The sequence below is a fragment of the Methylobacterium sp. Leaf125 genome, assembly GCF_001423085.1.
Taxonomy (GTDB): Bacteria; Pseudomonadota; Alphaproteobacteria; order Rhizobiales; family Beijerinckiaceae; genus Methylobacterium.
Genome location: NZ_LMNU01000023.1, coordinates 1 through 57671, shown reverse-complemented (window position 1 = coordinate 57671; position 57671 = coordinate 1). Strand labels below are relative to the sequence as shown.

Sequence of the window (57671 nt, the reverse complement as noted above, 5' to 3'; positions counted from 1 at the left end):
CCAGGTCTGTAATGTCTCGCAGCAGACCCTCTCGGCCGGCGTGAAGCAGTTGGAAGAACGGCTCGGTGTGCTTCTCGTGCAACGGGGTTCGCGTTTTCAGGGATTCACTCCGGAGGGTGAGCGCGTCCTTGAGTGGGCTCGGCGCATCGTTGGTGATGCGAGGGCGATGCGCGAGGAAGTTGCGAGTCTAAGGCGCGGGCTCGCGGGAACGTTGCGCCTCGCGGCAATCCCGACTGCGACCCCGATCGTCGCCGCGCTCACGACGCCGTTTCGAGCGCGCCACCCGAACGTCCGCTTTTCTGTCCACTCCACCACCTCTGGAGAAATTGGGCGCCTGATCGCCGATCTCGAGATCGACGCCGGGATCACGTATCTTGAGAATGAGCCCCTCGGTCGGCTGACAGCTGTCTCACTCTATCGAGAGCGCTATCGCCTCCTGACCGCGATCGACGGGGTGTTCGGCGAACGGGAAACAGTCACATGGGATGAGGTCGCGAGCCTGCCTCTGTGTCTGCTGACCCCTGATATGCAGAACCGGCGGATCATCGATCGGCAACTGCTGAATGCAGGAACGGCGGTCGCCCCGCTGCTCGAGTCCAACTCGATGATTGTTCTGCTGACTCACGTTCGTACCGCCAAATGGGCGAGCATCATGCCGGCGGTACTCGCCGACACCTTCCGTTTGAGTGACCGCGTGAGAGCCGTGCCAATCGTCGATCCGGATCTCAGCCACGTTGTCGGCCTCGTGGTGCCGGAACGCGAACCGATGACGCCCCTTTGTGCTGCGCTGATCGTCGAGGCGCGGAACGTTGCCGCGTCGATCACTGAAATGATCGACGCCTTGTAAAAAGCCCTCGAGAACGCATTGAATCGGCCCCTGTTTACCGTCGCTTTTCGCGTCGCAACATCGTTCGCTGACAAAAAACCGTTGTCGCTTCACGGATCAGCGCGATTGATCGTGGGTTGGCGATATACCACCCTGGAATGCGAACAATCTCAGTCCGGGTAGGAACAATGGTGCCGAACGAGCCCTGGAGCGAGCCGCGTGCCGCCGGGATCATCGCCGAACACGTCCACCTCGAAGGGGCGGCACTTCCGATCCTCCATGCGTTGCAGGGGACCTTCGGTTACGTCGATGAAGGCGCGGTGCCGCTTATCGCCGACGCACTGAACCTGTCGCGCGCGGAGGTGCTTGGCTGCATCACCTTCTATCACGACTTTCGTCGCGCACCGGCCGGGCGCCACCAAGTTAAGCTCTGTCGGGCCGAAGCGTGCCAAGCCATGGGCTCGGACGCTCTGCATGCCCAGATCCTGTCACGTCTTGGGGTCGACTGGCACGGAACCACGGCCGACGGTCAGGTCACGGTGGAGCCCGTCTACTGCCTCGGTCTCTGCGCCAATGGGCCCGGAGCCCTGGTGAACGACGAGCCTTTGGCCCGGCTCACCGCCGATTCCCTCGAAGCCACCCTGACGGAGATGAAGTCGTGAGCATCACGATCACCGTTCCGCGCGACGCCGTGGCGCTGGGGCTCGGTGCCAACCGCGTCGCCCGCGCGCTGTTCGCCGGCGCCGAGCGCCGCGGCCTCGATGTCACCATCGTTCGCACTGGCTCCCGAGGCCTCCTATGGCTTGAGCCGATGATCGAGGTCGCGACGGCGGAGGGCCGTATCGCTTACGGGCCGGTGACGCCAGCCGATATCGACAGTCTGCTTGATGCGGGCCTCGTCGAGGGTGGTTTGCACCCTCTCCGGCTCGGGCGGCCGGAGGAAATCCCCTATCTGGCGCGTCAGCATCGGCTCACCTTCCAGCGCTGCGGCGTGGTGGATCCGGTCTCGGTGGAGGATTACCGGGCGCATGGCGGCTACCGGGGCCTGGAAGCCGCCCTTAAGCTCGACGCTGCCGGCATCGTCGCGGAAGTGCGCGAGTCCGGCCTTCGCGGCCGGGGTGGCGCAGGCTTCCCCGCCGGGATCAAGTGGAACACTGTGATGCTCGCCCAGGCTGAGCAGAAATACGTGGTCTGCAACGCCGACGAGGGCGATTCCGGCACCTTTGCCGATCGCATGATGATGGAGGGCGACCCCTTCAATCTCATCGAGGGCATGACCATCGCGGGCTTCGCGACCGGTGCTACGCGTGGCTACATCTACCTGCGCTCGGAGTATCCGCAGGCGTTCTCGACCCTCAAGGAAGCGATCGCGAACGGTATCAAGGCCGGGCTCCTCGGCGATAACGTGATGAACTCCGGCAAGGCCTTCCATCTGGAGGTTCGCCTCGGGGCCGGTGCCTACATCTGTGGTGAGGAGACGTCCCTTCTGGAGAGTCTGGAGGGCCGCCGCGGCATCGTACGTGCCAAGCCGCCGATCCCAGCGCTGAAGGGCTTCCTCGGCCAGCCGACGCTCGTGAACAACGTGATGACCTTCACGGCGGTACCCTACATCCTGCAACACGGCGCGGAGGCTTATGCCGAGTACGGCATGGGCCGATCGCTCGGGACCCTCGCGATCCAGCTGGCCGGCAACGTCAAGCACGGCGGCCTGATCGAGTACGCCTTCGGCATCACGTTGCGCGAGATCATCGAGGATTTCGGTGGCGGCACACGAAGTGGTCGTCCCATCCGTGCGGTTCAAGTGGGGGGACCCCTCGGTGCGTACTTCCCGGACCACCTCCTCGATACGCCTCTCGATTACGAAGCGATGGCGGCCAACAAGGGCCTCGTCGGCCACGGCGGGATCGTTGTCTTCGACGACACTGTCGACATGGCAAAGCAGGCGCGGTTCGCGTTCGAGTTCTGCGCGGTGGAATCCTGCGGCAAGTGCACGCCCTGCCGCATCGGCGCGACCCGCGGCGTCGAGACCATGGACAAGGTCATCGCCGGCATACGGCCGAGCGAGAACCTCGCCGTCGTCGCCGACCTCTGCGAGGTGATGACCGACGGTTCTCTCTGCGCCATGGGCGGCCTGACGCCGATGCCCGTCATGAGTGCGATCACCCATTTTCCTGAGGATTTCCAGCAGCGCGGGCCGATGTCCGTCGCGGCTGAGTAAGGAGGCGCGATCCATGGCCCTCATCAAAGAGATCGATTACGGCACCCCGATCCGCATCTCGGACCAGACCGTGACGCTGACGATCGACGGCATGAGCGTGACAGTGCCAGCGGGCACGTCGGTAATGGCGGCCGCGATGCATGCGGGCACGCAGATCCCCAAGCTCTGCGCCACCGATTCCCTCGAGGCCTTCGGCTCTTGCCGCCTCTGCCTCGTGGAGATCGAGGGACGGCGCGGCACGCCCGCCTCCTGCACCACGCCGGCCGAGAACGGCATGGTGGTCTCGACCCAGACCGATAAGCTCGCGAAGCTCCGCAAGGGCGTGATGGAGCTCTACATCTCCGACCACCCCCTCGATTGCCTGACCTGCGCCGCCAACGGCGACTGTGAGTTGCAGGACATGGCGGGTGCTGTGGGTCTCCGCGATGTGCGCTATGGCTATGACGGGGCCAACCACGTGAAGCCGACCTCCGAGCAGTACCTACCCAAGGATGCGTCGAACCCGTACTTCACCTACGATCCGTCGAAGTGCATCGTCTGCAATCGCTGCGTTCGCGCCTGCGAGGAGACGCAGGGCACGTTCGCCCTCACCATCTCCGGTCGCGGCTTCGACAGTCGCGTGGCAGCCGGACCGACCGACTTCTTCAACTCCGAGTGCGTGTCGTGCGGCGCCTGCGTTCAGGCTTGCCCGACCGCGACCCTGCAGGAGAAGTCGATCATCGAGCACGGCCAGCCGGACCATTCCGAGATCACCACCTGCGCCTATTGCGGCGTTGGCTGCTCTTTCAAGGCCGAGATGCAAGGCACCCGCATCGTCCGCATGGTGCCGTACAAGGGCGGTAAGGCGAACGAGGGACACTCCTGCGTGAAGGGCCGGTTCGCCTACGGCTACGCCACGCACAAGGACCGAATTACCAAGCCGATGATCCGTGAGAAGATCACCGATCCATGGCGCGAGGTGACCTGGGACGAGGCGATCGATCGCGCCGCCTCCGAGTTCAAGCGCATACAGGCGAAGTACGGAAAGGACTCGGTCGGCGGTATCACCTCATCCCGCTGCACCAACGAGGAGGCCTACCTCGTCCAGAAGCTCGTACGCGCCGCCTTCGGCAACAACAACGTCGATACCTGCGCCCGCGTCTGCCATTCCCCTACCGGCTATGGGCTGATGTCGACACTCGGCACTTCGGCCGGAACGCAGGACTTCGCCTCCGTGGCGCATTCCGACGTGATCCTGGTCATCGGTGCGAATCCGACCGACGGTCATCCCGTCTTCGCATCCCGGATGAAAAAGCGGCTGCGCGAAGGGGCCAAGCTGATCGTCGCCGATCCGCGTAAGATCGATCTCGTGAAGTCGCCCCACATCAAGGCGGACTTTCACTTGCCACTCAAGCCCGGTTCGAACGTCGCCTTCATCAATTCGATGGCGCATGTCATCGTCACGGAAGGCCTGGTCGACGAGGCTTATGTTCGCGAACGCTGCGACCTCGGCGACTTCGAAGCCTGGGCCCGCTTCGTTGCTGACGCACGCCATTCGCCGGAGGCGCAGGCGGCGTATACGGGCATCGACCCGGTCGAACTGCGTGCCGCCGCCCGCCTCTATGCGAAGGGCGGAGCCGCCGGTATCTACTACGGCCTCGGCGTCACCGAACACAGTCAGGGCTCGACCATGGTGATGGGCATGGCGAACATCGCCATGGCCACGGGCAACATCGGCATGCTCGGCGCCGGCGTGAATCCACTGCGCGGCCAGAACAACGTGCAGGGCTCCTGCGACATGGGCTCGTTCCCGCACGAACTGCCGGGTTATCGCCACGTCTCGGACGATGCCACCCGTGAGACCTTCGAGGCCCTATGGGGGGTGTCGCTCGACCAGCACCCGGGTCTGCGCATCACCAACATGCTCGACGAGGCCGTCGATGGCGCCTTCAAGGGCATGTACATTCAAGGTGAGGACATCGCCCAGTCGGATCCCGACACGCATCACGTCACCGCTGGCCTGATGGCGATGGAATGCATCGTCATTCAGGACATCTTCCTCAACGAGACGGCCAAATATGCCCACGTCTTCCTGCCGGGCGTCTCGTTCCTGGAAAAGGACGGCACCTTCACAAACGCCGAGCGCCGCATCTCCCGCGTGCGCAAGGTGATGCCGCCGCTCTCCGGCGTCGGGGACTGGGAGGGCACCATGCTGCTCTCCAACGCTCTCGGCTATCCGATGAGCTACAGCCACCCCAGCGAAATTATGGATGAGATTGCGTCCCTGACGCCGAGTTTCTCCGGCGTCAGCTTCGCCAAGCTCGACGAGCTCGGTTCGATCCAGTGGCCCTGCAACGAGGCTGCCCCGACCGGCACGCCGATGATGCACGTGGACCGCTTCGTGCGCGGGCTCGGCAAGTTCATGATCACCGAGTACGTGCCTACAGAGGAGCGCACCGGCCCGCGCTTCCCGCTTATCCTCACCACCGGCCGCATCCTTTCGCAGTACAATGTCGGCGCACAGACTCGTCGAACGGAGAACTCGCGCTGGCACGAGGAAGACGTGCTGGAGATCCACCCCTTCGATGCGGAAGTACGCGGTATCGTCGACGGGGACCTCGTTGCGCTCGAAAGTCGCTCCGGCGATATCGCATTGAAGGCGATCGTGTCCGAGCGCATGCAGCCCGGCGTGGTGTATACCACCTTCCACCACGCCAAGACCGGGGCCAACGTGATCACCACCGACTACTCGGACTGGGCAACCAACTGCCCCGAGTACAAGGTCACGGCGGTGCAGGTTCGGCGGACGAATCGTCCCTCCGACTGGCAGGCGCGGTTTTTCGAGGAGGATTTTTCGTTGACCCGGATTGCGACCCAGCTGAATGCGGCCGAGTGACCAGACCAGCCTGATGGCGAACGAAGGGGATGTGGCGGTCGAGACCGCCCGGCGCGTCCCGACCCTGGTCGTCGCTTACGACGATCCGGAGCCCCGCAGCGGGACCCGGCCGCTGGCTGTCGAGATGCCGGTCAATTTGGTCTACGGAACGGTGCCTTACGCCGTGATGATGACGACGCCGGCGGACCTCGTAGACTTTGCCTACGGGTTCAGCTTGACGGAGGGAATCATCGCGGCCGCCGATGAGATCCGCTCGGTTCACGTCGAGGTTGACGCGGCGGAGGGCGGAATGCGCCTTCTCGTCGATTTGGTACCGGGACGGTTGCGGGAACACCTCGCGCGCAAGCGCGCCATGTCGGGGCGCACCGGCTGCGGCGTCTGCGGAATCGACGATCTCGGGTCGCTACCGAGGGCCGACGCGCCCCTGCATGGCGCGGGCCGGGTTACCGTCGCGGCAATCCAGAGGGCGCTGATGGCCATGGGCGACGCGCAAGTGCTCAACGCCGAGACGCGGGCGGTCCATGCTGCGGCTTGGGCCGATCTCGACGGTAACTTGGTGGCATTGCGTGAAGATGTCGGGCGCCACAACGGCCTCGACAAGCTGATCGGCGCACTGATCCGACGTCACACCGATCCCGCGGGTGGCTTCGTCGTTATCACCAGCCGCTGCTCCTTCGAGATGGTCGAGAAGGCGGCAAGCCTTGGCGCGACGGTACTCGTCGCAATCTCCGCCCCGACTTCGCTGGCGATCGACCGAGCGCGCCTGCATGGCATGACGCTCTGTGCCATCGCTCGCTCAGACACCCTGACGGTCTTCACAGGCAGTGAACGCCTCGACTTGCCCGCGCAGCCCTAGCGTCACACGACTCCCGTTCCCTCGACAGAGTTTTCGTACTCATGAGCGCCCTGACGTCCGACGAGAAGCTGGTCCGCATGGCCAATCAGATCGCCACTTTCTTCCGATCCTATCCAGACGAGGAAGCTGTGGCCGGGATCCACAAGCACATCGTGGCGTTCTGGACGCCGAAAATGCGCAGAGCTCTTGAGGGCTATGGCCCCAATGCGGATAGTGGACTCGATCCGCTTGCGCTGCGGGCCCTGCAGGACACGCCGGCTGCCGATAGCCCCGTTCGTGCCGCGACTCGCGACCCGCATCTGCAGGGTGCCGGCGCCAGCGACGCTGGCTGATCTGATCGCAATTCCGGAAGCGAGCACCTGGACTTCAGTCCTTTTCGGTCTCCTTCGTGGTGCCGGGCACGATCGTCGCTCCACCGATCACACGAACCGATCGCTTGGCATCGGCCGGCACATCCTTCCAGTCCTGCGCCACCGGCTTCTCCGCCGGGGGCGGCTGCACCGACGCCGGCGTCATGGCGGCGGTTGGTGTCTCGGTCTTCGGAGGAGTAACCGCTGCGGTTATGCCAGAGGGACCAGCCTCAGCCTTTGGTGAAGTGGGGGGCACATCGGACAGCTTCTGCACTCCGGGAGCGACCGCCGGCGGAGCCGCCTTTCCCGCCGGGGCGAGGTGAACGGTTTTCCGGCGTATGTCGGACTTCGGCTTTGCCTCTGACCCGTGGGCATCGGGATTCAAGCCCATGGGATTCTGATCGCCAGGCTCAGGCCTTGCCTGTGGAACGGCCCGTGATCCGGTTACCGATCGAGCCGCGAGATCCGGGCGCCCGATAGGTTCAGGACGCGTCCGGCGAGCCTGATCCTGCGGGAAAGGGATGTCCGCAGGAGGAATGATTCGCTCGGCTCCTCGAATTCGCCGACGAGGAGCCTCGTCCTCTTCCGTCCACCCATAGCCAGGTTCACGGCGCACAACGCGCGGGATCGCGTCGAGCCCAGCGTCGAGGCGCTGGCGTCCGACGATTCGGCCGTCGCGCGCATCGACGAAGAGGCGCAGGCGTTCGCCATACGGGTTGGATGCCTCGACAACATACGCCTGCCCATCGAAGCGCGGACGCGTAACGTCCGTGAATCCGCGGTCACTGAGCCGCCACACGACAGCACGGGGCGGGAGAAGGAGATCAGGCTCGTAAGCGTATTGCGCCTGAGCGACGCTCGCAGCCCAAAGCGTCAGGAGACCCGCCGACAGACCGCGGAATGAGGAGGATGCACGCATGGGCTTCCTGCGAGACGAGACCATCGCGATGAAATTCAGAGTGATGTCGGCGCGGAGGCCTGCTGTTGGCGCAGGTCCTCCGCTCCAAGGTCCGCCGGGATTCGGGACAATCCCCGCACGCCGCTTGTGCTCGGCACGCCGTGTAGACAGCCGGAATGGGGCAAGATTGCGGGGTGACGACCGTGGGCTTCGCTCCGACGGACATCGGTCGTTCCAATCTTGCAGGGACCTGCGGCAATGAGGCCTTCCGTCTGCTGGAACCATGCGCTCGAAAACCGCAGCGTGCTAACCTGCACACCCTTGCTGGACCGATTAAAATCTGTCACTTTTCATCGGTAGGACAGTAGAGCTGTCCCATTCCCGGCGGGGTGCCTGTCCGGATGGCTGTGAGGATCTCGCTCAGGTGACGTTGCCGGCGACCAAACGAGATTCGAAGCCGGTCGCCATCATGGCGATCCGGGCCCGCACGGCTTGACACCAAGCCGGCGTCGAGCCCGCGAGTTGCGGGCGCTTCCTGACCGAAGAACCCGCCCAGAGCCGACGCTGTCGAGAGACAAAACCCGGACGCCTCTCAGGCTCTGGGCATGAAACATGCTCGCTTGCGGGCAGGTCGGAGGCGAAAGATGGTGGACGTGGTCGCATCTTCTGAGTTCGGGGCGCTGCAGGCGTCGGTTCCCGCCACTCGCGACGGGACTGCGCCGCTCATCGTACGTGACCAGGCCCTACCGAAAGCCCAGGGGCTCTACGATCCGGCTCGTGAAAGCGACGCCTGCGGCGTCGGCTTCGTCGCCGACATGCACGACCGGCGCACCCACGCCATCGTTCAGCAGGGCCTGCAGATCCTGAAGAACCTCGACCATCGCGGTGCCGTCGGCGCCGATCCGAAGATGGGCGACGGCTGCGGCATCCTCGTGCAGATCCCGCACGCCTTCTTCAAGGCCGAGTGCGAGGCCCTCGGCATCACCCTGCCCGAGCCCGGCCATTACGGAGTCGGTCAGTTCTTCATGCCCAAGGACGAGGAGGCACGTCGCCTCGTCGAAGAGATCGTCGAGAAGGCTCTGGTCGACGAGGGTCTGCCATTCCTTGGCTGGCGTGACGTCCCGGTCGATCCGAGCGACCTTGGGGTGATGGTCAAGGAGACGGAGCCTTGTCACCGGCAGATCTTCATCGGCCGTCCCACCACGGTGGCGGATGAGGACGCTTTTGAACGTCGACTGTTTACTGCGCGAAAGGTGATCTCGAACAAGGTCTACGGTCTGAAGGACGAGCGCGCGAACACCTACTACCCCGTGTCTCTTTCGACCCGCACTATCGTCTACAAGGGCATGGTTCTGGTCGATCAGCTCGGTGACTACTACCGCGACCTGCAGGACGAGCGCTTCGTTTCGGGACTCGCCCTCGTGCATCAGCGCTTCGCCACCAACACCTTTCCGACTTGGCGCCTGTCGCACCCCTACCGGATGGTCGCACACAACGGCGAGATCAACACGCTGCGCGGCAACGTCAACTGGATGGCGGCGCGCCAGGCGAGCGTCGATTCTGAGCTGTTCGGCAACGACATCTCGAAGCTCTGGCCTATCTCCTATGAGGGACAGTCCGACACCGCGTGCTTCGACAACGCCCTCGAGTTCCTTGTTCAGGGTGGCTACTCGCTGGCCCACGCGATGATGATGCTCATCCCGGAAGCCTGGGCCGGCAATCCCCTGATGAGCGAGGAGCGCCGTGCGTTCTACGAGTATCACGCTGCCCTGATGGAGCCGTGGGACGGCCCGGCTGCCGTCTGTTTCACTGATGGCCGGCAGATCGGCGCCACCCTCGACCGCAACGGCCTTCGCCCGGCCCGCTACCTCGTGACCGACGACGGCCTCGTGGTGCTGGCTTCCGAGATGGGCGTACTGCCGATTCCGGACGAGAAGATCGTCGAGTCCTGGCGCTTGCAGCCCGGCCGCATGCTGCTCATCGACCTAGAGAAAGGTCGCATTGTCTCCGACGAAGAGATCAAGAGCGAGCTTGCCGCCGCGCATCCCTACGCCGAGTGGGTCAAGAACACCCAGATCGTCCTTGAGGACCTGAAGCCGGTGATCCCACGGGCCTCACGTTCCGACGTGTCGCTCCTCGATCGCCAGCAGGCTTTCGGCTACAGCCAGGAGGATCTCAAGCTCCTCATGGCGCCGATGGCTGTGACTGGCCAGGAGGCCGTCGGCTCCATGGGTACGGACACGCCGCTCTCGGCGTTGTCTGACAAGCCGAAGTCGCTCTACTCCTACTTCAAGCAGAACTTCGCGCAGGTCACGAACCCGCCGATCGACCCGATTCGCGAGGAGGCCGTGATGAGCCTCGTCTCGTTCATCGGCCCGCGTCCCAACCTGCTCGATATGGAAGGCGCTTCCCGCAAGAAGCGTCTCGAGGTTCGCCAACCGATCCTCACCAACGGCGATCTCGAGAAGATCCGTTCGATCTCCCATTTCGAGGACCGGTTCGATACCAAGACCTTGGACATGACCTTCCCGGCCGAGACCGGTGCGGCGGCGATGGAAGGCGCTGTCGATCGCCTCTGCGACCGGGCCGAGGTCGCCGTACGCGGCGGCTACAACATCATCATCCTGTCGGATCGCGGTGTTGGGCCGGATCGCATCGCGATCCCGGCGCTCCTCGCGACGGCTGCCGTGCACAATTATCTGATTCGCAAGGGGCTGAGGACTTCGGTCGGTCTCGTGGTCGAGTCGGGTGAGCCGCGCGAGGTGCATCACTTTGCGTGCCTGGCCGGCTACGGCGCCGAAGCGATCAACCCGTATCTCGCCTTCGAGACACTGATCGCGATGAAGGACGAGTTCCCGCCGGACCTGACGCCGGACGAGATTGTCTACCGGTACATCAAGTCGATCGATAAGGGCCTGCTCAAGGTTATGTCCAAAATGGGCATTTCGACCTATCAGTCCTATTGCGGCGCGCAGATTTTCGACGCGATCGGCCTGAACTCGTCCTTCGTGGCACGCGACTTCTTCGGTACGGCGACGACGATCGAGGGCATCGGCATGGCCGAGGTCGCGCAGGAGACCGCGCGGCGCCACGGCGACGCCTTCGGTGACTCGCCGATCTACCGCACCGCCCTCGATGTCGGCGGCGAGTACGCCTACCGCTTGCGCGGCGAGAGCCACACCTGGACCCCAGATTCCGTCGCAACGCTCCAGCATGCGGTGCGCCTTGGCCTACCCGACCGCTACCGTGAATACGCCCGGCTGGTGAACGAGCAGGAGAACCACCTCAAGACCATCCGGGGCCTGTTCCGTATCAAGCAGGCGGCCGAACTCGGCCGTGCGCCGATCGAGATCGATCAGGTCGAGCCAGCAGCCGACATCGTCAAGCGCTTCGCCACGGGCGCCATGTCCTACGGGTCGATCTCCAAGGAAGCACACGAGACCCTCGCTATCGCGGTGAACTCGTTTGGTGGTCGCTCGAATTCCGGTGAAGGCGGCGAGGAGGTCGAGCGCTTCAAGCCGATGGCGGACGGCCGCTCGCGCCGCTCGGCCATCAAGCAGGTCGCCTCCGGTCGCTTCGGCGTCACGACGGAGTATCTGGTCAATTCCGACATGATGCAGATCAAGGTCGCGCAGGGCGCGAAGCCGGGCGAGGGGGGGCAGCTACCTGGCCACAAGGTCGACGCCAAGATCGCAAAGGTCCGTTATGCCACCCCCGGCGTCGGCCTGATCTCGCCGCCGCCGCATCACGACATCTACTCGATCGAGGATCTGGCGCAGCTAATCTTCGACCTCAAGAACGTGAACCCATCCGCCGACGTTTCGGTGAAGCTTGTCTCCGAGGTCGGTGTCGGCACGGTCGCCACGGGCGTGGCGAAGGCACGCGCCGATCACATCACGATCTCGGGCTTCGACGGCGGCACCGGTGCGGCTCCGCTGACCTCGATCAAGCACGCGGGCGGCCCTTGGGAAACGGGCTTGGCCGAGACCCAACAGACGCTGGTGCTCAGCCACCTGCGCGGGCGCGTCGTGCTCCAGGCGGATGGCGGCATCCGCACGGGCCGTGACGTCCTGATCGCGGCGCTGCTCGGAGCCGATCAGTTTGGCTTCTCCACCGCTCCGCTGATCGCGGCCGGCTGCATCATGATGCGCAAGTGCCACCTGAACACCTGCCCGGTGGGCGTGGCGACGCAGGACCCCGTCCTGCGCAAGCGCTTCAAGGGCACGCCCGAGCACGTGATCAATTACTTCTTTTTCGTGGCCGAGGAGCTGCGCGAGCTGATGGCGTCTATGGGCTTCAGCAAGCTCGAGGACCTAATCGGGCGGGCCGACTTCCTCGACACCTTAGAGGTGATCAATCATTGGAAGGCGCGCGGCCTCGACTTCTCGAAGCTGTTCCACCGTCCGGAGGTCCCCGAGCATGTCGCGATCCGGCATACGGAGAAGCAGAAGCACCCGATCGATACGGTGCTCGACCGTCGCCTGATCGCCGGCGCTCAGTCGGCCCTCGATGGCGGAGAACCGGTGGTGGTGCGGGATGAGATCCGGAACTCGGATCGTACGGCCGGCGCCATGCTTTCGGGAGCCGTGGCCAAGCGGTACGGCCACGAGGGTCTGCCCGACGACACCATTCAGGTGGAGCTGTCGGGCACCGCCGGCCAGAGCTTCGGCGCTTGGCTGGCGGCCGGCGTCACCCTGGTGCTTACCGGCCACGCCAACGACTACGTCGGCAAAGGTCTATCTGGCGGTAAGCTGATCATCCGTCCCTCCGACGCCCTGCGGGCGCCGGGCTCGCACACCATCATGGCCGGCAACACCGTTCTGTATGGAGCCATTGCCGGTGAGGCCTATATCCGCGGTTCGGCCGGCGAGCGGTTCGCGGTCCGTAATTCGGGTGCCATCGCGGTGGTCGAGGGCATGGGCGACCATGGCTGCGAGTACATGACAGGCGGTGTGGTGGTGTCGATCGGTGAAACCGGACGTAACTTCGCGGCCGGCATGTCGGGCGGCATCGCCTATGTCCTCGACGAGGACGGCTCGTTCTCGGCTCGCTGCAACCTTTCCATGGTCGATCTCGAACCCGTCGAGGAGGAAGACGACCTCATGCGTCGGTTCCACCAGGACGGTGACCTGGAAACGAAGGGCCGTGTCGACATCCTGGCCGACATGTCTGGCCACGATGAGGAACGCCTGTCTCAGCTGATCACCAATCACCTGAAGTACACGGGCTCTCCGCGTGCCAAGGCGATCCTCGATGATTGGGCTGGCTACCGCACCAAGTTCGTCAAGGTGATGCCGGTGGAGTACCGGCGTGCCCTGCGCGAAATGGAGATGGCGCGGATGCCGGTGGCGGCCGAGTAGGCGCGGCTCGACTGATATTCTATCGAAGCGGCTCCCGGTTCATCGATGAACCGGGGGTTGCATGGGTCAGCACCGAGAGATGGCTGACGCATGAGGCAGGTCGGTCGAAGATCGATCTGCCGGGAGAGAGCGGATTAGGCCGTAGGGGCCGCCTTCCGCGCGACGGATCAGACAGACTCGCGAAAGACGGTCAGACGATGGGCAAGGTCACGGGTTTCCTCGAATTCGACCGGCAGGAGCAGAAGTATCAGCTCGCCGCTGATCGCGTTCGCCACTTCCGCGAGTTCACACTGCCTCTCGACGAGCATGATCTCAAGAAGCAGGCGGCCCGCTGCATGGATTGCGGTATCCCGTTCTGCCACGGTCCAACGGGTTGTCCGGTGCATAACCAGATCCCAGACTGGAACGAGCTCGTTTATCAGTCCGACTGGGAGGAGGCGGCACGCAACCTTCACTCCACCAACAATTTTCCGGAATTCACCGGCCGTATCTGCCCGGCTCCCTGTGAAGAGGCGTGCACGCTGAATCTTGAGAACCAGCCGGTGGCGATCAAGACCATCGAGCAGGCGATCGCGGACCGCGCCTGGAATAACGGCTGGGTCAAGCCCGAGCCCGCCGACCATACGACCGGTAAGAAAGTCGCAGTGATTGGTTCCGGACCAGCGGGATTGGCGGCGGCGCAGCAACTCGCCCGTGTCGGGCACGAGGTCCACGTCTTCGAGCGCGAGCCGAAGGCCGGCGGCCTGCTTCGCTATGGAATTCCCGACTTCAAGATGGAGAAGCGCCATATCGATCGGCGCGTGAAACAGATGGAAGGCGAGGGGGTTCGCTTCCACTACGGCGTGAATGTCGGGGTGACTAAGCCGCTCGATGAACTCACCGCAGAGTTCGACGCGGTGCTCTTCGCTGGCGGCGCGGAGGACCCGCGGAATCCGCAGCTCCCGGGCCAGGAGCTGGAGGGCGTGCACTACGCCATGCCGTTCCTGGTCCAGTCCAACCGTCGCGTCGGTGCCGAGCCGATGCCGGGGAACGGCGAGGCTCCTATCCTCGCCACGGCGAAGAACGTCGTCGTTATCGGCGGTGGTGACACCGCTTCGGATTGCGTTGGCACCTCATTCCGTCAGGGCGCTTTGTCCGTGACACAGCTCGACATCCGGCCGCGCCCGCCGGAGCGCGAGGACAAGCTATCGGTCTGGCCATACTGGCCGACCAAGATGCGCACCTCCTCCAGTCAGGCCGAGGGCGCCGAGCGCGAGTTCCAAGCGGCCACGCTGCGCCTGGAGGGCAAGAAGGGCAAGCTCACTGGCGTAGTCTGCACCCGCGTCGACGAGAAGCGTCAGCCTATCCCGGGCGGTGAGTTCACGTTGCCCGCCGACCTCGTGTTCCTGGCAATCGGCTTCGCTGGCTCGGTCCGCAAGGGCCTCTTGGAAGAGTCCGGCGTCGTCATGGACAAGCGCGGCAACGTCACGGCGAACGAACTCGATTACCGGACTTCGAACAAGAAAATCTACGCAGCCGGTGATATGCGGCGCGGACAATCCCTTGTGGTATGGGCGATTCGCGAAGGCCGCCAAGCGGCGCGCTCGATCGACGAAGCTCTGATGGGCGCGAGCATACTGCCGCGCTGAGGGGGATGTCGAACCGGATTGCGACGTCTCGCCGTCGCAGTCCGGAACACGCCGGGTCTGCGCATCATTGCTGTCCTGACACCTAAGATGTCGGGACACGCGCATGACCGAACCGATGGCCGAACCCAAGATCGAACCCTATGATGGCCCTGCGGGAGGGTGGGGTTCTGCGGGCTCCCTCGCTGAGATTCTAACGCGCGAACAAATCCCCGTCTCGGGCGCGGCCCTGCTGATGAAGCAGAACAAATCCGACGGTTTCATGTGCGTTTCGTGCGCTTGGTCGAAGCCGGCCAAGCCCAACACGTTTGAGTACTGTGAGAACGGGGCGAAGGCGACGGTTTGGGAGCAAACTGCCAAGCGGGTTGGGCCCGACTTCTTCCAGCGCTACACTGTGACGGAACTCCTGAGCTGGACGGACTACGCTCTTGAGGAGAAGGGACGCCTGACCCATCCCCTCCGCTATGACCCGGACAGTGACCGTTACGTAACGGTGTCGTGGGAAGAGGCTTTCGCGGAAATCGGGCGGGAGCTGCGTGCCCTCGATCCGAATGCGGTGATCTACTACACTTCCGGCCGTGCCTCGCTTGAGACGTCGTACATGTACGCGCTGATGGCGCGGATGCATGGCACCAACAACCTGCCCGACTCCTCGAACATGTGCCATGAGCCGACCTCGGTCGGCCTCAAATCCTCGATTGGGTCGGCGGTGGGCACCACCATCCTAGAGGATTTCGAGTCCACCGACCTGATCCTCTTCTTTGGACAGAACGTCGGTTCGAATGCCCCACGTATGCTCCACCCTCTCCAGGAGGCACGGAAGCGGCGCGTTCCGATCATCACGTTCAATCCGCTGCGGGAGCGCGGACTGGAGCGGTTCACGAACCCGCAATCGACCACCGAAATGCTGACCCGCAGCTCGACCGAGATCTCGACCCAGTACCATCAGGTGAAGGCCGGAGGAGACCTCGCGGCGATCACCGGCATGTGCAAGGTCCTGATCGCCGCTGACCGAGAGGCGATGGAAGTCGGTCGCCCGCGTATCCTTGACGTCGATTTTATCGCTGAACACACCCACGGCTTCCGCGATTTCGTCGCGTTCTGCGATTCCCAGTCATGGACAGACATTGTAACACGATCCGGGCTCACACGCGAGGCTCTGGAGGCTGCCGCTACGGTCTATGGGCGCGCCCGTTCCGTCATCGCGGTCTACGGCATGGGCCTGACCCAGCACCGACGTGGCACCGAGGGTGTCCAGATGCTCGTGAATCTCATGCTTCTACGCGGCAATGTGGGTCGGCCAGGAGCTGGGCTCTGTCCAGTCCGTGGTCATTCTAACGTCCAGGGACAACGTACAGTTGGCATTACGGAAAAACCTGAGCTGGCCCCCCTCGATAAACTGAAAGACCTCTACGGCTTCGAGCCACCGCGCGAGAAGGGTCGCAATACCGTCGAGGCCTGCGAGGGCATCGTCACCGGCGAGGTAAAGGCTTTCATCGGTCTCGGCGGCAACTTCGTCCGTGCCGTGCCCGACACCGTTCGGATGGAAGAAGCTTGGCGGGGGTTGCGCCTATCGGTGCAAATTTCGACCAAACTGAATCGCTCGCATCTTGTCCATGGTGCCGTCTCCTATATCTTGCCCTGCCTCGGCCGCATCGAGGTCGACATGCAGGCGAGCGGCCCCCAATCGGTCTCGATGGAGGATTCGACTTCCTGCTTTCACGGCTCTCGCGGACAGACGAAGCCGGTGAGCGATCAGGTGCGTTCCGAGCCGTGGATCGTCGCCGAGTTGGCGAAGGCGTTGCTGCCGTCGAACCCGAAGGTCGATTGGGACGGTTGGGTCGGTGATTACGCTCGGGTTCGGGCGGCAATCGAGGCTACCTACCCGGATGTCTTCCACGACCTGAACGGCCGGATGTTTCAGCCGGGAGGCCTCCACAAACCCCTCGCGGCGCGTGACCGCAAATGGGAAACCGAAACCGGTAAGGCCAATTTCACTGTTCCGGGCGGTCTGGAAGCCGACCCAGACATGCGCAGTAACCGGCGCGACGTGCTCGACTTGATTACCCTGCGCTCGAATGATCAGTTCAACACGACGATTTACGGCTACGACGACCGCTTCCGTGGAGTGAAGGGCACGCGGATGGTGCTCTTCATGAGCAGCAATGACATGGAACGTCTTGGTCTCGCTGACGGCGAGATGGTGGATCTTTCTGCCGACGCCGATGACGAGTTCTTGCGCGAGGTCAACGGTCTACGGATCATCAAGTATAGCATCCCGGAGGGTAACGTCGGCGGCTACTATCCGGAGCTGAACGCGCTCATCCCTCTCTGGCATTATGACAAGCAGGCTAAGACGCCGGCTGCCAAGGCGATCCCGGTGCGGATCCGGAAGGGGACGCCGATCGCCGTCGCTGACTGACACGAAGACGACTTTCCGGCGCTGGTCCCCTCGACGGCCGGCGCCGCGGACCCATAACCAACAGGATGGAACGCTCCGACGACGCCCATGGCCGCCGCCAAGCCATTATTGACCGGATGCTCTCCCAGGCTCTGCGCTCGGCCTCGAACGAGCGAAGGCAGAGTCACGACGGATTACCGGAAGACATGCGCGCCGTAATCGATGTGCTTCTGGCCAAGGCTCAGGCTCAGCGCCAACGGCGTCTGACCTATGACGATTTGGAGGAGGCGTTGCCGCCGCGAGATGTCAGTGCGGAGGATTTAGAAGCAATTTTTTGGATCCTGTCGGAGCACGGCATTGCTATCGAAGACGGTGATCCTGGTCGAGACTGAGCAGTCAAGTCTTATCTGGGATCGACAAGCGATCTTTCCACTCCAGCCTCTCGCGCGTGGCACGAATAGCAGCCCCGGCTCGTCAACTCTCGCCTCTGTCGAAGAACCGCACTATAAGCCGCGCTTCTCCGCGGGGCCCTCCGCCGTGCGGAGCCGACCGAAAGGCGGAACGGAGACGATTATGGCTGAGCGTTGGACACCGAAGACCTGGCGGAACCTGCCGATCCAGCAGGTGCCGGCCTATCCGGACGCTTCCGCGCTAGAATCGGTTGAGTCACAGCTCGCAAGCTTTCCACCCCTCGTTTTTGCAGGCGAAGCGCGCAAGCTTAAGTCGGCTCTCGCTCGTGTCTCGACCGGCGAAGCGTTCCTGCTGCAGGGAGGAGATTGCGCCGAGAGCTTCGACGAGCATTCGGCCGACAACATTCGCGACTTCTTCCGGGTGTTCCTGCAAATGGCTCTCGTGCTTACCTTCGCGGGCGGTTCGCCTGTGGTGAAGGTGGGTCGGATCGCCGGTCAATTCGCGAAGCCTCGGTCTTCACCAAACGAGACGATCAACGGAGTGACCCTGCCAAGCTATCGTGGGGACATCGTGAATGGTTTGACCTTCACGGAGGAGGCGCGCGTGCCCGACCCGCGTCGTCAGCTCGAAGCGTACCGCCAGTCGGCGGCAACGCTCAACCTATTGCGTGCATTTGCAACTGGTGGGTACGCAAATTTGGAAAATTCGCACCGGTGGATGCTCGGTTTCGTGAAGGATTCACCGCAATCCTCGCGATACGCCGACTGCGCCGAGCGGATGACCGAGACTCTCGATTTCATGCGGGCCATCGGCATCAATCCGGAGACGCACCAAGAGGTTCGAACCACGGATTTTTACACCAGCCACGAAGCTCTACTCCTGGGCTACGAGGAGGCACTCACCCGTGTCGATTCAACGAGCGGCGACTGGTACGCTACGTCAGGCCATATGCTCTGGATCGGTGATCGAACCCGCCAGCCGGATCATGCGCATGTCGAATACGCGCGCGGTATCAGGAATCCGATCGGTCTCAAGTGCGGTCCGTCGATGACCGCCGAGGGTCTGATCCAACTTGTGGACCAGCTCAATCCGGCCAACGAGGCGGGGCGCCTGACGCTGATCTGTCGTTTCGGAGCAGACAAGGTAGGCGACCACCTCCCCGGCCTGATCCGGGCTGTCGAGCGTGAGGGTCGCAAAGTGGTGTGGGTGTGTGATCCCATGCATGGCAACACGATCTCAGCTGGAGGTTTCAAGACGCGTCCGTTTGAGCGTGTAATGCAGGAGATCGAAGGCTTCTTCGGCGTCCATCGTGCTGAGGGTACCATCGCGGGCGGCATCCACTTGGAGATGACCGGCAAGGACGTGACGGAGTGCACCGGAGGCGCGCGGGCGCTGACGGCCGAAGATTTGCGCGATCGCTATCACACCTACTGCGATCCACGCTTGAACGCTGAACAGGCTCTGGAAGTAGCATTCCTGACAGCGGAACTCGTGAAGCGAGAGCGATCGGCGTTCGAACGCCCGCGCCTCGACGCTGCCGAGTAGCGCTCGGTTCAGCGGACGACGTCGGAGGAGCTGTTCAGGGTCTTCCGACGTCTCGTTCTCAGGAGTGAGAGCCTGGTTGCAGCATTGCATTTCCAAAATGCTGCACGAGGCTCATTTCGAGTTTCCCCGTCATCCCTGACAGAATCGCCAGTGCTTCTCGCGGTGGCATCGGCTTCTTGTAAGAGCGGCGCTCTGTGAGAGCCGCGTAGATGTCGCAGATCGTCAGCAACCGAACGGTGTCGCTGATCTCCGATCCTACAAGGCCATCCGGATAACCCGATCCATCCAGCATCTCGTGGTGATGGCGCACCGCGCCAAGGGTTGCCGCATCACATCCGCTTTCACGTAGAATGTCGTAACCGATCACCGGATGGCGGCGCATGACGACCAACTCGTCGGCATCGAGACGCCCGGGTTTGTTCAGGATCTCAAGCGGGATTTGCGCTTTGCCGACATCGTGCAGCAGGGCGGCACGCACGAAATGTTCGCGATCGTCGGTGCGAAAGCCGAGATGTAACACGAACTGAGCCGCAACGCCGGCAACGAGCAGACAGTGTTGATACGTTGCATCATCATGGGTCCAAACGGTCTCAAGCCAACGTGTCAGGCCGCCTTCTTTGACGGCAGCGAGGATCGGATCGAGCCCGGCATCGACCTGTGCCAGCGAAATCGGGCCACCTCCCCGGACGCCGTCGAAGAGGCCGTTCAGAATTTCCTTGGCGCGCGTTACGTTCTGAAGCACAGGCTGTGAAACAAGATCCGGTTCTTCTGGCTTGATCTCCGCCTGAAGCGCCTGCACCACGAGGTGCGGCGCGGTATAGGCGGGAAAGCAGATCGTTGCGCCGAGGTTGCGGGCCTGACGCAAGTCATGGTCTGTCGTCGATCGAAGGAGGCAGATGACCGGCAGATCGGTCACTTTGCCGTCGTGCAGAAAGTTACGAAGACGGCTCACTGACTCGCGTCGGCTTAGAGTAAGATCGGACACGATCGCGATGGGACGAACGCTCACCGGATGATCGTCGCTGGCGGCAATGACCTCGCACGATCCGATCGTTCTGATCAGCGTTTCTAACGCGGCGCTCCGATCTGGACGATCAGTGAGCAGGTAAATGGCTCCTTGCGCCATGACGTGCAGGCTTCCTTCGACGACCTTAATCACGCATCCCGACTACGGGATGGATTCTGGCGGCACAGCTTGTTTTCGAGACACCGTTTTCAACTAGGCAAGCTTACGAAGATACTTCAATTACAAGGGAAGGCTGTCAGAAATATTTCACCCAGTGACATCCGCGCATAAAATACACTGCATCGCTGGACTTGTCATATGATACGATTGCGGGAGCCCAACGTAGTACCATCATTGCCACTAAGTGTTCTCAACGCGTAAACTCCCGATTACAAACATTAGGAACCGTCAACAACCCTGAGTCGCGTATCTATAAAAAATTCAATCTTAGGCGGAAATAAAAATAACTGTGAGACTGGGCGAAATCGAAGCTCGTTCTTGTTTCCCCTTAGTCAGAGCGAATTTTTATAATTCAATATATCTAGACCAAAACGATTTGTATAATTGGTTTGAATTTTATTAATATTGTTATGTCGATAGCTTTCTATCGATTTAAAAACTTTAACACTAGGTAGCTTGGTTCGTTAGCGAGCTTTTATCCTCGCTGATACAGCTCGTTGGCGCATGATTGGTCGCGGTTTCCAATTTAAGTGATTATGACAGACGCTTCCCGCGCATGTTCCATGATGGACGAGACGAGCGAGCCACCATGTGGCGGCTCTGGCACAGCCCTTATTCTTGTTGAGGCGCCGGTCTGCCGACTAGGCAAGTGAGCGCACACCGAAACGGAATCTCTGCGTTTGTTCACGCTACGTTGTGGTTCGTGATGTCCATGTATCTCGTGCCCGCATCCCTGTGGTGTGGAAATCCGCGGCGTGGATGATGCCAATCAGACGCTTCGCTTCCTCGAACATCGTGTCCTGCATCCTGTGAAGATCGCCATCATCGCGCATCTCAAGTTCCCGATCGCACAGCCGTTCTCGGGAGGGTTGGAGATGCACACACACCTGCTCGCGTCAGCCCTCCAGGCTCGCGGCCACGATGTGACGCTCTACGCGTCTGAGGGGTCGCAGGGCGACTTTCGGTTGGTCGCCGTCTGCCCTCCAACGGGATGCGCGTTCGACGATGTTTCGGAAGCCCGGATCGATGCAGCTGAGAATTCTGCCTATGTTAGGATCATGGATGCCGTCGTGTCCGGTGGATACGATTTCGTCCACAACAACAGCCTGCACTTCCTCCCCCTGCTGCGCGCTGGTGAACTCGCCGTTCCGATAGTGACGGCCCTGCATACGCCACCTTTCGAGCCCTTCGTCCGCGGCGTGCGGGCGCGGGCGCGAGATATGTCGTTCGCGGCCGTCTCTCCGTCGCTCGCCCGTGAATGGCATGACCTGATTGGCGATCCTCAGGTAATCGGCAATGGCATCGATCTCACGGCCTTTGCCTACGCAGCGAAGCCGCTGGGCGAGCCGCACGCGATTTGGATGGGCAGGCTCGTGCCCGAGAAGGGGCCTCATCTAGCCATCGATGCGGCGCGCGCCGCCGGCCTGCCCCTGAAGTTTGCGGGGCCACGCTCTAATCCGGCCTATTGGGATGATGAGATTGCGCCGCGCCTCGGCGAAGATGTGACCTATCTTGGGCATCTTGGACACGACGCCTTGGCGGCTCATGTCGCGAACGCCCATGTCGCTCTCTGCACGCCGCGCTGGGAGGAGCCCTTCGGGCTCGTTCTTGCGGAATTCCTGGCCTGTGGGACGCCGGTGGCGGCGTTTCGGCGCGGTGCGATCCCCGACATCCTCGATGCCTCTTGCGGTGTCTTGGCAGCGGCGGATGATGTCGCCGACCTCGGTCGCGCTGTGAAGCAGGCCATCAGCCTCTCCCGCGCCGATTGCCGGCGCCGGGCGGAGCAATTGTTCGATGCCGACACCATGACCGATCAGTACGAAGCCCTCTACGCTCTGGAGCTTCAGAGGGCAGCCAATACCGCTGTCGCTGCCCGGGTTAGCAATGCGTGAGCCGGATCTTTCTCTCGCTCGCGCGGTGGTCTGTGTTCCCGCCCGGAACGAGGCGGAGGTACTGCCCCGTCTGATACGGTCTCTCGACCAGCAGAGTGGCACCGGGGATGGCGTGTGTTTGCGCGTCGTGGTTCTCGCAAACAATTGCACCGATGACACGGTGGCGACCTTGTATGCCTTGGAACAGAACGCGCAAATTCCGCACCTCGCGCTGCGGATCATCGAGGCGACGATCGCGTCACCCGACGCCCATGTCGGCACTGCGCGGCGTCGTGCCCTGGATGCGGGTGCCGCCTGGTTGGATCAGGAGGGCGTCACCGAGGGCGTCCTCATCAGTACGGATGCCGACGCTGTGGCACCCGCAGACTGGGTGACGGCAAATCTCCGCGCGTTGCGAAACGCCGAACTGGTGGGCGGACGCCTCGTGCTTCACGGCGAGGCGCCGGCGGGTGACACTCGTCTCGCTACGCTCCATGCGCGGATTGAGGAGTACTGGGTGGCAGTGCGTCGCCTCGAGGAGGTCCTTGACCCGCCCACCCACGATCCAGCCCCCCGTCACGGCGATCATGTCGCCGCCAGCCTTGCCCTGCGTGCCGATCTCTATCGTCGCGTCGGTGGGTTGCCGATGCTCCCTTGTGGTGAAGACAACGCTTTGGTGGCGCGGGTGCGCTGGTACGGCGGACGCGTCCGGCATTGTCCCGGGGTCTCAATCGCCGTTTCCGATCGGGGAACCGGCCGCGTGACTGGCGGAATGGCGACTGAGATGCTTCGCCGGACACGGGTGGCACAGGGGCTCGAAACCTACAGTCTGCCGTCGGCGGCTCATTGGCGTGCGCTGATCGAGCGACGCCGCAGGCTTGCGCAGTGCTTCATGCACCCGGACGGGACAGCGGCGGCTCTGCGCGCGATGGGCGTTTCCGACGCCGACCTTGCCGCCATCGATTGCGAGACGTGCCCGAACGGAATCGCGCTCGTCGAGCGGGTCGAGGCTCAGGTGGGTGAGGGCATTCCTCAGGCGGTCCCGGTTCCTCTCGATGAGGCTTTGACCGGTCTCCAAACGATGCTGCGCGGATCACAGCCCGCGCGTACTGCGCAGGTCGCATGAGTCGGCGTCCGGTCGGCTACTACGTTCACCACCAGGGCGCCGGACATTGGCAGCGCGCCTGCCTGATCGCTCGGGCGCTCGATCGCCCGATGACGTTGGTCGGAACGCTTTCGAATTTCGACACCGGCGAGGCACCGGGTTCAGTTCTCGAGCTGCCCGATGATCGGGTTGGCAGCGACTTCGATGGGCGAGACGGATCAGCCGAGCGCCCGCATGGCTTGCACTATGCGCCTGTCGGCGCCGACAATGTGCGCGCGCGAATGGGCCGCCTCGCGGCTTGGATGGACGCCGCAGATCCCGCGCTGATTATCGTCGATGTGTCGGTGGAAATTGCTCTGTTCGCACGCCTGATGTCCGTGCCGACCTTGGTCGTTCGGCTTGCCGGTACACGCACGGACATCCCGCATCTCGAAGCCTTCCGAAGCGCTGAGCGCCTGCTCGCGTTCTTCCCGCCCGAACTCGACTCGGCCGAGATGCCGGAATGGGTTCGCGCCAAGACGTTCTATGCCGGACTGCTCTCCGGTGAGCCTGCCGCGAGCCGGTCGACGAAGGCGGATGGATCGATCCTCGTCATCTATGGGCGCGGCGGGACGGGTGGGCACAGGGCGGATCTCGTTGCGGCCGCGACGGCCGTGCCGGATCGCCACTGGCACGTACTCGGTCCTGTCGACGGCGGGGGGACGGATATTCCGCCGAACCTGCACCTGCACGGATGGGTCGGCGATCCAGCCCCCTATCTCGCCCGAGCCGATCTGGTGGTCGGCGGAGGTGGCGACGGGGTCGTATCGGCGGTCTCGGCGGCGGGAAAGCGCTTCATCTGCCTTCCCGAACCACGAGCGTTCGATGAGCAGATCGAAAAATCGCGCGCCCTTTCCGCGATGGGCGCGGCACTGCATTGCGAGTCCTGGCCCGAGCCTGCCGCGTGGCCGGCGATCATCGCGGCCGCGGAACGGCTCGATCCCGGCGTCATCGGCGGACTGACCCGGCCGGGCGTGATCGCCCGCACCGTCTCTTTCATCGGCGACATGGCGGATCGCCTCGACGCTCGTCGCCGTTAGGCGCCGAGATCTCAGAAGGGACGGTCTGCAGAAAGCCGCGTCGCGGCAATCTCGTTGGCACCGGGTTGGCGCAAGACGATGAGATCGTCGCGCCACTGCGTGTTGATGAGGCCGCGCGCGGCAAAGGCGTCGAGCCATCCGTCCATGGGCCAGAGACCGTGCCGTGCGCGAAAGCGCGTCGCGTTCCGGACGATGTCGTCGAAGTGCTGCAACGGCGGATCGCAGGCGAGGTGATGCTGGTGGAAGGCTTGCCCGCCTGCGCTGAACAGCACGGGGATTCCGAGGGCATCGGCGCGAAAGGCGAGGTCGGTGTCCTCCGCGCCGTAGCCGTCGAACGCCTCGTCGAAGCCGCCGAGGCGGTCGAAGGTCGTTGCCCGGACGCCGAAGGCCAAGGACCAGAACAGCCCGGCATTGTCGGTCCGGGTCAGTCCCTCGGCTGGGAACTGACGGACGGGATGGGCGTGGCCCACCGCGCGCAGTCCGGCTTCCGTCCATCCGTCCCCGACAGCGCCCGCTGGCAGATAGCGAATCTCGCAGCAGATCAACCCATCGGCCTCGGCCAGATCGGCGCTGAGGCGCGGCACAAGATCCGCCGAGGGAATGCAATCCACGTCGAGGAAGATGAGCCGCTCGGTGCCGGCGGCTTGGCGGCCGGCATTGCGGGCTCGAGCCAGGGGCAGGCCATCACTGCCGAGGACGATACGGCGGATGGGAAAACCGTAATCCGGCAGGGGGGCGGGTTCGGCACCCATCTCGACGATGACGCAGGCCTCCGGATGTGGACCTCGCGCGACGCCTTCGAGCAGGCGGGCGAGATGGGCGTCGCGGCCCTTGTTCAGGGTGATGAGGGTGGTGTCGGCGATCACGGGGTGGGTGCGTCCATGGCGACGAAGATCTCGTAGGGGCCGGTGAAGCGGGCGACCATCGCCGGCTCCAGGCGAAAGCCCGTCGGGTCGTCGGAGATGAGATCGGTGGTCTGGGAGCGATGGGCGCCGATCGCGGCGGTCTTCGCGGCGCGGTGGGCCCCGACATCGAGGCGCAGACCGGTGGGCGCCGGGCCGACCTCGGTGCCCTCGGGCAGGGTCCAACCCCAGACGGGATAAGCGAAAATCCGGATCGGACCGAGATGCGCCCGCGCCAGGCGGACGATGGCGGCGGCGGCCTGGTGGTCGCAATGGGGATCGTGGCCCCAAGTCACGCAGACGGCGCCGGCATCGGCATCGCGGGCGATCGCGGCGATCCGGGCGGCGGCCGCTTCCGCGATCGGACCGGCGCTCGGAACACCGGCATCGGGCAGGCGGAGAAAGGTCACGGACTCCTGAAATACGCCCAGTATACCAACAGCGTCGACCGTCTCCGTTTCGCGCAGGTCACGCAGTTTGGCCGGCGGATAGAGCGCCGAATGCGTGTGCGAGCCGCACCCGTCGCTGACGATGACGACGCGGACCTCGCGACCCCGGGCGCGGGCCTCGGCCATGAGGCCGCCGCAGCCGAGGCTCTCGTCGTCGGGGTGGGGCGCCACCACCACCACGCCCTTGCCGCCGGTCAGGGCGTCGAGATCCGCGACCGGCAGGCGTTCGGCGGCGGCGAGGAAGGCGTCGGCATGCATGGGCGGGCTCGGCAGGAGCGTTCGGGAAACGCGAGCCGTCCGTATAGCGGCCCCTGTCTGATCGATGTCTGAACGATCGGCCGCCGGGCGTGCCGTCAGAGAGCGGTCCCGCTCTCCGCCGCGAAGGCGGCGATGCCGCCGGCGGTGGTGAGCCAGATCGCGTCGCGGCGGGCCGCGATGTGGGCGAGGGCGCGCCGCAGGGGCCGCAGGCGGTGCGGCTGGCCGACGATGTAGGGATGCAGGGCGATGCCCATCACCAGGGGGGCGGTGCGCGACTGCTCCAGCATCTCGTCGAAGGCCTCGACGATGGCGTCGGCGAATTGCTGGCCGGTCTCCTTGCGCGCGACGATGGCGGGGATGTCGTTCAATTCCTGCGGGTAGGGCACGGCGAGGATGCGCCCGCCGTCGCGGGTGGAAAACCAGGTCGGCTGGTCGTCGTGGCACCAGTCGAGCAAGTAGGTGTAGCCCGCCTCGGCGAGGAGGTCCGGCGTCCGACGGCTCTGCGAGATCCAGGGTCCGAGCCAGCCCTTCGGCGGCTTGCCCTCCTGCGCGGTCAGGATCGCGGTGGCCTCGGCGATGAGGGCCCGCTCCTCGGCCTCCTCCCGGTCGCCCTGGCGCTCGGTGTTGGTGCGGCCATGCCCGACGATCTCGTCGCCGCGCGCCCGGAACGCCTCGATCAGGCCGGGACAATCGGCGTAGAGCCGGCTGTTGACGAGAACGCTGGCGGGCATCTCCAGGGCGTCGAGGGTCTCCTTGATCCGCCAGGCGCCGACCCGGTTGCCCCAGTCGCGCCAGGCGTAATTCAGCACGTCCGGTTGCGGGCCGCCCGGCGCGAGTTCGGCGCCCAGGCCCCGGCCGAAATCGAAGCCCTCGAGGTTGAGCCCGAGATAGACCGCGAGGCGCTTGCCCCCGGGCCAGTCGTAGACCGGCCGGTCGGGCAGGGCGCTGTAGGCGTAGCGGCCGTGATGCGGCGCGGGCGTATCGGTCATCGGGGGTCTCGAAGGCGAATCTCGGGAGAACGATCAGGAGGGGTTCAGCAGCGCGGGCTTGCGCCGGGTCACCCAGCGGGTCGCGGCATCGTAGGCGGCGCCGAGCTGGAGGCAGGCGCGCTCGCCGTTGTTGGGGCCGACGATCTGGATGCCGGACGGGCGCCCGGCCGGGTCGAAGCCCGCCGGCACGTTGAGGGCGGGCAGGCCGCTCATGGTCACGGGGATCGTCGCCTCCATCCAGCGGTGGTAGGTGTCCATCGCCCGGCCGCCGACGACCTTCGGCCAGCGCTCCTCCACGTCGAAGGGGAAGACCTGGGTCGAGGGCATGAGGAGGAAGTCGTAGCGCTCCTGGAACCGGCGCACGGCCTCGTACCAGGCGGTGCGGCCCTCCTGGGCGGCCGCGACCTGATCGGCGGTGAGCGCGAGGCCGCGCTCCACCTCCCAGACCGCCTCCGGCTTCAGTTGCGCCCGGTAGGCCGGCTCGTCGTAGAGCGGACGCAGGTTCGAGGCGGTCATCCAGGCCCGGAGGGTGAGCCAGTCGCGCCAGACCTTGCCCATGTCGAAGCGCGGGCGATCCCACTCGACCTTGGCGCCCAGCGTCTCGAAGGCCGAGAGGGCGCTGCGATCGAGGTCGAGCACGCCCGGCTCGAAGGGCAGGTAGCCGCCGAGATCGTCGAACCAGGCGATCCGGGCACCGCTGAAATCTCGCTTCAGGTCCTCCGTGAAGATCGCGGGGTCCTGCGTGTTGGCGTAGGGCACCCGCGCGTCGTAGCCGGCCTGGACCGAGAGCAGCAGTCCGATATCGGCCGGGGAGCGCCCGATCCCGCCCGAGACCCCGAGGCCGGGGGTGAAGGCGTCCTTGGTCTCGATCGGGATGCGCCCGTAGCCGGTGCGCAGCCCGAACAGGTTGTTGAAGGCGGGCGGGTTGCGCAGGGAGCCGGCATGGTCGCTGCCGTCGGCGACGGGCTGCATGTGGAGGGCCACCGCCACCGCCGCGCCGCCGCTGGAGCCACCGGAGGTCTTGGTCGGATCATAGGCGTTGCGGGTGGCGCCGTAGACCGGATTGAAGGTCTGCGAGCCGAGGCCGAATTCCGGCATGTTGGTCCGGCCCGTGAAGATCGCGCCGGCCTTGCGCACGCGCTTGACCATGATCGAATCGGCCGCCGCGATGCGGTCGCGAAAAATCGGCGACCCCTGCGTGAAGGGCAAGCCCTTGACGGCATCGATGTCCTTCACCGCGTGGGGAAATCCATGCAGCGGTCCGAGGAATTCTCCGCGTGCCGCCTGTCCGTCGCGTTCCTCGGCCGCGGCCAGGAGCTCGCCCCGGTCGCGCAGCGCCACGATGGCGTTGACCGTGGGATTGAGCCGATCGATCTGATCGAGACAGGCGGTCATGACCTCGACGCAGGAGACGCGCCGGGAGTGGATCGCGGCCGAGAGGTCGACGGCCCCGAGGCTGAGGATGTCGTTGTCGGGGGCTTCGCCCGCCGCCGGTTCGGCCGCGGCGATGGATGGGTCTGTGTTCATGCTCTGGCTCTGGAACGCGCTCGCGCGGGCCACCGACCCTCAGGCCGGCAGACGCCGCTCCTGGAAGGCGTGGCAGGCCACGCCCTCGACCAGGGCCGGGACCTCGATGCGGCAGCGCTCGTTCGCGAAGGGGCAGCGCGGGTTGAAGGCGCAGCCCGCGGGGGGATCGATGGGGTTCGGGATCTCGCCCGAGACGGGGATGCGCTTGCGCCCGGTGAGCCCGATATCCGGAATCGCATCGAGCAGCATGCGCGTGTAGGGATGTTTCGGAGCACGGAAGAGTTCCCGTCCGTCTGCGATCTCGACCACGCGCCCCAGATACATCACCCCGATCCGGTTCGCCATGTGGCGCACCACGGCGAGGTTGTGGCTGATGAACAGGTAGGTCAGCCCCAGGCGATCCTGCAGGTCGCGCATCAGGTTGAGGATCTGGGCCTGGACCGAGACGTCGAGGGCCGAGGTCGGCTCGTCTCCGACCAGGAACTCCGCCTCCGAGGCCAGCGCCCGGGCGATGGCGATGCGCTGGCGCTGGCCGCCGGAGAATTCATGCGGGTACTTCACCCCGTCGTCGGGATGCAGGCCGACGAGGCTGAGGAGTTCGCCAACGCGGCGGGCGATGGCGATGTCGCCCTGGAGCAGGTTGAAGGCCCGGATCGGCTCCGCGATGATCAGGCGGACCCGCCAGCGCGGGTTCATCGAGGCGTAGGGATCCTGGAAGATCATCTGGATGCGGCGGCGCAGGCGCCGGCGATCCGCGGCCTGGCGCGGGTCGGTCATCGAGATTCCGGTGATGCGCACGTCGCCGGCGCTCGGCGGCAGCAGGCCCACCACCATGCGGGCGACCGTCGACTTGCCCGAGCCGGACTCGCCGACGAGCGCGAAGGTCTCGCCCCGACGGATCTCGAAGCTGACACCGTCGACGGCGCGCAGGATCTGCCGCGGCTGGCGCTCGATGACCCGGGCGAGCCAGGGCCGCGACACGTCGAAGGTGCGGCGCAGGCCTTCGATCGCGACGTAGGGGGTGTCCGGCGCGCGGGTGCCCGGGATCGACGGCGGCATCACGGGCGCATTCATGCGGCGGAGGCCTCCGAACGATCGTAGAGGTGGCAGGCGACCCGGTGTGCGCCCACCGAAATCGGATCGGGCCGCTCCACCACGCAGCGGGCGAAGACGGAAGGGCAGCGCGGGTTGAAGGCGCAGCCCTTCGGGATGTTCGAGAGCCGCGGCATCGAGCCGGGGATCTGGGCGAGGCGGTCGGTCTCCTGGGCCAGGGTCGGGATCGCCCCCATCAGGCCCTTGGCGTAGGGATGCAGCGGGTTCTGCACCACGTCGCGCACGGGGCCGATCTCGGCGATGCGGCCCGAATACATCACGGCCACCCGGTCGGCGGCCTCCGCGATCACGCCCATGTCGTGGGTCACCAGCATCACGGCGGTGCCGCGCTCGGTGCCGAGGCGCTTCAGGAGCGCGATGATCTGGGCCTGAACCGAGACGTCGAGGGCCGTGGTGGGCTCGTCGGCGATGATGAGCTCCGGCTCGGCGGCCAGGGCCAGGGCGATCACCACGCGCTGGCGCATGCCGCCGGAGAATTCATGCGGGTAGCCGTCGATCCGCCGCTCCGGCGCCGGGATGCCGACCTCTGCCAGGAGGTCGATGGCGCGGTGGCGCGCGGCCTTCTCGGACAGGTCGGTATGGGTGCGGATGGTCTCCACGATCTGCCGACCGACGCGATAGAGTGGGTTGAGGCTCGTCAGCGGATCCTGGAAGATCATGCCGATGCGCCGGCCCCGGATGCGCCGCATGGCTTCGGGCGACAGGGTATCGATGCGCTCGCCCTGCAGCCGGATCTCGCCGCCCACGATGGCGCCGGGGGGATCGATCAGGCCGATGACGGCCGAGCCGGTCACCGACTTGCCCGCCCCGGATTCGCCGACGACCCCGAGGATCTCGCCCCGGGCGATGTCGAACGAGACGTCGTCGATGGCCGTGAGGGTGCCGCGCCGACCCGCGAAGGCGACGCGCAGGTTGCGGACCGAGAGAACGGGCTCTGTCATGTCAGATCTGTCATGGCGTCGCGGTTACTGCAGCTTGGGGTTCAGGGCGTCGCGCAGCCAGTCGCCGAGCAGATTGATCGCCAGGACGAGGCCGGCGAGCGCCAGGCCCGGGAAGGCGACGATCCACCATTCGCCGGAGAACAGGAAGCGGTTGCCGGTGCGGATCAGGGTGCCGAGGGAGGGCATCGAGTCGGGCAGGCCGGTGCCCAGGAAGGACAGGGTCGCCTCGGTGATGATGGCCAGCGCCAGGTTGATGGTGGCGATGACGAAGACCGGGCCGAGGACGTTGGGCAGGACGTGCCGCACCATGATCACCGGCGAGGACAGGCCGATGAGCCGCCCGGCCTGGACGTAGTCCTTGTTCTTCTCGACCAGAACCGAGGACCGGACGGTGCGGGCGTACTGCACCCAGAACGACAGCCCGATCGAGAGCACGATGAGCCCGATGGCGGCGTTCGTGTCCATCTGGCTGCCCAGGGCTGCCTTGGCGACGCCGTCCACCACCAGGGCGATGAGGATCGCCGGGAAGGTGAGCTGCACGTCGGCGATACGCATGATCAGCGTATCGACGAAGCCCCCGAAATAGCCCGCGATCAGCCCGAGCAGGATGCCGAGGACACCCGAGACCAGGACGCCAAGGAGCCCCACCACCAGGGACAGCCGGAGGCCGTAGAACACCGCCGAGAGCACGTCGCGGCCCTGGTCGTCGGTGCCGAGGGTGAAGGGCGCGAGGCCATCGGCGTACCAGATCGGGGGCAGGTTGGAGTTGATGAGCTCGAGCTGGGCCGGGTCGTAGGGATTCTGCGGCGAGATCCAGGGGGCCGCCAGCGCCAGGAGGGCGAAGAGCAGCGTCACCGCGAAGGCGCCCATGGCCAGCTTCGAGCGGCGGAAGCTGGCATAGACGTCGGAATCGAGGAAGCGGGCCAGGGCCGAGCGCTTCACGGGCGCCGGCGGGAGGAGGGGGGACTCCTGTACGGACGCGCTCATGAGGCCCGTCCCGTGGACAGGTGCAGGCGGGGATCGACGATGGTGTAGAGCACGTCCACCACGAGGTTGATGACGACGAAGATGGCGGCGACCAGCAGCAGGTAGGCCGCCATGATCGGGATATCGACGTTCTGCACGGCCTGGACGAAGAGCAGGCCCATGCCGGGCCACTGGAACACCGTCTCGGTGATGATCGAGAAGGCGATGACCGAGCCGAGCTGCAGGCCCGCGATGGTGATGACCGGCACCAGCGTGTTCTTGAGGGCGTGGCCGAGATGGATCGAGCGGGTGGTGAGGCCCCGTGCCCGGGCGAAGCGGATGTAGTCCGTGCGCAGCACCTCCAGCATCTCGGCGCGGACCAGGCGCATGATCAGGGTCATCTGGAACAGGCCGAGGGTGACGGAGGGCAGGATCAGCGCGCGCAGGCCCGAGGCGGTGAGGAAGCCGGTGGTCCACCAGCCCAGCCGCACGGTGTCGCCGCGGCCGAAGGAGGGCAGCCAGCCCAGCGTCACCGAGAACAGGAAGATCAGCAGGATGCCGATCAGGAAGGTCGGCAGGCTGATGCCCACGAGCGAGATGGCGAGGAAGATCTTGGCGAGCCAGGTGTCCCGCCGCAGGGCGCAGTAGACCCCCATCAGGATGCCGACGGTGAGCGCGAACAGCGTCGCGCAGAGCGCGAGTTCGAGGGTGGCGGGCATGCGCTCGGCCAGGAGCGACGAGACCGGCTGGCGGAACTGGTAGGAGGTGCCGAACTCGCCGCGCGCGACGTTGCCGGCGTAGCGCAGGAACTGGACCGCCACGGGATCGTCGAGCCCGAGATCCTTCCGGATCGCGACGCGCTCAGCATAGGGCGTGTCGACGCCCACGATCTGGTTCACGGGATCGCCGGCGAACCGGAACATCGAGAAGGCGATCAGGCCGACCGCGAACAGCACGGCGATGGACTGGAGCAGGCGCTGCAGGATGAACGCGATCATCGGCGGGCGATCCGGCCGCGCCGATCGCCGAGACCGGCACGCTGAGCGATCGCAGACAGCGGCGCGCCGTCAGTCCGGGGCGCCGCAGGCGTGCCCGGACTCCAGGACCGCCCACGGTGTGACGTCCGGCACCTGCTCCGTTTCCGGATCCCGGGCCCCGCCGCGCGGCCCCGGGATGACGGGGGGCTGCACGCGCCGGTTCGGCGTACAGACCAGCGGATGCGATCGCACTTTCCCCGCCGGGCGGAGACGCGGGGCGATGCGACGTCCTCAAACCGTTCGGCCATAGCGGTCACGGCTGCTTCGAGACCCAGTACAGCATCAGCATGTTGTCCGGGCGCTGGACCAGGGTGACCTTCTTCGAGACGCCCCAGGCCAGGGCCTGCTGGTGCAGCGGGATGAAGCCCCAGTCGGCCTGGATGGTGTCGAAGCCTTCCTTGATCTCGGCGTTGCGCTTGGTCTGGTCGCTCTCGGCCTCGACGGAGTCGGCGAGCGCGTCGACCTTCGGGTTGCAGTAATTGCCGAGGTTCCAGTTGCCGCGGCCGGGCTTGGAGCCGTTCCGGCAGCCGGCGATCTCGAACAGGATGTTGTGCGAATCCTGGGAGGAGGGGGTCCAGCCCACCAGGTAGAACGAGGTGTCGTAGGCGGGGGCCAGCACCTTGGCGAAGTACTTCGCCTTGGGCTGCGCATTGAGGTTCACCTTCACGCCGACCCGGGCCAGCATGGAGACCACGGCCTGGCAGATCGCCTCGTCGTTGACGTAGCGGTCGTTCGGGCAATCCATGCCGAGGGAGAAACCGTCCGGATAGCCCGCCTCGGTGAGCAGCGCCTTGGCGCGCTTGGGGTCGTATTCGGGCCGCTTGAACTCGGACGCGCGGGGGAACAGCACCGGGGCGATCAGGAGGGCGGAGGGCACGGCCTGCCCGCGCATCACGCGCTTGGCGATCGTCTCCTCGTCGATGGCCCGGTAGAAGGCCTCGCGCACGCGGACGTCCTTGAACGGGTTCTTGCCCTTGACGTTCGAGTCTCTCAGCTCGTCGCGCGCCTGGTCCATGCCGAGGAAGATCGTGCGCAGCTCCGGCCCGGCCATCACGGTGGCGGTGCCGCTCCCGTTGACGCGCTGGGCGTCCTGCAGGGGCACGGGGTCGATCCAGTCGACCTCGCCGGAGATCAGGGCGGCGACGCGGGTGGCGTCGTTCTGGATGGTGGTGAAGACTGCCTCGTCGAGGTTCGAGTCCACCTTGCCCCAGTAGTTGGGGTTCTTCTTGAACACCGTGCGCACGCCGGGCTGGTGCTCGGTGATGATGAACGGCCCGGTGCCGTTCTCGTGCAGGGCGGCGTAGCTGGTGGAGGTCGCGCTCGGCAGGGTCGGGGCGACGGCGCCGTTCTTCTCGGCCCAGGACTTCGACATGATGTACCAGGTCGAGAACTGGTACAGGGCGATCGGGTTGGGGCTCTTGAGCTTCATGTCGACGGTGTGGTCGTCGATCTTCACCCACTCGGCGTCGGACGGCACGTTGGTGGTGAAGTTCGAGCCCGGCGCCCGGACGCGGTTGGCCGAGAAGATCACGTCGTCGGCGGTGAAGTCCGAGCCGTCATGGAATTTCACGCCCTTGCGCAGGTGGAAGCGCCAGCGCGTCGGCTCCGGATTCTCCCAGGACTCGGCGAGCATCGGCGCGAGGTTCAGATCCTTGTCACGCGTGATCAGCGAGTCGAAGACCGCGCCGTGCATGCCGATCGTGAAGCTCTCCTTCAGGGAGTAGGGGTCGAGCGACTTGATGTCCCCCTGGAAGGCGAAGCGAAAGACGTTCGCCGCGGCGGCCGGCGCGGTGGCGGACAGGCCCATGACGGCGGCGAGGGCGGTGGCCGAGACGAACGCTTTGACCGTGGACTTCAACAAGGCACCCATCCTCTTCGAGTCTGCTTCGCACGCGACTGCCGACACCTTGGCGTCGATCGTACCTTGGCATCGACTGTACCTTGGCATGGATCGGGCCAAGCCCGAACCCGGTTCTCGGCGCCGTCCACGCCGATGCTGTGGACCCGCCATCGCCCATCGACCGGGCCGCTCTGTGCCCAAAAATCGGTCAATAGCCACGAATCGGTCAAGTCCCAACTCGCTGCGGCCGGGACGCGTCGGCGTCGCGGCTGAACAGGGGCGCGGCGAGGCCGGTTGACGAAGCATCCCCGTTCACCCGTGACGCCCAAAACACCGGCGTGACGCCCAGGACACCGGACCGCATGTTCGCCACCCGCAAGCCCCTCGACCAGCAGGTCGTCGTCATCACCGGCGCCTCCAGCGGCATCGGCCTCGCCACCGCCCGGATGGCGGCCGCGGCCGGCGCCAAGGTCGTCCTCACCGCCCGCAACGGCGAGGTCCTCGCCGAGGTCCAGCGCGCGATCGAGCAAGGCGGAGGCGAGGCGATCCACGTGGTCGCGGATGTGGGCGAGCGGGCGCAGCTTCAGGCCGTGGCCGACCGGGCCATCCAGCGTTTCGGGCGCATCGACACCTGGGTCAACGATGCCGGCCTGTCGATCTTCGGACGCCTCGAGGAGGTGAGCGATGCCGACCACCAGCGCCTGTTCCAGACCAATTTCTGGGGGCTCGTCTACGGCTCCCTCGTGGCCCTGCCGCATCTCAAGACGACGGGCGGCGTGCTGATCAACCTCGGCAGCGTCGCCTCCGACATCGCCTTCCCGCTGCAGGGGATGTACTGCGCCAGCAAGCACGCGATCAAAGGCTTCACCGACGCCCTGCGGATCGAGCTGGAGCAGGAGGGCGCGCCCGTGGCGGTGACGCTGATCAAGCCCGCCTCCATCGACACGCCCTTTCCGCAGAACGCGCGACTACACCGACCACGAGCCGAAGCTGCCGCCGCCGATCTACCGCACCGAGGAGGTGGCCAACGCCATCGTCCAGGCCGCCGTGCATCCGCAGCGCGACATCTACATCGGTGGCGGCGGCCGCCTGATGAGCAGTGCCCAGCGCATGGCGCCCCGGACCTTCGACCGGATCGCCCGTACGATGACGGCGCAGCAGCAGCGCGACGAGCCCGCCCGCCACCGCGACGGTGCCCTCTACGGGGCAGGGTTGGGAGGCCGCGTCGCCGGGGAACACCTGGGCTACGTCATGCGCCGCAGCTTCTATACGCGTTCCGTCCTGCATCCCTTGACGACCGCCGCGGTGGTGGCCGGTGTCGGACTGGCGGCGGCGAGCCTGCTCGGGGGCCTGCGGCGTTCCTGAGGGGCGACGCACCGGCGGGTGCAGCGGACTGACACGGGCGGGATGCCGGGAGACCGGCCGGGGCGACGCTCCCCGATCGCGGGCGCCGCTCCATATGGTCCGGTACCCGGCGCGCGACGGAGCCGGCTCACCGGCGCTCGGTCGGGTCGAGCGGCGTATCCGGTGAACGGTTCGTGCGGCGCCGGTGGTGAGAGAGGATTTGGGGAGTTCGACATGGCCGATCTCGACCACACGCTACAGCGCTTCCAGGGCCTCCTGGTGGCCGAACAACCCGTCGATCTCGGCGAGGCCGAAGACGCGATCTGGGCCTATCTCTCGCAGGCCCAGGGCCTGTCCGCCCAGGTCGAGGCCCTGGAGCGGCTGCAGGAGGCGGTCCGGCCGTGGGACAGCCATTCGCCCTTCCTGCCGCAATTGCGGGCCGCGCTCGACCGGCATCGCAGCCGCCTCGCCGAGCCCTCGGCCTGACGGCGACCGCCCCGCATGCGCCTCCTCAGCTACAACATCCGCCATGGGCGCGGCACCGACGGGCGCGTCGATCTGGAGCGCGTGGCCCGTGCCATTCGGTCGAGCCGCGCCGACATCGTCGCGCTGCAGGAAGTCGACCTCGGCCGCGCCCGGACCGGCGGCGTCGACCAAGCCGGGGCCCTCGCCCGGCACCTGGGCATGCGGGCGCACTTCCACGCCGCCCTCGAGGTCGAGACCGAGCGCTACGGCGACGCGATCCTCACGACGCATCCCTCCCGCCTCGTCAGGGCCGGAGGCCTGCCCGGGCTCGCCGGTCGGCCGGGTCTCGAGCCGAGGGGCGCCCTGTGGGTGGAGGTCGCCTGTGATGGGCACCGGCTCCAGGTCCTCAACACCCATCTGGGCCTCGCCGCGGCGGAGCGAAGCGCGCAGCTCGTGGCACTGCTCGGTCCCGACTGGCTCGCGGCCGCATCGGCGGCGGGACCGGTGGTCCTGGCCGGAGACTTCAACGCAACGCCGTGGTCACGGGCCTATCGCCAGCTGACCGCGCAACTCAGCGACGCCCGCGCCGTCGCGCGCAGCCGGATGGGGCGCGCGACCTTCCCGAGCCGCTGTCCGGTTCTGCGTCTCGACCATGTCTTCGTCGGTCCGGGCCTCCGGGTGGACCAGGTGGCGGTGCTGCGCGACGGGGCCGCGCGCTGCGCGTCCGATCATCGTCCGCTCCTGGCGACGCTCGACTTCGCCGAGGTGCCGCGGGCGGTGCTGCGGCCTTAGGAAGCCCTGGCCGTCGCGCCGGAGGTCTGAGCCGCCGGCGCCTCCGCCGGGCGCTCGCCCCGCCGGAACCGCTCCAGGGCGGCGGCCCGGCGCCAGGGCCGCCAGGCATCGCGCACACTGGCCGGGTCACCGAGATGCCAGGCCTCCACCAGGCGCGCGAGGGCGCCGCGCCGGGAAGGCACCAGCGGGCAGAGCCGGCGCGGCGCCACGAGGGACGGATCGTCCAGCACCGCGCGCAGGGAGCCGCGACGGCGTACCGCCTCCTCGAAATCCTCGCGCGGGCAACCGGCGTGGTGGGCGAGCAGGCCGTCCCGCAGGCGCAGGATGGCGGATCGCGCGAGAGGCGCGTCCTCGCTCGGCAGGACTTCGATGGCCAGGTCGCACTCGCTGTCGTAGCCGAGGGAGCGGTTGTTGAGGTTCGTCGACCCGATGCGCACCAGGCGATCGTCGAAGATGCCCACCTTGGAATGGACGAGGATCGGACGTCCCTCCGCCGTATGCGGCGCCAGGATGCGGAGGCGATCGAAGCGATCCGCCGCCCGAAGCTTGCGGATGAGTCCCCGTCGGGCGCTGTCCATGGTCAGCCGATCGAAGGCATTCGGGCTGCGCTCGGCCACCACGATGATGATCTCCGGTCCCTCGGCCTCGCCGAGGCGCGCCATCAGCGCGTCGCCGATCAGGGGCGACGTCAGGTACTGGTTCTCCAGGTAGATGACGTGGGCCGCGCCCCGGATCGCGGTGGCGTACAACGCGGCGTTCTCGTGCAGGGCCGCGCGCTTCGGGCCGGCGGGCCGGGTGCGCGACAGGGCGACCGACGTGGCGTGGAGGAGCGGGGTCACGGAGGCCGGCCAGGGCGTCCCGTCCCGTGCGGGCGGGGGAGGCAGACGCTCGCCGGTGGCCTCGTGCCAGCGTTGGCGCGCGAGGTCACCCAGGGCCGCCGCCGCCGGGCCGTCGACCGCCATCATGATGTCGTGTCGCGGCGGATAGGTCTCGCCGCTGGGAAGGCGCCGGCGGGGGTCGCCGTCCCGGTGGGCCGGCGTATCCCAGCGATTGGCCTCGAAGTCGCCCCCGCCGCAGAAGGCCACCGCGTCGTCGACGACGAGGATCTTCTGGTGCTGGCAGGCGCCGAAGGGCAGCGTCGCATCGACCCGGTAGCCGATGCCGGGACCCAGCAGGGCGCGCACCGCCTCCGGTGTCAGGTCCCGTCCGGCCGAGAGCGGCCAGGGCATGTCCCAGATCAGGATGTGGATCGCGAGGTCCGGCCGGCAGGCGCGCAGGCGGTGGAGCAGGTCCACCAGGGTTTCCCCCTCCGGGGCGTGGCTGCCGTCGGGCGCGAGGCGCAGGCGCGGGTCGAAGCTCCAGCCGATCAGCAGAATGGAGTGGCGCGCCTCCAGCATGGCGCTGCGGGCGGCCGCGAAGTAGGCGGCGCCGTCATGGAGGACGGCGAGCCGATCGGCCTGCTCGATGCGCCAGCAGGTCTGGCCGGGCCGAAGCCAGCGCGCCTCGGACCGGCGCGGAGCCGGCGCGCCTGGATCGGCGGCCCGGGGCGAACGGGACGCCGGATGCAGCCCGCGCGCGGCGAGCTTCGCCTGCACGCGGCGGCGCGTCACCGCGACGGCCCCGAAGGTCGCAACCAGGCCGAGCCCCAGCGGGATCCAGTGGGCGGCCGAGTCGGCCGCCGTGCGGCCGATCACGCCGAGATAGACGCAGAGGATCGTCCCCGGGATCATGCCGAGGAGGGTCGAGACGAAGAAGTCCCGCACACGGACCCGCGTCAGGCCGAGAATGTAGTTCTGCACGTTGAAGGGCACGAAGGGACTGACCCGCATCAGGGTCAGCAATTGCCATCCGCCGTCGCCCACCGCCTCCATCGTGGCGACCATCGTGGGACGTCGGGCGATGACGCGCTCGACGCGTCGTCTCAGGACGAAGCGCGCCGCGAGGAAGGCCAGGACGGAACCGACGGTCGCCGCCCCGAGGACGATCGGGAGCGACCACCACCCGAAGGCGAGCGCTCCGGCGATCGTCAGCGGCGTGCCCGGGATCACCAGCAGCGTGGCCAGGACGAAGAGGGCCGCGAAGGCGAGGGGGCCGAGGGGCCCGAGACTCGCCGCCCAGGCGCCGAAGGCCTGGAGCCAGTCCTGAACCGGCAGAAGGAACCAGACCGCGGCCGTTGCCGCGAGACCGAGCAGGATGAGAAGCCAGGAACGCATACCGGTTGATGTCAAACGGCCGCGCTTGCGTCACGCCGAAAAGCGATGGACGAGCCGTTTCGTTGTGTTCGTCTCACGGTGTCTGTCGCTCCACTGCCTGTGCCGCCGCGAAACACGGCACGAACACACAGCACGAACACACAGAATGCGTCGCGCGTCGAAGCGTTGCGCTGCAGCATCGACCTTTGCACCGTCGCGGCGCATCCGCTATCGCTCGCCGGCCCGCCCGAACCGAGGCGGCCGGGACGACGAGGCCGCACGCCGCGATCCCGGCCATGACCCGCGACAACCCAGGATCCCGAACCATTTCCCAGGACGCTGAGATCACCTTTCGCGGCCGCGGGCGCGGCCTCCTCCGCGAGGCGGGCCTCCGGCTCGACGTCTGCCCGCTCTGCTCCCAGGCGAACACCCCGCGCATGGCAGAGGCCGGGCGATGCGCCTGGTGCGCCTACGTTCCGTCCCTCGACGACGTAGAGCCGGTGCGCGCCGAGGACTCGTCCCACGCCGCCGGATAGCGTCGGCAACCGGTCCGCTGCTTAGGACCCGAGGCGCGGGGTCTCATTCCTCTTCGACCAGGCGCCGGTAGGCCGCCTCGGCGATGCCGTAGCTCCGTCCCGCGGCTTCCTGCAGCCGTTCCCGGTTCCGGATCGTGATCCGTCCGCGCCGGGCCCAGATATAGCCGGAGCCTTCCAGGTTCTGGACCGCCAGCGTCACGCCGGAGCGCTGAACCCCCAGCATCACCGCCAGGATTTCGTGGGTGAGGACGAGGTCGTCGCCCTCGACGCGGTCGTGACACATCAGGAGCCAGCGGGCGAGCCGGGTCTCGATGCCGAAACTGGCATTCACGAAGGCGGTCTGGCGCGCCTGGAACAGCTCCGCCTGGATGAAGCGCAGCATCTGCCGGCGCAGCGTGGCGCTGCGCTCCATCGCGGCCTCGAGGGCATCCCGATCGATGACGAGGGCGACCCCCGCGATCTGGACGACATGCTCGTAGGGCGAATGGGTCGACCCGAGAATGACGCTGGCGGCGTCCACGAAACCCTCCGGACCGATCATTCCGACCTCGATCCGGGTCGTGCCGACCTGCAGGATGACCGATACGAGGCCGGCCTCGACGAAGTAGGTCTGTGCGAGATCGGCCCCGGCCTGAACCAGAACTTGCCGGGCTGCCAGGTCCAGGCGACGCAGATGCGGTTGAAGCAACGCCAAATCGTCGGACGAAAGGGTCCGCAGCAAACGGTTACGCGGCAAGACTTGCATTCGCTGAGGTCAGACCTTGTTCTCTCGGGTCAGAGAACCAAGCCTCTCCCGCCCTGGCGCGGCCATAGCGAAGGTTGAGCACTAGATCAATCAAAGATGGCAGATCATCCTGCGAGCATCTAAACGCATCAGTAGTGGGTTCATAAACATAGGTTAAAGGTTTGAAATCATACAAATGCGGCTCGGGTGCTTACAACTGCTGAAGCGGCAGGATAAAAAATGCAAAGCCCTGCGGCCTGACCTCCGCAGTGCGCGGTAGGAGAGCAGCATGACATCGTCGGATCGGCGAGCCGACGGGGATCGCGGGGCAGGCACGCCGGGTCGACGGCGCAGTCTCGACCCGGAACGGCAGCGGAGTGGGTCGGCTCGCGCGGCCGAGGCCGGCCGTCCGGCTCTCCGGCGCGTGCCCGCACCGACGGATCGGGATTTCTGGCCGCGCCGCTCACCGATGTGTCCCCGACTCCGCGTGATGTGAGGGTCGATCGGTGCACCGCTGGTCGCGATCTCACGCGATCCGAAGATTGTTGCCAGGATTACGGACATCGTCTTGTCGTCTCATTCCTCGATCCCCCTCGCCGATTCCTCGAACCCGCTGGTGCGAAAGCTGGAGGGTTTCGGACCTCTCACCGAGGAGGAGCGGGCGGTGCTCCGGCGCATCAGCGCCAACGGTCACGTCATCGGGCCACGCGTCGACCTGATCCGCGAGGGCGATGCCCCGGACGGCGTGATCCTGATCATGGAGGGCATCGCCTGCCGGCAGAAGCACCGCGCGAACGGGGCGCGCCAGATCACCGCCTACCTGGTTCCCGGTGACGCCTGCGACCTCGACGTGGCGCTGCTCACGCAGATGGACCACACCATCACCACCCTGTCGGCCTGCCGCGTGGTGCGGATTCCCATCGACGTCGTCAAACGGATCATGGACGAGCACCCGGCGATCGCGCGCTCCCTGCGCATGGGCACGCTGGTGGACGAGGCGACCCTGCGCGAATGGCTCGTCAACGTCGGCTGTCGATCGGCCATCGAGCGGATCGCCCACCTGTTCTGCGAATTGCTCGTCCGCCTGCAGGTGGTCGGCTTCGCGAGCGAAAATTCCTACGAGTTCCCGGTCACCCAACTCGATCTCGCCGACACCGTCGGCCTCTCGAATGTGCACGTGAACCGCTCGCTTCAGGAAGTCCGGCGCCAAGGTGTGATTGAACTCAAGGGTAGGACGCTGAAGATTCTGGATCGTCAGCGCCTGAAATCGATAGCGGAATTCAACTCGAAATACCTGCACCTGGGAACGCGGGCCGCGGCATGACCATGAAACTCCAGCCCGTTCAGATCGCGACGGGCAGTAATGACCGCGAGAGCCGGCTGGTTTTCGAGGATGGGATGCTCGTCGCCGTGCTCGTCCAACTCTCCAGCGAGCATGATTCCGAGGCGGGACACTGGTTTCTGGAAGCGGGCTTCGGGCGCGTCGAGAATGTGCACGCGCCGATCTTCGCGGATCTCGACGAGGCGCAGGCCTGGATCGGCCGGCAATTGTCGGAGCCCCGGTCCTTCGGCTGAGACATCGCGCGCTCTTTCGCGTTCTCGACCACGCTTCGTTGATCCTCGCGTCGAAAACAGCCCTCGGCCACGGCGAACCCCTGCCACGTTGATGTGTGTGAATGTGCCGGCTGCAACCGTCGGACATGCTCAACCCGTCGCGCCGTCTTCGGATCGACCAGGTCTCGCCGATACCTTGCCCCCCGATCGTATCGGCGAGACCATTCGATCGTCAAAGTTCAGCAAGCGATGAAGTCGGCCTCGTAATCTTTGGATGGCTGTCGATGTTCTGCGATGCTCAGTTGCTTCGCAGTTATCACTTCTGAATCTGACCAGATCACTGCGGCGTCGTGTCGTGTGAACGCCCCTGACATGGCCTAAGATTTTCACATTTGAGAGTCGGCGGCGCGAAAACCTATAATTTACTTTCGCGTCTCTATACTCGCGGCGCTGGCGCACCCCGGATGCGCACCGGAGCGGCGACGTGATGCAGGCAGTCCAGGTTCGCGCGAGACCGGAGACGACCCCCGGCCCGGCTGAGTCCGCGCTCGGGCCGGCACCCTATCTCGATGTGGTGCGCCAGGGCTTTCTCGTCTTCGAGCGGGGCCGGCTGGTCCTCTGCACCGGGCCGGCGCGGGACGTGGTGGGCGGGTTCGGCCTGCCTGAACGTCCGAGCCTTCGTCAGGCCCTGCACACCCTCTGCCGCCTCCTGCCCCTCCGCCGGGATGCCCTGTTCGCCCAGGTCCGATGCGCCCTGGACCGCTGCGAGGGCCTCGCCTTCGAGATCCAGCACGCGGGGCTGACGCTCGAGGTCGGCATCCAGCCCTTCGGCCGCTCCCGCGGGACCTGCCGGGGCTGGACCGTCACCCTCGAGGACGTCACCCTGCGCCGCGCCGCCGAGAGCGCGGCCAGCGAACGGGCGCGCCTCGACCCCCTGACCGGCCTGCCGAACCGCCTGCACCTGCGCGAACGCCTGGAGGATGCCCTCGCCCAGGTGGAGACCTCCGACGGCGCCTGCGCGGTGCTCCTTGTGGACCTCGACCGGTTCAAGCCCGTCAACGACACGCTGGGTCACGCGATCGGCGATGCCCTTCTGGCTAAGGTCGCCGAGCGCCTCAGCGCCACGCTCCGTCCCTGCGATACCGTCGCGCGCATCGGCGGAGACGAGTTCGTCGTGGTCCAGCGCGGCGTAACGGACCTCGAGGAGACCCGGGTCCTGGCGCGCCGCATCGTCGACCTGATCGGCCGCACCTACATGATCGAGGGGCAGTTGCTCACCATCGGCGCCAGCGTCGGCGTCGCAGTGGCGCCGCGCGATGGCACCGACGCGGATCGCCTGCTGAAATGCGCCGACCTCGCCCTCTACCGGGCGAAGCTCGAGGGGCGCGGGGCATTCCGCTTCTTCGAGGCCGAGATGGACGCCCGCATGCAGGCGCGCCGCCGCCTCGAACTGGACATCCGCCAGGCCCTCGGCCGGCGCGAGTTCTCCCTCCACTATCAGCCGCAGCTGAACCTCGAGAACGACCGCGTCACCGGGTGCGAGGCGCTGCTGCGCTGGACTCATCCGGAGCGCGGCATGGTCCCGCCGGGCGAATTCATCTCGCTCGCCGAGGAGATCGGATTGATCGTCCCGATCGGCGAATGGGTCATCCGCCAGGCCTGCCGCGATGCCGCGACCTGGCCCTCGGCGATCAACGTCGCGGTGAACGTGTCGCCCGCGCAGTTCAAGGGCGATCGCCTCGTCGAGGTCATCGTCTCCGCGCTGGCGAGCTCCGGGCTCGCCGCGAGCCGCCTGGAGATCGAGATCACCGAGGGCGTGCTGCTTCAGGAGAACGAGCGCACCCTGCGGACTCTGCACCGGCTGCGCGCCCTCGGCATCCGCGTCTCCATGGACGATTTCGGGACCGGGTACTCCTCCCTGAGCTACCTGCGCTCGTTCCCCTTCGACAAGATCAAGATCGATCGTTCCTTCGTGGCCGACATCACCCAGAAGCCGGACGGAGACGCGGTGATCCGTGCGATCGCGGGTCTCGGGCGCAGCCTCGGCATGACCACGGTGGCCGAGGGCGTCGAGACCGAGGACCAGATGCGCCGCATCCGCGCCGAGGGCTGCACCGACGTCCAGGGCTACCTCGTGAGCCGGCCGATCCCGGCCCAGGCGCTGCTGGCCCTTTTTAACGACCTCGGCCCACACGGCCTCGCCCAGGCGTGAGGCAGCCGCCCCCGACCGTGTCCAGCTTTTCCGGAGATCGGATATGAGCGACCTCTATCGTCTCGTCTATGCCAGCAAGAACCTTCTGAAGGTCCCCGACGCGGAGGCGAGCAGCGCCGTCGCGCAGATCCTCGCGACTTCGCAGCGGAACAACGCCGAGGTCGGCGTCACCGGCGCGCTGATGTTCAACGGCGGTGCCTTCGCGCAGGTGCTCGAAGGCCCGCGCCAGGGGGTGGAGCGCACCTTCGAGCGGATCCAGCGCGATCAGCGGCACGGCGACGTCACGGTGCTCGAATGCGGGCCGACCGAGGCGCGGGGCTTCACGAACTGGTCCATGGCCTTCGTCGGTCAGGCAGAGGCCGGACAGACGCTGTGGAACGATCTCGCCCGCGAGAGCGGCTTCGACCTGTCCCGGCTCGACGGCGACGCCGTGTTCCGGATGCTCCACGGTCTGGTGATCGAGGAGGAGGGCGTTCCCGGCACTGCGTCGATCGCCACGATGCCGACCGTCGCGGGCACCAGCGACGCGGATGCGCCCGCGCCGAGGTCCGACATGACCGGTCTCGACGTCGACCGCATCCGGGCCGAGGTGGCGGATCTGCGTCCGGCAAACCCGTCGGTTCCGGCGACCCCGGCCATGCCGGCAACCGCGTCCGCTTCGACGGGCCAGCCTGCGGGCCAGCCTGCTGCGTCCGATCACGCCGCGCTGGCGGTGCTGCGGGAGGCGCTGGCCCAGGAGCGGCGCCGGACCACGGCGTTGCGTGAGGAGCTCGACGATCTGCGCATCGCGCAGGCCCAAGACCGCGCCGCGGTCGTGGCTGTCCGTCAGGAGCGCGACCTCTGGGTGGAACGGGCCCGCTGCCTCGCCTCCGCCCTGTGCCGCGAGGCCGAGGCGGTTCGCGGGTCACCCGACGCATCCGCGGTCGGTGCCTCCGTCCGCGCTGCCTGACGCCGCCGGCCGTTCGCTTCCCGGTCGCGGTCTTCCGCCGCGAGGCCTCGTCTCGGGCAGGCTTCGAGCAAGTCAGACCCGGCGAGGCGCTTCGGCTGCCCTGCCGCGCAGACGCGCGATCAGCGCGCGCCACCAGCCGCCGAAGGTCCGCTCGGACGACAGCCGCCGTCGCGCAGACCCGCGCGGAGGCCGGCAGGCGTGCAGGGAAGGGCTCATGCGGGGATCGGCGCGATACATCGAATGGGCTGCGAGCGAGTGTGATCACACGGGTGAACGGGTCGTTGCGGGGTCGGGTCGCCGAGCAGCGGCAGCCTCAGCCCCCGAGTCCAAGGACCAGCAGGATGACGGTGGCGACCGCTGGAACGGCGCACAGGAGCACGTCGATGATCAGGCGCGGTTGCGGCTGATCCGACCGACTGGGGGAACGGCTCGTGACGCGGGACATCAGTTCGCCCGCGGGAACGCGAAGGCCGCCGCCATCCGGCGGGGCGAGGCGAGGCGGGTGGCGCTGACCCGCGGCGTGTCCACTGCCAGCGTTGTGCCCTGCGCCGTCGGGAGCGCCCGCTGTCCGGTCGAGATCAGGACGACGACGGCCAGCGCGGCAACCGAGAGGACACTGACACCGCGACCGAAGATGGCGAACGACCGGGCTGACCGTCCCGTCGCACATGCGGACGCGTCCGCACGAAGCGGCGGTAGAGCGTCCGTCGGGTGGAAGGGCGTCAGCGCGGCCATGGCGGCACTCCGGGTCGAAATCACTCCCATCTTCGTATGTGGGTAAATTTCCCACGTCGATCGAACTGGGTTGGGAACAGGTGTCCGAACGCACGCCGTGGGATTGTCTCCCACGGAGCGATGGTTATGCTGGATCCATGGCCGATCCGACCGAGACCCTTTCCGAGGGAGCGAACCTGCACGCCCCCGTCGCGCGTCTGCTTCGGCCGCTCGTGCGCCTCTTCGTGGCACGCGGCATCACCTTTCCGGCGCTGACCACGCTCCTGCGCGAACTCTACGTGAATGTCGCCGAGTACGACTTTGCGCTGCCGGGCAAGGAGCAGACGGACAGCCGGGTCAGCCTGCTGACCGGGATTCACCGCAAGGAGGTCAGTCGCCTGCGCGGCGCCGGTGCCCCTGTCAGCGCCGTGCCGTCCTCCGTGTCGCGGACCAGCCGGATCATCGCGCGCTGGCTCGCCGATCCCGCCTTCACCGACGCGGACGGCCAACCCCGTCCCCTCACGCGGGCGGGCGACGGGACCGGCGCGTCCTTCGAGGAACTCGTCGCGGCCGTGACCCGGGATCTGCGCCCGCGCGCCGTGCTCGATGAGTGGCTCGACCGCGGGCTCGTGGTCGCCGATGCCGACGGCCACATCGTCCTCGCGGAAGCGGCCTACGTGCCGAAGGGGGGCGGGGAATCCCAGCTCTATTACTTCGGTCGCAATCTGCACGACCACATCGCCGCGAGCGTCGCCAACATCACCGCGCCGACCCCGCGCTTTCTCGAACGGGCGGTCCATTACGACGGCCTGTCCAAGGAACTGGCCGATCGCCTCGAGGCCCGTGCCCGCGAGATCGCCATGGAGGCGCTGCAGCAGGCCAACCGCGAGGCCCACGCAGCCTGTGAGACCGACGTCGGCGGCACCCATCGCTGGAATTTCGGCGTCTACGTCTATGGCGAGGATGCGCCGTCCGCGGCGGCGAAGGCGTGAGGCCCGCCTCCATGCGTGCACCGAACCGTCGCGACGCTCTGCGCCTGCTCGCCGCGGCGCCCCTCGCTCTGGCCGCCCGCGCCGACCCGGTCCCGCCGATCCGCGATCAGGGCATCGGCGGGACCGGCGCGCGCCCCAGCCACCCGCCGGGTGACGGTTCGGAATCGGAGGGCGACCGTGGCCTGGGCGGCACCGGCGTGATCGGGACGATCCGCAAGTTCGGATCGATCATCGTCAACGACCTGCGCATCACCTACCCGCCGGACGTCCAGGTGCGGATCGACGGCCGGCCGGCGGCAGCGGGCGACCTGCGCATCGGGCACGTGGTAAGCGTCGTTGCCCTCGAGAGCGGCGGCACCCTCGCCACACGGCGTATCGACGTGACGAGCGAGGTGGTCGGACCCGTGGAGGCCGTCCGAAAGGGGGGGCTCACCGTCCTGGGGCAACGGGTCGCCCTCCCGGCGACCCAGCAGGATGGCTGGACCCTCGGCGAACGCGTCGCGGTGAGCGGTCTGCGCCGCCCCGATGGCGTCGTCGTCGCCAGTCTGGTGGAGCGGCGGTCCGAAGGACCGGATCGGGTGGCCGGTCCGGTCCGCCGGGGGCCGAAGGGCAGCCTGATGATCGGGGATCTCCGCCTCGTCGGTGTCGATGCCGAACACGTCGGGCGTCGCGCCATCGTCACGGGCGACCCAGCGGGGTCGAGTCCGGCGGTGACCGGCATCGAGCCGTCGCGCGCGCTCTTCGTCCCAGGCCTGCGCCGCGTCTCGATCGAAGCCTATGTCGGCCGCAATGCTCGCGGTCTCCAGATCGGGTCCGGCCTCGCGATCACCGGTCGGCCCGAGGCGGGACTGCCGCGCCGCGGCAGCGTGCGCGCGGTTGTCATTGCCGAGCCGGCCCGAGACGGCCGCCTCAACGTCGAGAGCCTGCGCATCGACCGGCGCGGCACCGAGCGCCCCAGCCCACGGACGGCCCCCGATCGCGGATCGCTCCCAAGCTCAGAGAGTCGTGGCGTCGACGGGCGAGGCCTTGAAGGTCGGGGCATCGATGGACGCGGGCTCGATGGAGGCAGGCTCGACGGACGCTTGCCCGGGAGCCACCCGGGGGGCGGACCACGCCTCGACATCGATACGCGCTCGCCCCTGGGCGGCGAGCACGGACGGCCCGGGGGTGGTTTCGGGGGAGGACCGGGCGGCTTCGAGCGCCCCGGCGGGTTCGGGCGCGGTCCGGGGGGAGGACTCGGGCCCGGAGGCGGACTCGGGGGCCCGGAGGGGCCGGGCGGCTTCGGCGGTGGCTCCGGGCGTGGTCCGGGCGGACGCTGAAGCGCCTCCGTCCCGGTACGCTTCGCGCGCGGCGTGCTCTCAGACGGCCGGGACGCCGAGGGCGATCCCGAGCCGGGCCCGGCATCGGGTCAGGCTCTGAAAGGCGCGGCCCGAGTCGCGGGCCAGGCGGATCAGGGCGGGGATCTGGCTCGGCTGCCGTGCGATCGCGGTGAGCACCGCGCGGATGTCGGGCTCGCCGTCGGGCTTCAGCGCCTGGGCGGCGAAGGCCGGGATCGCGCGGTCGGCAGGATCGCAGACGATGCGCAGGGCCGCGAAAGGCAACCCATGCTCCGCCGCATAGGCCGCCGCCACATGGGATTCCATGTCGACCCCGGCGCTGCCGGTCGCGCTGCGCAGGGCCGCCTTGGCGGAAACGTCGATCACGGCGGCATCGACGCCGGCCAGCACGGCTTCGCGAACGGTCAAGCCGGATCCCGCGAGCGCACGCATCCAGGCCGCGGTGATGGCGGGATCGGCCAAATAGCTTCGTGTCGGCATGACGATGGCGGTTGCGACCAGCACGTCGCCGGGCTGGAGAGCCGGGTCGAGGCCGCCGGCGATGCCGATACTGACGACGGCGCGGCAGCCCGGCTCGGGCCGTGCGGCCAGGAGGGCGCGAAGACGTTCCGGATTGCCGCCGGCCCCAATTGCTTGAACGCCGGTGCCGGAGGCGAGCCGCGCCTCCTTCGCGAGGCCGGTCACGGCCAGGACCGGGAGGGTGCCGGGCGCGGTCATCGCACGCATGCCGTTGCTCGATCGACCACGAACCGGAGCCTTCGCATCACACCCCTGCGCCCCCCATCCCATCGACTCACATGCCGAAGGCGATCTTCCGGGTGTTGCTGCGCTGAAGGTTGCGGTAGCGCGCCATGGCCCACAGGGGGAAGAACTTCGGGTAGCCGTGGTACCGCAGGTAGAACACCCGCGGGAAGCCGGTCGCGGTGTAGCGCTCCTCGGACCAGAAGCCGTCGGCGCCCTGAGTGCGGGTCAGGTAGTTGATGCCGCGGGTCACCGCCGGATCGTCGGCCTCGCCGGCCGCCATCAGGGCCAGCAGCGACCAGGCCGTCTGCGAGGCGGTGGAGTAGCCGGGCTCGAAGGCCGGGTCGATCTTGTAGGACGAGGCGTCCTCGCCCCAGCCGCCATCGGGGTTCTGGATGCGGATCAGCCAGGCGACCGCCTTGCGGATCTCGGGGGAGGCCGGATCGACGCCGGCGGCGTTCAGGGCGCACAGCACCGACCAGGTGCCGTAGATGAAGTTCATGCCCCAGCGGCCGTACCACGAGCCGTCCTCCTCCTGGTCGTTCAGGAGGTAGGTGACGCCGCGGTCGAGGGCCTTCGAGCTATCCCGGGTCTCCCCGAGCTGCGCCAGCATGGAGACCACGCGGGCCGTGACGTCGGCGGTGGGCGGGTCGAGCAGCGCGCCATGGTCGGAGAACGGGATGTGGTTCAGGTAATGGTGGTTGTTGTCGGCATCGAAGGCCGCCCAGCCGCCGTCGCTCGACTGCAGCCCCTCGACCCACTCGCGGGCCCGGGCGATGGAGGCGCCGTAATCCGGCACATCGGCCACGAGGCCGTGCTGGCGCGAGGCCCGATCCATCGCCATCACCACCACGGCGGTGTCGTCGAGGTCGGGGAAGTGGGGGTTGGCGTACTGGAAGGCCCAGCCGCCGGGGCGCACGTTCGGCCGCCCCGCGGCCCAGTCGCCCCTGATGTCGAGGACCTGGAGCGGCTTCAGCCAGTCGAGGCCGCGCCGGGCCTGGTGCTCCGCATCCGGGCCGCCCGCCTCGAGGAGGGCGTGACCGGCCAGCGCCGTGTCCCAGACCGGGGACAGGCAGGGCTGCACGTAGGCCTCGTGCTCCTTGACGACCACGAGCTTCTCGATCGCCTCGCAGGCGATCCGCACCTGGGGATGGTCGGCCGGGTAGCCGAGCACGTCGTACATCAGCACGGTGTTGACCATGGCGGGGAAAATCGCCCCGAGGCCGTCGTCGCCGTTGAGGCGCTCGCTGACCCAGGCCACGGCCTTGTCCATGGCACGCGCCCGCCGCGTCTTCGGGAAATAATCCTGCGTGACCTGCAAGATGCGGTCGATGGCGCCGAAGATCGGCGTCCAGGGCCAGGTCGCGTGGGGGCTGCCGGGCCAAGTGCGCACGGTCTGCGGCGGCGCCACGAACAGCTCGGGGATGCCGATGCCGCGGGGATTGCGGGCGAGCGGCTTCTTGGCCTGGATCACCAGCATCGGCACGATCACGCAGCGCGCCCAGTAGGAGACCTTGTCGAGGTGGAACGGAAACCACCTCGGCAGGTGCATGATCTCGACCGGCATCACCGGCACCGCGCGCCACGGGACCTCGCCGAAGAGGGCCAGGAGGAAGCGGGTGAAGACGTTCGAGTTGGCGGCACCGCCGCGGGACAGGATCGCCTCGCGCGCCCGGCGCATATGCGGGGCTTCGATCGAATCGCCGCTCATCTTGAGGGCGAAGTAGGCCTTCACGCTGGCGCTCATGTCGAACGGGCCGTCGTGGACCAGGGCCCAGCCGCCGTGCTTGCCCTGCGTGCGGCGCAGGTAGTTGCCGATCTTGGTCTCGAGTTCGGGCGCGATCTCGGTGGCGCGGAACTGGTGGAACATGATGTATTCGGACGGGATCGTCGCGTCGGCCTCGAGCTCGAAGCAGAGGTGCCCATCGTCATGCGACAGCGCGGTCAGCGCCTGGGTCGCGCGCACGACTCCCCGCTCGACGTCCTCGAGTGAGATCTCCTGAGTCTTGGGGCGCTGCAGCGCCTCGACCTTCCTGAATGCGTCCCGCATCGTCCTCGCCTCACCGGCCGCGCAGGCGGCCGCCTTATCTCACGCCGCGCCGCGCGCTCGTGCCTGTCCGCACGTGCCGGTCCTCCGGGCGAGGGCCGATGCGGCGGTCGTTCCTGAACGGATGGCTCCCTCGATCGTCGATGGCAGACCGGTCGCGGTCCAATCCCCTGCCAGGACGAGATTCTCGTGAGCCGTCACGGCGCCGGAGCGTCGTGCGGCCTCGGCCGGCGTTGCCGCGAAGGTCGCCCGCTTCTCCTTGACGATCTGCCAGCTGGGCAGTTCGGGCGCAAGTCCGGTCAAAGTCACGATCTCGGACCAGATCTGACGTCCCAAATCTTCGCGTGGCACATCCAAGAGCCGATCGGCCCCGCTGATGGTCACGGATAGACGATCCGGATAGGCAAATAGCCACTCCGTCATTCCGTTCACCACGCCGAGCAGTAACGGCGATCCCGGCGGCGGAACCACAGCAAAATGCGCGTTGACGATGGAGCGGTGGCTCTGCGGTGCCGGCAGGCCCGGCAGCAGGTCGCAGGCGACCCAGGGCGGCAGGGCGAGCACCACCGCATCCTCGGCGGCGAGCGTGATGGTCTCGTCGCTGAAGACGAGGCCGGCGATCCGGCCCTCGCCGAAGCTGAGGCTGCGCAGCCGGTGACCCAGGCGAAGGTCCGCCCCGCGCCGGGTGAGATAGTCGACCGCCGGATCGACGAAGGCCGCCGAGAGGCCGCCGACGGCGACGAGGGGCCGGCAGGCCTTGCCGCCGGCGCCGAGGGTCTCGCGCAGGATCGTCGCCGCGAGGCCCGTGTCGCTCTCCTTCGGATCGGTGTTGAGGGCGGCCAGCAGCACCGGGTGCCACAGGCGGTCGTAGAGCGTGCCCTCGCAGGCCATGCTCTCGCCGATGGTGCCGCCCTGGCCCGGGCCCTTGCCGGCCGCTGCCTTGAGGATGCCCAGGGGCGCGAGGTAGTCGCGCGCCGCCGTGCCGGGCACCCGGCGGGAAGCCTGCAGGACCCACCACGGCACGCGGCCCGCGTTGGGGCGCAGGGTCCAGCGCTCGCCGGTCTTGAGGTCGGCGAAGGGGAACGCCGCCTCGGCCGGACCGGACAGGGCGCTCTCCGGCGCACCGATGGTGCGCATGAAGCCGAGCGCCGAGGTGTTCCCCGACAGGAGCAGGTGGTTGCCGTTGTCGATGGTCAGTCCGAGCGTCGGATCGTAATACGAGCGGCAGCGGCCGCCGGGCTGCTTGGCCGCCTCGTGCACGACGACCCGCGCGCCGCGCTCCACCAGCGAGACGGCGGCGGACAGGCCGGCGAGGCCGGCCCCGATGACGTGAACCGTTCCGGCCATCAGACGATCCCGTGTCGCAGGACGACGCCCAGCAGGGCGAGCTTGCCCGGCTTCACGCGGGCGCGGGGCTTCTCCCAGCCGCGGGTCAGCACGGCGTCGAGGTAGAGCCGATAGGCCGCCGCCATGAGGCGCGGTGCCTTGGTCACCTTGCGCGGGCACCGGGCGATGATGTCCCAGGTCGCGCGGTAATGCGCCTCGGCCTCACGGGCGACGGCGATGCAGACCTCGCCGATCCGCGGATGGTCGATGGCGGTTTGCGGCGTCGGTGCGGTCAGGCCGATCGCGGCCAATTTCTCCCGCGGCAGGTAGAGGCGGTTCCGCTCGGCATCCTCGTCGATATCGCGCAGGATGTTGGTGAGCTGAAGCGCGCGGCCCTCGTGGTAGGCGAGGGCGATGCCTTCCTGCTCGGCAACCCCGAAGATCCGCACCGACAGGCGGCCGACCGCGCTGGCGACCCGGTCGCAATAGAGGTCGAGGGTGGCCTCGTCGGGTGCGACGATGTCCTCGAAGGCATCCATCGCCATCCCGTCGATCACCGCCTGGAAATCCTCGCGCAGCAGGCCGTAGCGGCGGATCGGCACGACGAGGTCCTGCACGCGCGGCGCGGGACGGCCCGCATAGAGATCGTCGATGTCGGTGCGCCAGCGGTCGAGCTCCGCGGCCCGCACGGGGGCCGGGCCACCGTCATCGGCCACGTCGTCGACGGCGCGGCAGAACGCGTAGACCGCGTACATGGCCGCGCGCCGGTCGGGCGGCAGCAGCCGCATCGCCGTGTAGAAGGACGAGGATTTCGCCGGCAGCGCGTCGACCGCCGGTGCGGTGGAGTCGGTGGCGGGAGATAGGGTCGCGCTCATGGCCGGCTCCCCTGAGCCACCTTCGGGTTCGCGACTTTCGCGGCCTGGGACCGCAGCGTGCGGCCACGCAGGGGCCGGCGGGCGAGGGTCGCGACGATGCCGCCGAGGGCCGTCAGGGCGAAGGCGGCCTTGCCGTGGTGCACCTTCTCGCTCAGCGGGTCGCGCTCCATCAGCCCTTTGCACAACACGACGGCGAGGCGGTGGATGGCGGCGATCTCCAGGCTGAGGCGCAGGTCCGCGATGAGGTCGGGTAGGACCGCCCCCTCGTCGAGAAGCCCCATGGTGCGCTCGGCCAGCTCGGCGATCGCACCGCGCAGAGCCGGCGAGGCCTTGTCGGCTCCGAGTTCGGAGATCGCGGCACCGTGCCCGTCGAGGGTGTCCTGCGGGATGTAGACCCGGTCGATCGCCCGGTAGTCCTTTCCGCAATCCTGCAGGTGGTTGATGATCTGGAGGGCTGCGCAGATCGCGTCCGAGGGCCCCCAGACCACGCTGCGGTCCTCGCCATGCACGTCGAGGACGTAGCGGCCCACCGGCATCGCCGAGAGGCGGCAATAGGCGATGAGCTCGTCCCAGTCGGCGTAGCGGCTCTTGCGCGCATCGAGGCGGAAGGCGTCGAGAAGTTCGAGGGCATGCGTCGGCGCGAGGCCGCGGGCGGCGAGTTCGCGGCGCAGGGGCTCGGCCGCTGAATCGGTCGGGCGGCTGCCGGTCAGGTCGTCGGCGAGGGCGTCGAGGAGCGCGATCTTCCGCTCCGGCGACAGGCCGGTATGGTCGGCCACGTCGTCGCCGGCGCGGACGAAGTCGTAGAACGCCAGGATCGCACCACGATGCTTCGGGTGAATCAGGTGGGATGCGACGGGAAAGTTCTCGTCGCGATAGCCCTTGCCGGTGCGTGCCTCGGTGGCCGTCTGGATCGTCGTGCTCATCACAGGCGTCCTTCCTGGCGGAACCAGGCAATCGCGTCGGACAGGCCTTCGCGATAGGGCCGGGCGGTGTAGCCGAGTTCGGCGCGCGCCTTCGCGTCTGAGAAGAACATCCGGTAGCGGGACATCCGGATTCCGTCGATCGTGGCGAAGGGCGCCTTGCCGGTGAATCGGGCGATCTGTTCGGAGACGAAGGCGATCGGATAGACCACCGCCCGTGGCAGGTTCACCGTCGGAGGCTTGCGGCCGACCAGGCCGGCGATGTCGGCCAGCATCTGCGACAGGAGCACGTTCTCCCCGCCGAGGATGTAGCGCTCGCCGATCCGGCCGTGCCGAAGAGCCAGCAGGTGCCCGGCGGCGACGTCATCCACGTGAGCGAGATTGAGGCCGGTATCGACGAAGGCCGGCATCCGGCCCAGAGCCGCTTCGAGGATGATGCGGCCGGTCGGGGTCGGCTTGACGTCGCGCGGACCGATCGGCGTCGAGGGATTGACGATGACCACGGGCAGGCCGTTGCGCGCGGCCATCTCCTCGACCACGCGCTCGGACACCACCTTGCTGCGCTTGTAGGCGCCGATGGCGGTGGCGGGGGTGAGGGGGCGCGTTTCATCGGCCGGCGTGCCGTCGTCATGCGGCTTGATGGTGGCGACGCTCGACGTATAGACGACGCGCTCGATGCCGGCCCGGAGAGCCTCTTCCATCAGGATCACGGCGCCGTCGCGGTTGGTCGCGACGATCTCTTCCGGATCGGGTGCCCAGAGCCGGTAATCGGCCGCGGCGTGAACGAGATAGCGCTGGCCCTGGAGGGCGCGCGCCACGGCGGCGCGGTCGCGCATGTCGCCCTCGACGATCTCGACGTCGGTCCAGGTCAGGTTGGTGCGCGGCGAGGTGGCCCGGACCATGATCCGGACGGGGAAGCCGGCCTTGCGGAAGACGTCGACCAGGGCCGCTCCCAGGAAACCGCTCGCGCCGGTGATGAGAACCGGGCCGGCATCGAACGGGCCGGAGGGGGTCGCCTGTGGCATTTCTCTCGTAAGGGTCTGAGGATCTTATGCGTGCGCGGGGCCCGAAGCGGACTTCGGACCCGAGGATGGCGCGCTTTTGTCATCGAAACCGGTGTCGGACAAGCGCAACGGGGACACACCCGGGTCGCAAAGCCCGGATGCCTCATGCACTTGGATGGCCACTCAGGCGAGGCGCAGGCGCCCCGACTGTCCGGCCTTCCGTTCGGGCAGGGCGGCCCTGACGGTCTGGAGGATGCCGGCGGCGTCGAGGCCGGCCTCGGCGTACATGGCGTCGGGGGTGTTGTGGTCCTGCGCCTTCCGTTCGGGCAGGGCGGCCCTGACGGTCTGGAGGATGCCGGCGGCGTCGAGGCCGGCCTCGGCGTACATGGCGTCGGGGGTGTTGTGGTCCTGGTAGGTGTCGGGCAGCGTCAGCGTGCGCACCCGGACCCGGCCGGCATCCAGCGCGCCCCGCTCGGCCAGCAGGTGCAGCACCATCGCGCCGAAGCCCCCCACCGAGCCTTCCTCCAGCGTCACCAGGACCTCGTGGCGCGCGGCCAGGTCCAGGATCAGAGCGTCGTCCAGCGGCTTGGCAAAGCGCGCATCCGCCACGCTCACCGCGATGCCCTCCGCCTCCAGCGCATCGGCCGCCTTCAGCGCCTCCGACAGCCGCGTGCCCAGCGACAGCAGCGCCACCCGCGCGCCCTCCGGCGCCCGCACCATCCGGCCCCGGCCGATCGGCAGCGCGACCCCGCGCTCGGGCAGGTCCACGCCCACGCCCTCGCCGCGCGGATAGCGCAGCGCGATCGGGCCGGTGTCGTGGGCATGCGCCGTCGCCACCATGTGCACCAGCTCGGCCTCGTCGGCGGCGGCCATCACCGTCATGTTCGGCAGGCAGCAGAGATAGGCCAGGTCGAAGGCGCCCGCATGGGTCGCCCCGTCCGCCCCCACCAGCCCGGCCCGGTCCATGCAGAAGCGCACGGGCAGGTTCTGCAGCGCCACGTCGTGCACCACCTGGTCGTAGGCCCGCTGCAGGAAGGTCGAGTAGATCGCCACGAACGGCTTGTAGCCTTCCGTCGCCAGCCCGCCCGCGAAGGTCACCGCGTGCTGCTCGGCGATGCCGACGTCGAAGGTGCGCTCCGGATGCGCCTTGCCGAACAGGTCGATGCCCGTGCCCCCCGGCATCGCGGCGGTGATCGCCACCACCTTGTCGTCGGCATCCGCCGCCTTGATCAGGCTCTCGCCGAACACCCGGGTGTAGGCCGGCGCGTTCGGCTTGGCCTTGGCCTGGACGCCCGAGAGCACGTCGAACTTGACCACGCCGTGATAGCGGTCGGCCGAGGCTTCCGCCGGGGCGTAGCCCTTGCCCTTCTGGGTCACCACATGCAGCAGGATCGGGCCCTGCTCGCTGTCGCGCACGTTCTTGAGCACGGGCAGCAGGTGGTCGAGGTTGTGCCCGTCGACGGGCCCGACATAGTGGAAGCCCATCTCCTCGAACATCGTGCCCGAGCCCACCACCAGGGAGCGGGCGTATTCCTCGGCCGCGGCCGCGCGCTGGTAGAGGCCCTTGGGCAGGAGCCGGCCCAGCTGCTTGGCGGTCTCGCGCAGGGACTGGTAGGTGCCCCCCGAGGCCAGGCGCGCGAAGTAGGCCGACATGGCGCCCACGGGCGGCGCGATCGACATGTCGTTGTCGTTGAGGATGACGATGAGGCGCGAGTGCAGGGCGCCGGCATTGTTCATGGCTTCGTACGCCATGCCGGCCGACATCGAGCCGTCGCCGATCACCGCCACCATGTTGCGCCGCTTCGGCACCGCTGCGCCCTGGGCCTTGGCCGTCGCCTCGTCGAGGTCGCGCGCCACGGCCATGCCCAGCGCGGCCGAGATCGAGGTGGAGGAATGGGCCGCCCCGAAGGGATCGTAGACGCTCTCGGCCCGCTTGGTGAAGCCCGACAGCCCGCCGGGCTGGCGCAGGGTCCGGATGCGGTCGCGCCGGCCGGTGAGGATCTTGTGCGGGTAGGCCTGGTGGCCGACGTCCCAGACGATGCGGTCGTCGGGGGTGTCGAACACGTGGTGCAGCGCCACCGTCAGCTCGACCACCCCCAGCCCCGAGCCGAGATGCCCGCCCGTGACCGAGACCGCGTCGATCATCTCGGTGCGCACCGCGTCCGCCACCGCCTGCAGCGCGCTCTCCGGCAACAGACGCAGCGCCGAAGGCTCCGCCAGRCCGTCCAGGATCGCCGTCGCCTCCGAGAAGGTCTCCGATGCCGCTTGCGCGCGCTCGTCGTGCGAGGTCTTGCCTTGCGAGGTTTCTTGCCGTGACAC

Annotated in this window: 43 protein-coding genes and 2 pseudogenes (1 of these 45 running past the window's edge); 24 read left to right on the top strand and 21 right to left on the bottom strand. The window is 67.2% G+C overall.

The window, feature by feature from the left end:
* From ASF58_RS16695 to ASF58_RS16670, 6 genes are all read left to right on the top strand, one after another.
* A protein-coding gene (locus ASF58_RS16695) for a LysR family transcriptional regulator (RefSeq protein WP_055955441.1) crosses the window boundary here: on the top strand, positions 1–847 show its 3' portion. It extends 62 nt beyond the left edge of the window; only the last 847 of its 909 coding nucleotides appear in the window; its start codon lies beyond the left edge, outside the window; its stop codon occupies positions 845–847.
* Between the two features lie 167 nt (positions 848–1014).
* Positions 1015–1488 carry a formate dehydrogenase subunit gamma gene (locus ASF58_RS16690; protein WP_055954872.1) on the top strand — a complete coding sequence of 158 codons (474 nt, stop codon included), beginning with the start codon at positions 1015–1017 and terminating at the stop codon, positions 1486–1488.
* Positions 1485–3044, top strand: coding sequence for a formate dehydrogenase beta subunit (locus ASF58_RS16685; protein ID WP_055954869.1), 1560 nt, complete (start codon positions 1485–1487; stop codon positions 3042–3044). Before ASF58_RS16690 ends, ASF58_RS16685 begins: the two co-directional genes overlap by 4 nt.
* A 13-nt stretch (positions 3045–3057) precedes the next feature.
* A complete protein-coding gene (fdhF, locus tag ASF58_RS16680; protein WP_055954866.1) occupies positions 3058–5919 on the top strand; it encodes a formate dehydrogenase subunit alpha in 2862 nt (953 codons plus the stop codon).
* Positions 5920–5932: 13 nt separating this feature from the next.
* The gene (gene fdhD, locus ASF58_RS16675; protein WP_244477370.1) at positions 5933–6775 is read left to right on the top strand and encodes a formate dehydrogenase accessory sulfurtransferase FdhD; all 843 of its coding nucleotides are present in this window, start codon (positions 5933–5935) and stop codon (positions 6773–6775) included.
* A 41-nt stretch (positions 6776–6816) separates the two neighbouring features.
* Positions 6817–7107, top strand: a complete 291-nt coding sequence (locus ASF58_RS16670; RefSeq protein WP_055954860.1) for a formate dehydrogenase subunit delta — start codon at positions 6817–6819, stop codon at positions 7105–7107.
* 34 nt (positions 7108–7141) lie between these two features.
* Here the strand turns inward: ASF58_RS16670 and ASF58_RS27250 are convergent, their stop codons facing one another.
* Complete coding sequence (locus tag ASF58_RS27250) at positions 7142–7291, bottom strand: hypothetical protein (RefSeq protein ID WP_244477369.1); 150 nt, start codon at positions 7289–7291, stop codon at positions 7142–7144.
* A gap of 1457 nt (positions 7292–8748) precedes the next feature.
* Here ASF58_RS27250 and gltB point away from each other — a divergent pair.
* The 5 genes from gltB (at position 8749) to ASF58_RS16640 (ending at position 19365) form a co-directional block, all read left to right on the top strand.
* The gene (gltB, locus tag ASF58_RS16660) at positions 8749–13383 is read left to right on the top strand and encodes a glutamate synthase large subunit (protein WP_244477377.1); all 4635 of its coding nucleotides are present in this window, start codon (positions 8749–8751) and stop codon (positions 13381–13383) included.
* Between the two features lie 197 nt (positions 13384–13580).
* Positions 13581–15011, top strand: coding sequence for a glutamate synthase subunit beta (locus tag ASF58_RS16655; RefSeq protein ID WP_055954854.1), 1431 nt, complete (start codon positions 13581–13583; stop codon positions 15009–15011).
* A gap of 115 nt (positions 15012–15126) precedes the next feature.
* Positions 15127–17430, top strand: a complete 2304-nt coding sequence (locus ASF58_RS16650; RefSeq protein WP_055955438.1) for an FdhF/YdeP family oxidoreductase — start codon at positions 15127–15129, stop codon at positions 17428–17430.
* A 65-nt stretch (positions 17431–17495) separates the two neighbouring features.
* Positions 17496–17801, top strand: coding sequence for an RNA polymerase sigma factor region1.1 domain-containing protein (locus ASF58_RS16645; RefSeq protein ID WP_055954851.1), 306 nt, complete (start codon positions 17496–17498; stop codon positions 17799–17801).
* Between the two features lie 181 nt (positions 17802–17982).
* The gene (locus ASF58_RS16640) at positions 17983–19365 is read left to right on the top strand and encodes a 3-deoxy-7-phosphoheptulonate synthase class II (protein ID WP_055954848.1); all 1383 of its coding nucleotides are present in this window, start codon (positions 17983–17985) and stop codon (positions 19363–19365) included.
* Between the two features lie 58 nt (positions 19366–19423).
* Here the strand turns inward: ASF58_RS16640 and ASF58_RS25235 are convergent, their stop codons facing one another.
* A complete protein-coding gene (locus tag ASF58_RS25235) occupies positions 19424–20491 on the bottom strand; it encodes an HD domain-containing phosphohydrolase (protein WP_082513134.1) in 1068 nt (355 codons plus the stop codon).
* An 869-nt stretch (positions 20492–21360) separates the two neighbouring features.
* Here ASF58_RS25235 and ASF58_RS16630 point away from each other — a divergent pair.
* The 3 genes from ASF58_RS16630 to ASF58_RS16620 are packed head-to-tail and all read left to right on the top strand — an operon-like array spanning position 21361 to position 24606.
* Positions 21361–22443 carry a glycosyltransferase family 4 protein gene (locus ASF58_RS16630; RefSeq protein ID WP_055955435.1) on the top strand — a complete coding sequence of 361 codons (1083 nt, stop codon included), beginning with the start codon at positions 21361–21363 and terminating at the stop codon, positions 22441–22443.
* Positions 22436–23548 (top strand): glycosyltransferase, encoded by a 1113-nt coding sequence (locus ASF58_RS16625; protein ID WP_055954842.1) that lies wholly within the window; start codon positions 22436–22438, stop codon positions 23546–23548. Before ASF58_RS16630 ends, ASF58_RS16625 begins: the two co-directional genes overlap by 8 nt.
* Entirely contained in the window at positions 23545–24606 is a 1062-nt protein-coding gene (locus ASF58_RS16620) for a glycosyl transferase (RefSeq protein WP_055954839.1), read from the top strand. The genes ASF58_RS16625 and ASF58_RS16620 overlap by 4 nt, the downstream gene beginning before the upstream one ends.
* Positions 24607–24617: 11 nt before the next feature.
* Here ASF58_RS16620 and ASF58_RS16615 read toward each other — a convergent pair whose 3' ends face one another.
* From ASF58_RS16615 to ASF58_RS16575, 9 genes are all read right to left on the bottom strand, one after another.
* Entirely contained in the window at positions 24618–25469 is an 852-nt protein-coding gene (locus ASF58_RS16615; RefSeq protein ID WP_055955431.1) for a galactosyltransferase-related protein, read from the bottom strand.
* Positions 25469–26215: a PIG-L family deacetylase gene (locus ASF58_RS16610; protein WP_055954836.1), complete on the bottom strand. Its 747-nt coding sequence runs from the start codon at positions 26213–26215 to the stop codon at positions 25469–25471. Before ASF58_RS16610 ends, ASF58_RS16615 begins: the two co-directional genes overlap by 1 nt.
* A gap of 95 nt (positions 26216–26310) precedes the next feature.
* Positions 26311–27204 carry a polysaccharide deacetylase family protein gene (locus tag ASF58_RS16605; protein WP_055954833.1) on the bottom strand — a complete coding sequence of 298 codons (894 nt, stop codon included), beginning with the start codon at positions 27202–27204 and terminating at the stop codon, positions 26311–26313.
* A 33-nt stretch (positions 27205–27237) separates the two neighbouring features.
* Positions 27238–28731 carry an amidase gene (locus tag ASF58_RS16600; RefSeq protein ID WP_055955428.1) on the bottom strand — a complete coding sequence of 498 codons (1494 nt, stop codon included), beginning with the start codon at positions 28729–28731 and terminating at the stop codon, positions 27238–27240.
* 39 nt (positions 28732–28770) lie between these two features.
* Positions 28771–29790 (bottom strand): oligopeptide/dipeptide ABC transporter ATP-binding protein, encoded by a 1020-nt coding sequence (locus ASF58_RS16595; protein ID WP_055955425.1) that lies wholly within the window; start codon positions 29788–29790, stop codon positions 28771–28773.
* 11 nt (positions 29791–29801) lie between these two features.
* A complete protein-coding gene (locus ASF58_RS16590) occupies positions 29802–30785 on the bottom strand; it encodes an ABC transporter ATP-binding protein (RefSeq protein ID WP_055954829.1) in 984 nt (327 codons plus the stop codon).
* Between the two features lie 24 nt (positions 30786–30809).
* Positions 30810–31772: an ABC transporter permease gene (locus ASF58_RS16585; RefSeq protein WP_055954827.1), complete on the bottom strand. Its 963-nt coding sequence runs from the start codon at positions 31770–31772 to the stop codon at positions 30810–30812.
* On the bottom strand, positions 31769–32749 hold the full coding sequence (locus tag ASF58_RS16580; protein ID WP_055954824.1) for an ABC transporter permease: 981 nt from the start codon (positions 32747–32749) through the stop codon (positions 31769–31771). Before ASF58_RS16580 ends, ASF58_RS16585 begins: the two co-directional genes overlap by 4 nt.
* Positions 32750–33041: 292 nt before the next feature.
* Positions 33042–34595, bottom strand: a complete 1554-nt coding sequence (locus ASF58_RS16575; RefSeq protein WP_156375772.1) for an ABC transporter substrate-binding protein — start codon at positions 34593–34595, stop codon at positions 33042–33044.
* Positions 34596–34990: 395 nt separating this feature from the next.
* Here ASF58_RS16575 and ASF58_RS16570 point away from each other — a divergent pair.
* The 3 genes and pseudogenes from ASF58_RS16570 to ASF58_RS16560 all read left to right on the top strand — a co-directional run bounded on the left by ASF58_RS16570 (position 34991) and on the right by ASF58_RS16560 (position 37229).
* Positions 34991–35993, top strand: a pseudogene (locus ASF58_RS16570) (SDR family oxidoreductase).
* A gap of 213 nt (positions 35994–36206) precedes the next feature.
* Positions 36207–36458, top strand: a complete 252-nt coding sequence (locus ASF58_RS16565; protein ID WP_055954818.1) for a hypothetical protein — start codon at positions 36207–36209, stop codon at positions 36456–36458.
* A gap of 15 nt (positions 36459–36473) precedes the next feature.
* Complete coding sequence (locus ASF58_RS16560) at positions 36474–37229, top strand: endonuclease/exonuclease/phosphatase family protein (protein WP_055954816.1); 756 nt, start codon at positions 36474–36476, stop codon at positions 37227–37229.
* On the opposite strand, the gene ASF58_RS16555 is transcribed toward ASF58_RS16560, so the two are convergent.
* The gene (locus tag ASF58_RS16555) at positions 37226–39442 is read right to left on the bottom strand and encodes a VTT domain-containing protein (protein ID WP_082513133.1); all 2217 of its coding nucleotides are present in this window, start codon (positions 39440–39442) and stop codon (positions 37226–37228) included. The two genes, ASF58_RS16560 and ASF58_RS16555, sit on opposite strands and share 4 nt — an antisense overlap.
* A gap of 275 nt (positions 39443–39717) precedes the next feature.
* Here ASF58_RS16555 and ASF58_RS16550 point away from each other — a divergent pair, with 275 nt between their 5' ends.
* Positions 39718–39957 (top strand): hypothetical protein, encoded by a 240-nt coding sequence (locus ASF58_RS16550; RefSeq protein ID WP_055954812.1) that lies wholly within the window; start codon positions 39718–39720, stop codon positions 39955–39957.
* A gap of 43 nt (positions 39958–40000) precedes the next feature.
* On the opposite strand, the gene ASF58_RS16545 is transcribed toward ASF58_RS16550, so the two are convergent.
* Positions 40001–40645 carry a Crp/Fnr family transcriptional regulator gene (locus ASF58_RS16545; protein WP_348271607.1) on the bottom strand — a complete coding sequence of 215 codons (645 nt, stop codon included), beginning with the start codon at positions 40643–40645 and terminating at the stop codon, positions 40001–40003.
* Between the two features lie 604 nt (positions 40646–41249).
* Between ASF58_RS16545 and ASF58_RS16540 the strand changes: the two genes are divergently transcribed.
* The 4 genes from ASF58_RS16540 (at position 41250) to ASF58_RS16525 (ending at position 45396) form a co-directional block, all read left to right on the top strand.
* Positions 41250–42005: a Crp/Fnr family transcriptional regulator gene (locus ASF58_RS16540; RefSeq protein WP_244477367.1), complete on the top strand. Its 756-nt coding sequence runs from the start codon at positions 41250–41252 to the stop codon at positions 42003–42005.
* The gene (locus ASF58_RS16535; RefSeq protein ID WP_055954803.1) at positions 42002–42256 is read left to right on the top strand and encodes a hypothetical protein; all 255 of its coding nucleotides are present in this window, start codon (positions 42002–42004) and stop codon (positions 42254–42256) included. Before ASF58_RS16540 ends, ASF58_RS16535 begins: the two co-directional genes overlap by 4 nt.
* 466 nt (positions 42257–42722) lie before the next feature.
* Positions 42723–44447, top strand: a complete 1725-nt coding sequence (locus tag ASF58_RS16530) for an EAL domain-containing protein (protein ID WP_055954800.1) — start codon at positions 42723–42725, stop codon at positions 44445–44447.
* A gap of 43 nt (positions 44448–44490) precedes the next feature.
* A complete protein-coding gene (locus ASF58_RS16525; RefSeq protein ID WP_055954797.1) occupies positions 44491–45396 on the top strand; it encodes a BLUF domain-containing protein in 906 nt (301 codons plus the stop codon).
* Between the two features lie 444 nt (positions 45397–45840).
* Here ASF58_RS16525 and ASF58_RS16520 read toward each other — a convergent pair whose 3' ends face one another.
* Positions 45841–46131 (bottom strand): hypothetical protein, encoded by a 291-nt coding sequence (locus tag ASF58_RS16520; RefSeq protein ID WP_055954793.1) that lies wholly within the window; start codon positions 46129–46131, stop codon positions 45841–45843.
* Positions 46132–46268: 137 nt separating this feature from the next.
* Here ASF58_RS16520 and ASF58_RS16515 point away from each other — a divergent pair, with 137 nt between their 5' ends.
* Complete coding sequence (locus tag ASF58_RS16515; RefSeq protein ID WP_055954791.1) at positions 46269–47102, top strand: DUF6502 family protein; 834 nt, start codon at positions 46269–46271, stop codon at positions 47100–47102.
* A gap of 11 nt (positions 47103–47113) precedes the next feature.
* On the top strand, positions 47114–48421 hold the full coding sequence (locus tag ASF58_RS16510) for a DUF5666 domain-containing protein (RefSeq protein ID WP_055954788.1): 1308 nt from the start codon (positions 47114–47116) through the stop codon (positions 48419–48421).
* Between the two features lie 39 nt (positions 48422–48460).
* Here ASF58_RS16510 and ASF58_RS16505 read toward each other — a convergent pair whose 3' ends face one another.
* From ASF58_RS16505 to dxs, 7 genes and pseudogenes are all read right to left on the bottom strand, one after another.
* Positions 48461–49165: a phosphorylase gene (locus ASF58_RS16505; RefSeq protein WP_055954785.1), complete on the bottom strand. Its 705-nt coding sequence runs from the start codon at positions 49163–49165 to the stop codon at positions 48461–48463.
* 67 nt (positions 49166–49232) lie between these two features.
* Positions 49233–51230 (bottom strand): squalene--hopene cyclase, encoded by a 1998-nt coding sequence (gene shc, locus ASF58_RS16500; RefSeq protein WP_055954782.1) that lies wholly within the window; start codon positions 51228–51230, stop codon positions 49233–49235.
* Between the two features lie 39 nt (positions 51231–51269).
* The gene (gene hpnE, locus ASF58_RS16495) at positions 51270–52574 is read right to left on the bottom strand and encodes a hydroxysqualene dehydroxylase HpnE (RefSeq protein WP_055954779.1); all 1305 of its coding nucleotides are present in this window, start codon (positions 52572–52574) and stop codon (positions 51270–51272) included.
* A complete protein-coding gene (gene hpnD / locus ASF58_RS16490; protein ID WP_055954777.1) occupies positions 52574–53428 on the bottom strand; it encodes a presqualene diphosphate synthase HpnD in 855 nt (284 codons plus the stop codon). Before hpnD ends, hpnE begins: the two co-directional genes overlap by 1 nt.
* Complete coding sequence (gene hpnC / locus ASF58_RS16485) at positions 53425–54351, bottom strand: squalene synthase HpnC (RefSeq protein ID WP_055954774.1); 927 nt, start codon at positions 54349–54351, stop codon at positions 53425–53427. The genes hpnD and hpnC overlap by 4 nt, the downstream gene beginning before the upstream one ends.
* On the bottom strand, positions 54351–55373 hold the full coding sequence (hpnA, locus tag ASF58_RS16480; RefSeq protein WP_055954771.1) for a hopanoid-associated sugar epimerase: 1023 nt from the start codon (positions 55371–55373) through the stop codon (positions 54351–54353). The genes hpnC and hpnA overlap by 1 nt, the downstream gene beginning before the upstream one ends.
* A gap of 291 nt (positions 55374–55664) precedes the next feature.
* A pseudogene (gene dxs, locus ASF58_RS16475) lies at positions 55665–57581 on the bottom strand (1-deoxy-D-xylulose-5-phosphate synthase); the annotation flags it as partial.
* Between the last annotated feature and the right edge of the window lie 90 nt (positions 57582–57671).

What these genes read in the sequence shown, in the direction of transcription:
- ASF58_RS16690 (WP_055954872.1), top strand. Translation starts at nt 1,015, where the DNA reads ATGGTGCCGAACGAGCCCTGGAGCGAGCCGCGTGCCGCCGGGATCATC.
- fdhF (WP_055954866.1), top strand. Translation starts at nt 3,058, where the DNA reads ATGGCCCTCATCAAAGAGATCGATTACGGCACCCCGATCCGCATCTCG.
- fdhD (WP_244477370.1), top strand. Translation starts at nt 5,933, where the DNA reads ATGGCGAACGAAGGGGATGTGGCGGTCGAGACCGCCCGGCGCGTCCCG.
- ASF58_RS16670 (WP_055954860.1), top strand. Translation starts at nt 6,817, where the DNA reads ATGAGCGCCCTGACGTCCGACGAGAAGCTGGTCCGCATGGCCAATCAG.
- ASF58_RS27250 (WP_244477369.1), bottom strand. Translation starts at nt 7,291, where the DNA reads ATGACGCCGGCGTCGGTGCAGCCGCCCCCGGCGGAGAAGCCGGTGGCG.
- ASF58_RS16655 (WP_055954854.1), top strand. Translation starts at nt 13,581, where the DNA reads ATGGGCAAGGTCACGGGTTTCCTCGAATTCGACCGGCAGGAGCAGAAG.
- ASF58_RS16650 (WP_055955438.1), top strand. Translation starts at nt 15,127, where the DNA reads ATGGCCGAACCCAAGATCGAACCCTATGATGGCCCTGCGGGAGGGTGG.
- ASF58_RS16645 (WP_055954851.1), top strand. Translation starts at nt 17,496, where the DNA reads ATGGAACGCTCCGACGACGCCCATGGCCGCCGCCAAGCCATTATTGAC.
- ASF58_RS16640 (WP_055954848.1), top strand. Translation starts at nt 17,983, where the DNA reads ATGGCTGAGCGTTGGACACCGAAGACCTGGCGGAACCTGCCGATCCAG.
- ASF58_RS25235 (WP_082513134.1), bottom strand. Translation starts at nt 20,491, where the DNA reads ATGGCGCAAGGAGCCATTTACCTGCTCACTGATCGTCCAGATCGGAGC.
- ASF58_RS16625 (WP_055954842.1), top strand. Translation starts at nt 22,436, where the DNA reads ATGCGTGAGCCGGATCTTTCTCTCGCTCGCGCGGTGGTCTGTGTTCCC.
- ASF58_RS16620 (WP_055954839.1), top strand. Translation starts at nt 23,545, where the DNA reads ATGAGTCGGCGTCCGGTCGGCTACTACGTTCACCACCAGGGCGCCGGA.
- ASF58_RS16610 (WP_055954836.1), bottom strand. Translation starts at nt 26,215, where the DNA reads ATGCATGCCGACGCCTTCCTCGCCGCCGCCGAACGCCTGCCGGTCGCG.
- ASF58_RS16605 (WP_055954833.1), bottom strand. Translation starts at nt 27,204, where the DNA reads ATGACCGATACGCCCGCGCCGCATCACGGCCGCTACGCCTACAGCGCC.
- ASF58_RS16600 (WP_055955428.1), bottom strand. Translation starts at nt 28,731, where the DNA reads ATGAACACAGACCCATCCATCGCCGCGGCCGAACCGGCGGCGGGCGAA.
- ASF58_RS16595 (WP_055955425.1), bottom strand. Translation starts at nt 29,790, where the DNA reads ATGCCGCCGTCGATCCCGGGCACCCGCGCGCCGGACACCCCCTACGTC.
- ASF58_RS16590 (WP_055954829.1), bottom strand. Translation starts at nt 30,785, where the DNA reads ATGACAGAGCCCGTTCTCTCGGTCCGCAACCTGCGCGTCGCCTTCGCG.
- ASF58_RS16585 (WP_055954827.1), bottom strand. Translation starts at nt 31,772, where the DNA reads ATGAGCGCGTCCGTACAGGAGTCCCCCCTCCTCCCGCCGGCGCCCGTG.
- ASF58_RS16580 (WP_055954824.1), bottom strand. Translation starts at nt 32,749, where the DNA reads ATGATCGCGTTCATCCTGCAGCGCCTGCTCCAGTCCATCGCCGTGCTG.
- ASF58_RS16575 (WP_156375772.1), bottom strand. Translation starts at nt 34,595, where the DNA reads ATGGGCCTGTCCGCCACCGCGCCGGCCGCCGCGGCGAACGTCTTTCGC.
- ASF58_RS16565 (WP_055954818.1), top strand. Translation starts at nt 36,207, where the DNA reads ATGGCCGATCTCGACCACACGCTACAGCGCTTCCAGGGCCTCCTGGTG.
- ASF58_RS16560 (WP_055954816.1), top strand. Translation starts at nt 36,474, where the DNA reads ATGCGCCTCCTCAGCTACAACATCCGCCATGGGCGCGGCACCGACGGG.
- ASF58_RS16555 (WP_082513133.1), bottom strand. Translation starts at nt 39,442, where the DNA reads ATGCGTTCCTGGCTTCTCATCCTGCTCGGTCTCGCGGCAACGGCCGCG.
- ASF58_RS16550 (WP_055954812.1), top strand. Translation starts at nt 39,718, where the DNA reads ATGACCCGCGACAACCCAGGATCCCGAACCATTTCCCAGGACGCTGAG.
- ASF58_RS16535 (WP_055954803.1), top strand. Translation starts at nt 42,002, where the DNA reads ATGACCATGAAACTCCAGCCCGTTCAGATCGCGACGGGCAGTAATGAC.
- ASF58_RS16530 (WP_055954800.1), top strand. Translation starts at nt 42,723, where the DNA reads ATGCAGGCAGTCCAGGTTCGCGCGAGACCGGAGACGACCCCCGGCCCG.
- ASF58_RS16525 (WP_055954797.1), top strand. Translation starts at nt 44,491, where the DNA reads ATGAGCGACCTCTATCGTCTCGTCTATGCCAGCAAGAACCTTCTGAAG.
- ASF58_RS16520 (WP_055954793.1), bottom strand. Translation starts at nt 46,131, where the DNA reads ATGGCCGCGCTGACGCCCTTCCACCCGACGGACGCTCTACCGCCGCTT.
- ASF58_RS16515 (WP_055954791.1), top strand. Translation starts at nt 46,269, where the DNA reads ATGGCCGATCCGACCGAGACCCTTTCCGAGGGAGCGAACCTGCACGCC.
- ASF58_RS16510 (WP_055954788.1), top strand. Translation starts at nt 47,114, where the DNA reads ATGCGTGCACCGAACCGTCGCGACGCTCTGCGCCTGCTCGCCGCGGCG.
- ASF58_RS16505 (WP_055954785.1), bottom strand. Translation starts at nt 49,165, where the DNA reads ATGCGTGCGATGACCGCGCCCGGCACCCTCCCGGTCCTGGCCGTGACC.
- shc (WP_055954782.1), bottom strand. Translation starts at nt 51,230, where the DNA reads ATGCGGGACGCATTCAGGAAGGTCGAGGCGCTGCAGCGCCCCAAGACT.
- hpnE (WP_055954779.1), bottom strand. Translation starts at nt 52,574, where the DNA reads ATGGCCGGAACGGTTCACGTCATCGGGGCCGGCCTCGCCGGCCTGTCC.
- hpnD (WP_055954777.1), bottom strand. Translation starts at nt 53,428, where the DNA reads ATGAGCGCGACCCTATCTCCCGCCACCGACTCCACCGCACCGGCGGTC.
- hpnC (WP_055954774.1), bottom strand. Translation starts at nt 54,351, where the DNA reads ATGAGCACGACGATCCAGACGGCCACCGAGGCACGCACCGGCAAGGGC.
- hpnA (WP_055954771.1), bottom strand. Translation starts at nt 55,373, where the DNA reads ATGCCACAGGCGACCCCCTCCGGCCCGTTCGATGCCGGCCCGGTTCTC.